The sequence below is a fragment of the Pseudomonas sp. GV085 genome (assembly GCF_003050925.1).
In the GTDB taxonomy this organism is placed as follows: Bacteria; Pseudomonadota; Gammaproteobacteria; order Pseudomonadales; family Pseudomonadaceae; genus Aquipseudomonas.
In genome coordinates this window covers 114,707-172,377 of sequence record NZ_QAOV01000005.1, presented here as the reverse complement: position 1 = coordinate 172,377, position 57,671 = coordinate 114,707, and the positions used below count along the sequence as shown (strand labels likewise).

Annotated in this window: 48 protein-coding genes (1 of these 48 cut by a window edge); 22 read left to right on the top strand and 26 right to left on the bottom strand. The window is 60.6% G+C overall.

What is annotated here, in order from left to right; all coding sequences use genetic code 11:
- Positions 1-45, top strand: the end of a protein-coding gene (locus tag C8K63_RS12555) for a helix-turn-helix domain-containing protein (protein ID WP_007894945.1). It extends 252 nt beyond the left edge of the window; only the last 45 of its 297 coding nucleotides appear in the window; its start codon lies off the left edge, out of view; its stop codon occupies positions 43-45.
- A 97-nt stretch (positions 46-142) separates the two neighbouring features.
- Here the strand turns inward: C8K63_RS12555 and C8K63_RS12550 are convergent, their stop codons facing one another.
- The gene (locus C8K63_RS12550) at positions 143-595 is read right to left on the bottom strand and encodes a GNAT family N-acetyltransferase (protein WP_108216998.1); all 453 of its coding nucleotides are present in this window, start codon (positions 593-595) and stop codon (positions 143-145) included.
- A gap of 255 nt (positions 596-850) precedes the next feature.
- Here C8K63_RS12550 and C8K63_RS12545 point away from each other — a divergent pair, with 255 nt between their 5' ends.
- Entirely contained in the window at positions 851-1,588 is a 738-nt protein-coding gene (locus C8K63_RS12545; RefSeq protein ID WP_108216997.1) for an ABC transporter substrate-binding protein, read from the top strand.
- Between the two features lie 139 nt (positions 1,589-1,727).
- Here C8K63_RS12545 and yccS read toward each other — a convergent pair whose 3' ends face one another.
- The 9 genes from yccS to betI form a co-directional block, all read right to left on the bottom strand.
- A complete protein-coding gene (yccS, locus tag C8K63_RS12540; RefSeq protein WP_108216996.1) occupies positions 1,728-3,911 on the bottom strand; it encodes a YccS family putative transporter in 2,184 nt (727 codons plus the stop codon).
- Positions 3,912-4,128: 217 nt separating this feature from the next.
- Positions 4,129-5,307: an NAD(P)/FAD-dependent oxidoreductase gene (locus tag C8K63_RS12535; protein ID WP_108216995.1), complete on the bottom strand. Its 1,179-nt coding sequence runs from the start codon at positions 5,305-5,307 to the stop codon at positions 4,129-4,131.
- 157 nt (positions 5,308-5,464) lie between these two features.
- On the bottom strand, positions 5,465-6,802 hold the full coding sequence (gene dbpA / locus C8K63_RS12530; RefSeq protein WP_371920759.1) for an ATP-dependent RNA helicase DbpA: 1,338 nt from the start codon (positions 6,800-6,802) through the stop codon (positions 5,465-5,467).
- A 248-nt stretch (positions 6,803-7,050) separates the two neighbouring features.
- Positions 7,051-8,478: a multidrug transporter subunit MdtD gene (mdtD, locus tag C8K63_RS12525; protein WP_108216993.1), complete on the bottom strand. Its 1,428-nt coding sequence runs from the start codon at positions 8,476-8,478 to the stop codon at positions 7,051-7,053.
- A gap of 148 nt (positions 8,479-8,626) precedes the next feature.
- Positions 8,627-9,964, bottom strand: a complete 1,338-nt coding sequence (locus C8K63_RS12520; RefSeq protein ID WP_108216992.1) for a TldD/PmbA family protein — start codon at positions 9,962-9,964, stop codon at positions 8,627-8,629.
- Positions 9,964-11,406, bottom strand: a complete 1,443-nt coding sequence (locus C8K63_RS12515) for a TldD/PmbA family protein (RefSeq protein ID WP_108216991.1) — start codon at positions 11,404-11,406, stop codon at positions 9,964-9,966. The genes C8K63_RS12520 and C8K63_RS12515 overlap by 1 nt, the downstream gene beginning before the upstream one ends.
- Before the next feature lie 266 nt (positions 11,407-11,672).
- Complete coding sequence (gene betA / locus C8K63_RS12510) at positions 11,673-13,373, bottom strand: choline dehydrogenase (RefSeq protein ID WP_108216990.1); 1,701 nt, start codon at positions 13,371-13,373, stop codon at positions 11,673-11,675.
- Between the two features lie 153 nt (positions 13,374-13,526).
- A complete protein-coding gene (betB, locus tag C8K63_RS12505; RefSeq protein ID WP_108216989.1) occupies positions 13,527-14,999 on the bottom strand; it encodes a betaine-aldehyde dehydrogenase in 1,473 nt (490 codons plus the stop codon).
- A 62-nt stretch (positions 15,000-15,061) separates the two neighbouring features.
- Complete coding sequence (gene betI / locus C8K63_RS12500; protein WP_108216988.1) at positions 15,062-15,655, bottom strand: transcriptional regulator BetI; 594 nt, start codon at positions 15,653-15,655, stop codon at positions 15,062-15,064.
- Between the two features lie 380 nt (positions 15,656-16,035).
- Between betI and C8K63_RS12490 the strand changes: the two genes are divergently transcribed.
- Positions 16,036-17,976: a BCCT family transporter gene (locus C8K63_RS12490; RefSeq protein WP_223531498.1), complete on the top strand. Its 1,941-nt coding sequence runs from the start codon at positions 16,036-16,038 to the stop codon at positions 17,974-17,976.
- A 183-nt stretch (positions 17,977-18,159) separates the two neighbouring features.
- On the opposite strand, the gene choV is transcribed toward C8K63_RS12490, so the two are convergent.
- The 3 genes from choV to C8K63_RS12475 all read right to left on the bottom strand — a co-directional run bounded on the left by choV (position 18,160) and on the right by C8K63_RS12475 (position 21,208).
- Complete coding sequence (choV, locus tag C8K63_RS12485; protein WP_108216986.1) at positions 18,160-19,341, bottom strand: choline ABC transporter ATP-binding protein; 1,182 nt, start codon at positions 19,339-19,341, stop codon at positions 18,160-18,162.
- Positions 19,338-20,183 (bottom strand): choline ABC transporter permease subunit, encoded by an 846-nt coding sequence (gene choW, locus C8K63_RS12480; protein ID WP_108216985.1) that lies wholly within the window; start codon positions 20,181-20,183, stop codon positions 19,338-19,340. The genes choV and choW overlap by 4 nt, the downstream gene beginning before the upstream one ends.
- 77 nt (positions 20,184-20,260) lie before the next feature.
- Positions 20,261-21,208 (bottom strand): choline ABC transporter substrate-binding protein, encoded by a 948-nt coding sequence (locus C8K63_RS12475; RefSeq protein ID WP_108216984.1) that lies wholly within the window; start codon positions 21,206-21,208, stop codon positions 20,261-20,263.
- A gap of 435 nt (positions 21,209-21,643) precedes the next feature.
- On the opposite strand from C8K63_RS12475, the gene C8K63_RS12470 reads away from it, so the two are divergent.
- Both C8K63_RS12470 and C8K63_RS12465 read left to right on the top strand, forming a co-directional pair.
- The gene (locus C8K63_RS12470; RefSeq protein ID WP_108216983.1) at positions 21,644-23,020 is read left to right on the top strand and encodes an L-serine ammonia-lyase; all 1,377 of its coding nucleotides are present in this window, start codon (positions 21,644-21,646) and stop codon (positions 23,018-23,020) included.
- A 538-nt stretch (positions 23,021-23,558) separates the two neighbouring features.
- Positions 23,559-24,662 (top strand): GlxA family transcriptional regulator, encoded by a 1,104-nt coding sequence (locus C8K63_RS12465; RefSeq protein ID WP_007975492.1) that lies wholly within the window; start codon positions 23,559-23,561, stop codon positions 24,660-24,662.
- A 96-nt stretch (positions 24,663-24,758) separates the two neighbouring features.
- On the opposite strand, the gene C8K63_RS12460 is transcribed toward C8K63_RS12465, so the two are convergent.
- The 6 genes from C8K63_RS12460 to C8K63_RS12430 all read right to left on the bottom strand — a co-directional run bounded on the left by C8K63_RS12460 (position 24,759) and on the right by C8K63_RS12430 (position 30,188).
- Complete coding sequence (locus C8K63_RS12460; RefSeq protein ID WP_108216982.1) at positions 24,759-25,025, bottom strand: hypothetical protein; 267 nt, start codon at positions 25,023-25,025, stop codon at positions 24,759-24,761.
- A 359-nt stretch (positions 25,026-25,384) separates the two neighbouring features.
- A complete protein-coding gene (locus tag C8K63_RS12450) occupies positions 25,385-26,548 on the bottom strand; it encodes a gamma-butyrobetaine dioxygenase (RefSeq protein ID WP_108216981.1) in 1,164 nt (387 codons plus the stop codon).
- Positions 26,549-26,561: 13 nt separating this feature from the next.
- Positions 26,562-27,038 (bottom strand): thioesterase family protein, encoded by a 477-nt coding sequence (locus C8K63_RS12445; RefSeq protein ID WP_108216980.1) that lies wholly within the window; start codon positions 27,036-27,038, stop codon positions 26,562-26,564.
- A 124-nt stretch (positions 27,039-27,162) separates the two neighbouring features.
- Positions 27,163-28,128 (bottom strand): L-carnitine dehydrogenase, encoded by a 966-nt coding sequence (locus tag C8K63_RS12440; protein ID WP_108216979.1) that lies wholly within the window; start codon positions 28,126-28,128, stop codon positions 27,163-27,165.
- 132 nt (positions 28,129-28,260) lie between these two features.
- On the bottom strand, positions 28,261-29,148 hold the full coding sequence (locus C8K63_RS12435; protein WP_108216978.1) for a 3-keto-5-aminohexanoate cleavage protein: 888 nt from the start codon (positions 29,146-29,148) through the stop codon (positions 28,261-28,263).
- Between the two features lie 95 nt (positions 29,149-29,243).
- Positions 29,244-30,188, bottom strand: a complete 945-nt coding sequence (locus C8K63_RS12430) for a choline ABC transporter substrate-binding protein (protein ID WP_108216977.1) — start codon at positions 30,186-30,188, stop codon at positions 29,244-29,246.
- Between the two features lie 224 nt (positions 30,189-30,412).
- Here C8K63_RS12430 and C8K63_RS12425 point away from each other — a divergent pair, with 224 nt between their 5' ends.
- Positions 30,413-31,357 carry a GlxA family transcriptional regulator gene (locus tag C8K63_RS12425; RefSeq protein WP_108216976.1) on the top strand — a complete coding sequence of 315 codons (945 nt, stop codon included), beginning with the start codon at positions 30,413-30,415 and terminating at the stop codon, positions 31,355-31,357.
- A 6-nt stretch (positions 31,358-31,363) separates the two neighbouring features.
- On the opposite strand, the gene C8K63_RS12420 is transcribed toward C8K63_RS12425, so the two are convergent.
- From C8K63_RS12420 to C8K63_RS12405, 4 genes are all read right to left on the bottom strand, one after another.
- Positions 31,364-31,780 (bottom strand): DUF3010 family protein, encoded by a 417-nt coding sequence (locus C8K63_RS12420; protein WP_108216975.1) that lies wholly within the window; start codon positions 31,778-31,780, stop codon positions 31,364-31,366.
- A gap of 33 nt (positions 31,781-31,813) precedes the next feature.
- A complete protein-coding gene (locus tag C8K63_RS12415; protein ID WP_108216974.1) occupies positions 31,814-32,137 on the bottom strand; it encodes a helix-turn-helix domain-containing protein in 324 nt (107 codons plus the stop codon).
- On the bottom strand, positions 32,121-32,375 hold the full coding sequence (locus C8K63_RS12410) for a type II toxin-antitoxin system RelE/ParE family toxin (protein WP_108216973.1): 255 nt from the start codon (positions 32,373-32,375) through the stop codon (positions 32,121-32,123). The genes C8K63_RS12415 and C8K63_RS12410 overlap by 17 nt, the downstream gene beginning before the upstream one ends.
- A gap of 213 nt (positions 32,376-32,588) precedes the next feature.
- Complete coding sequence (locus C8K63_RS12405; protein WP_108216972.1) at positions 32,589-32,990, bottom strand: lysozyme inhibitor LprI family protein; 402 nt, start codon at positions 32,988-32,990, stop codon at positions 32,589-32,591.
- A gap of 224 nt (positions 32,991-33,214) precedes the next feature.
- On the opposite strand from C8K63_RS12405, the gene C8K63_RS12400 reads away from it, so the two are divergent.
- From C8K63_RS12400 to C8K63_RS12365, 8 genes are all read left to right on the top strand, one after another.
- Entirely contained in the window at positions 33,215-34,192 is a 978-nt protein-coding gene (locus C8K63_RS12400) for a dipeptidase (RefSeq protein ID WP_108216971.1), read from the top strand.
- 78 nt (positions 34,193-34,270) lie between these two features.
- On the top strand, positions 34,271-34,801 hold the full coding sequence (locus tag C8K63_RS12395) for a DUF5943 domain-containing protein (protein WP_060542338.1): 531 nt from the start codon (positions 34,271-34,273) through the stop codon (positions 34,799-34,801).
- 15 nt (positions 34,802-34,816) lie between these two features.
- Positions 34,817-36,877, top strand: a complete 2,061-nt coding sequence (dgcA, locus tag C8K63_RS12390) for a dimethylglycine demethylation protein DgcA (protein ID WP_056726570.1) — start codon at positions 34,817-34,819, stop codon at positions 36,875-36,877.
- A 184-nt stretch (positions 36,878-37,061) separates the two neighbouring features.
- Positions 37,062-39,008 carry a dimethylglycine demethylation protein DgcB gene (dgcB, locus tag C8K63_RS12385; protein WP_108216970.1) on the top strand — a complete coding sequence of 649 codons (1,947 nt, stop codon included), beginning with the start codon at positions 37,062-37,064 and terminating at the stop codon, positions 39,006-39,008.
- Positions 39,008-40,228, top strand: a complete 1,221-nt coding sequence (locus C8K63_RS12380; protein WP_108216969.1) for an electron transfer flavoprotein subunit alpha/FixB family protein — start codon at positions 39,008-39,010, stop codon at positions 40,226-40,228. Before dgcB ends, C8K63_RS12380 begins: the two co-directional genes overlap by 1 nt.
- A 15-nt stretch (positions 40,229-40,243) precedes the next feature.
- On the top strand, positions 40,244-41,014 hold the full coding sequence (locus tag C8K63_RS12375; RefSeq protein WP_108216968.1) for an electron transfer flavoprotein subunit beta: 771 nt from the start codon (positions 40,244-40,246) through the stop codon (positions 41,012-41,014).
- A gap of 125 nt (positions 41,015-41,139) precedes the next feature.
- Complete coding sequence (locus tag C8K63_RS12370) at positions 41,140-41,706, top strand: GNAT family N-acetyltransferase (RefSeq protein ID WP_108216967.1); 567 nt, start codon at positions 41,140-41,142, stop codon at positions 41,704-41,706.
- Positions 41,707-41,930: 224 nt separating this feature from the next.
- Positions 41,931-43,097 carry a retropepsin-like aspartic protease gene (locus C8K63_RS12365; RefSeq protein ID WP_256594945.1) on the top strand — a complete coding sequence of 389 codons (1,167 nt, stop codon included), beginning with the start codon at positions 41,931-41,933 and terminating at the stop codon, positions 43,095-43,097.
- A gap of 806 nt (positions 43,098-43,903) precedes the next feature.
- Here C8K63_RS12365 and gbcA read toward each other — a convergent pair.
- Positions 43,904-45,199, bottom strand: coding sequence for a glycine-betaine demethylase subunit GbcA (gbcA, locus tag C8K63_RS12355; protein WP_108217250.1), 1,296 nt, complete (start codon positions 45,197-45,199; stop codon positions 43,904-43,906).
- A gap of 282 nt (positions 45,200-45,481) precedes the next feature.
- Here gbcA and gbcB point away from each other — a divergent pair, with 282 nt between their 5' ends.
- A complete protein-coding gene (gbcB, locus tag C8K63_RS12345) occupies positions 45,482-46,582 on the top strand; it encodes a glycine-betaine demethylase subunit GbcB (protein WP_108216964.1) in 1,101 nt (366 codons plus the stop codon).
- 133 nt (positions 46,583-46,715) lie between these two features.
- On the opposite strand, the gene C8K63_RS12340 is transcribed toward gbcB, so the two are convergent.
- Complete coding sequence (locus C8K63_RS12340) at positions 46,716-47,540, bottom strand: NAD(P)-dependent oxidoreductase (RefSeq protein ID WP_108216963.1); 825 nt, start codon at positions 47,538-47,540, stop codon at positions 46,716-46,718.
- Between the two features lie 210 nt (positions 47,541-47,750).
- Positions 47,751-48,791 (bottom strand): low specificity L-threonine aldolase, encoded by a 1,041-nt coding sequence (locus tag C8K63_RS12335; protein WP_108216962.1) that lies wholly within the window; start codon positions 48,789-48,791, stop codon positions 47,751-47,753.
- Between the two features lie 132 nt (positions 48,792-48,923).
- Here C8K63_RS12335 and C8K63_RS12330 point away from each other — a divergent pair, with 132 nt between their 5' ends.
- The 7 genes from C8K63_RS12330 to purU all read left to right on the top strand — a co-directional run bounded on the left by C8K63_RS12330 (position 48,924) and on the right by purU (position 57,541).
- Positions 48,924-49,676, top strand: a complete 753-nt coding sequence (locus C8K63_RS12330) for a TraX family protein (protein WP_108216961.1) — start codon at positions 48,924-48,926, stop codon at positions 49,674-49,676.
- 180 nt (positions 49,677-49,856) lie between these two features.
- Positions 49,857-51,110 carry a serine hydroxymethyltransferase gene (gene glyA, locus C8K63_RS12325; RefSeq protein WP_108216960.1) on the top strand — a complete coding sequence of 418 codons (1,254 nt, stop codon included), beginning with the start codon at positions 49,857-49,859 and terminating at the stop codon, positions 51,108-51,110.
- A 23-nt stretch (positions 51,111-51,133) separates the two neighbouring features.
- Complete coding sequence (locus tag C8K63_RS12320; RefSeq protein ID WP_038981138.1) at positions 51,134-52,384, top strand: sarcosine oxidase subunit beta; 1,251 nt, start codon at positions 51,134-51,136, stop codon at positions 52,382-52,384.
- 14 nt (positions 52,385-52,398) lie between these two features.
- Positions 52,399-52,728, top strand: a complete 330-nt coding sequence (locus tag C8K63_RS12315) for a sarcosine oxidase subunit delta (RefSeq protein ID WP_046039383.1) — start codon at positions 52,399-52,401, stop codon at positions 52,726-52,728.
- On the top strand, positions 52,725-55,742 hold the full coding sequence (locus tag C8K63_RS12310; RefSeq protein ID WP_108216959.1) for a sarcosine oxidase subunit alpha: 3,018 nt from the start codon (positions 52,725-52,727) through the stop codon (positions 55,740-55,742). The genes C8K63_RS12315 and C8K63_RS12310 overlap by 4 nt, the downstream gene beginning before the upstream one ends.
- Before the next feature lie 158 nt (positions 55,743-55,900).
- Positions 55,901-56,533, top strand: coding sequence for a sarcosine oxidase subunit gamma (locus C8K63_RS12305; protein ID WP_108216958.1), 633 nt, complete (start codon positions 55,901-55,903; stop codon positions 56,531-56,533).
- Between the two features lie 150 nt (positions 56,534-56,683).
- Entirely contained in the window at positions 56,684-57,541 is an 858-nt protein-coding gene (gene purU / locus C8K63_RS12300; RefSeq protein ID WP_108216957.1) for a formyltetrahydrofolate deformylase, read from the top strand.
- Positions 57,542-57,671 lie beyond the last annotated feature (130 nt).

The window sequence follows — 57,671 nt, the reverse complement described above, 5'->3', positions numbered from 1 at the left end:
GAGCGTAATCTGCGGCAGATCAAGGCGGTGCTGGAGTATCCCTGAGTATTGGCGGCATCTGTGCTGACGCCTTCGCTGGCAAGCCAGCTCCTACAGGATTCACATAAACCCTGGAGGAGCTGGCTTGCCAGCGAAGGGGCCTTCAGGAGCGACGCATGCCAATGTGCGGAATGCCATCCTCGACAAACTCCTCGCCCGTCACGACAAAACCGTACCGCCCGTAATACCCCTGCAAATGCGTCTGGGCCGAGAGGTAGATCGGCGTTTGCGGCCAGCGCTCTTCAATCTGCTCCAGCGCCTGGTCCATCAACGCGTGTCCAAGCCCGGCGCCTCGTGCATGTGGAGCAATGACCACCCGACCGATCACTACGTCCCCGCCTTGCAGTTCCGGGTCGAGTAGCCGCAGATAGGCCACCAGTTGATTGCCGTCCCAGGCCATCAAGTGACAAGTGTCACCTTCCAGGTCCTGGCCATCCACGTCTTGATAGGCGCATTGCTGCTCGACGACGAACACTTCTGCACGCAGCTGCAAAATGGCGTACAGCTGCTCCTTGCCCAGGTCGCTGTGGTGTTTGCAGATCCAATCGACTGTCATGTTTTGATTCCCTGAAAACGTCGTTCCGATACTAAGCGCAGTCACGCCAGATGTCTTTATGGCGGAAGAATCTGTGACATAGGCCAAAATGCCATCATTCATTTCTCGCGCGGATGTCTTCTTTGTGTAATCTGGATCGAAGCGCTGTGCTGTGGCTTCGATGAGCTAATGTTGAGTACCCGGGCTTGTCAGTACGAGGCCTTGGGGTTTGGCTGAGAACACGTTGGGCAATCCGCCCGCTAAGGATTTTCTGGCATGCCGCGATTGCATCGAGCTTTTGCTTTGATTGGATTGCTGTTGCTGGTTCAGGGAGCAGCGGCAGAAAAACTGCGGTTGGTCGCTGATGCCTGGCCCCCTTTTACCGATTCCACGCTCCTCAACGGTGGTTTGGCCACGGATATTGTCAGTACCGCGCTCGCCAGGGCCGGCTATGCCAGTGAGTTTGAACAAGTGCCCTGGGCGCGGGCCTTGATGGGTGTGGGCGAGGGCCGCTACGACGTGCTGGTCAACGCCTGGTACAACGACGAGCGTACAAAATTCGGCCAGTTCTCCGGCGAATACCTGCTCAATCGCGTACGGTTTCTCAAGCGTAAAGACGTGCCCATCGAGTTCAACGACCTGCAGCAATTGCACACGTATCCAATTGCCATCGTGCGCGGTTACGCCTATTCGCCCGCGTTCGACAACGACGACTCATTGCAGAAAATCCCGGTGCACAGCTTCGCCATGGCAGTGCGCATGGTCGCGGCCGACCGGGTCAAACTGACACTGGAAGATGAGTACGTCGCCCGCTACTACCTGTCCCGTGAGTCACCCAAGGTACGAAACGCCGTGGAATTCCTGCCCAAGGCATTGAGTGAGAACAGCCTGCACATTCTGGTCAGCCTGAAGAATCCGCAGCATGAGCAGATCGTCGCCAGTTTCGACCGGGAGATTGCGGCGATGAAGGTGGACGGCAGTTATGACAATTTGGTGAAGCAGCATGGGATGTGAGTGGGTTGAGCCAGTTTCTGTGTTGTCTGAGCGGGCCTCTTCGCGAGCAGGCTCGCTCCCACACTAGATCTGCGTCGTTCACAAAACCAATGTGGGAGCGGGCTTGCCCGCGAAGAGGCTCGCCCAGACACAAGAGATCTCAATCCTCACTGGTGTCCTTGATCAGATGCGCCGCCAACGTCCGCAACGGCCCGAGTTGACGACAAATCAGCGCCAGTTGCGTCTGCACCAACCGCTGCCCCTCATCGATTTCATCGGGCATCTGTTCCAGTCCATAGGCAAGTGCTTCTTCCTCATCGCTTTGAATCGCAATTGAGGATTTGCTCGCCAGCCCATGAGCGATTTCGTCGATGCTCGCAGCCAGTTTCACCCCGGCCCCGTCGATCAAATGTTCATGCACGTCCGCTGGCAGTTGGGTTTCCCGGTGTGCGCCCAGGCCTGACAGGTAGCTGAGTAGCGTGTGCGACAGCACCAGGAAGCGGAATCCGACATCCGCTTCCTTACGGAAATGCCCAGGCTCCATCAGCATATTGGCCAGTGTGGTCGACAGCGCTGCGTCGGCGTTGTGCGCGTTGCGGCGGGCCAGGCGGTAAGCCAGGTCGTCGCTTTTGCCGGCCGCGTATTGCTGCATGATCTGGCGCAAGTAAATGCTGTTGCAGGCCAAGGTGTTGGCCAGCACTTTGTTCAGGCGTCGGCCCTGCCAGTCCGGCAGGAACAGGAACACCGCGAGCCCGGCGATCAGGCTGCCGAGCAAGGTATCGAACAGCCGTGGCAGGAACAGCCCGTAACCGTCACCCACCTGGTTGAAGCAGAACAGCACCATCAGGGTGATCGCCGCCGTCGCCAGGGTGTAGCGGGTGGTGCGGTTGGTAAAGAACACCACCCCGGCGGCAATAGCGAAACACGACTGGATCAGCGGGTTCGGGAACAGGTCGAACAACGCCCAGGCCAGGGTCAGGCCGATGGCGGTGCCGATGATCCGTTGACCGAGTTTGCGGCGGGTGGCGCCGTAGTTCGGTTGGCAAACGAACAGCGTGGTGAGGATGATCCAGTAGCCTTGGGACGGGTGAATCAAATGCACCATGGCGTAGCCAATGCTCAAGGCCAGGGGCAATCGCAGGGCATGGCGGAACAGCAGCGAGGTCGGCGTCAGCTGCGTGCGCAAGCGCAGCCACACGTCCTTGAGGCTGCGCGGCGAACGGTCGAGCAAGCTGCTGTCGGTGGCGTCGGCCAGGGCGTCGGGGTTGCTGGCATCGCTGAGCAAGCGGTCGAGAGTGCCAAGGTTGGCCGCCAGTGCCCGCAGTGAACGCAGCAAGCCGCGCCAGGCCGGGTTGCTCTGGATGCGCAGATGTTCCAGGGAGGCATCCAGGTCGCTCAGGGCCTCGGCGAAACTGGCGTCATAGGTGAACGGCTGGCGCATCTGGATCGATTCGGCCAGGGCTCGGCAAGCTTTGCCTTGCTGACGCAACAGGCGCTGACAGCGGAACATTACGTCGCTGTGGAAGAAGGCGTCGGCCAGGGCGTTGTATGGATAGTGCGATGAGCTGGCGCGTTCGTGGATGTCCTGCGCGAGGAAGTACAGTTTCAGGTAGCGGCTGACTTTCGACCCCGGGCGACCGTTGCCGACCCGGTGCAGGATGATTTCCTTGGCAGCGTTCAATGCCGCCACCACCCGACCGTTCTGCTGGGCCAGTTCCAGGCGCCGCGCCTCCACGTCCATCTGCCGGATCGGCTCGAACAGCGAGGATTTGAGCTTCAGGTAAAAGCCCAGCTCGCGGAACAGGCGCGCGAGGCTCTGCTGCACCGGCTGATTGGAAAACAGCGCCTGCCACAACACCGAGAGCAGGCCGTACCAGGCGGCACCGGCCACCAGCAGCACCGGCTCGTGCCAGACATCGATGACCGCGCCGCCGCGCTGGTCCACGCCGATCATGGTGTAGACCGAAAGGATCAACGTCGCCGAGGCAATCGCGCCATAGCGCTCGCCCAAGGCGCCGAGCATGGTCAGGCAGAACGCGGCCAGGGCGAAGGCGATGATAAACAGCGAGGGGTAGGGGAAGAGCAGCTCGACGGACAGGGCGGCAACCGCGAAACACACCAGCGTCACCGCCAGCGCGTTGAGACGGCCCTGCCAGCTGTCGTCGGTTTCGGCCAGGGCACTGGCGATAATCCCCAGGAACAACGGGATCAGCAGGCCCATTTCATCCTGATACCAACACAGCGCCATGGTGCCGGTCAGGGCAATGAATACCCGCACGCTGTAGCTGAATTTATCCAGCGCCCAGAGGCGACGCAGAGACTGGCGGAACGAAGTCGATGACATGAAATGCGAAGGCCTTCCGAGGCAATGACGCTAAATTGAGCCACTAATGACGCCGACGCAATGGCGTCGATCACATCAGACAGCAAAATCTGTTCCTTCCTTGGCGATATACCGCCTCTGTAGGAGCTGCCGAAGGCTGCGATCTTTTGACTTTGCTTTTCAAGATCAAAAGATCGCAGCCTCGTTTCACTCGGCAGCTCCTACAGGGGTGGTGCGATCAGACGTACTGCGCGGCGGCATACCCGGATGCCCAGGCCCACTGGAAGTTGAACCCGCCCAGGTGCCCGGTCACGTCCAGCACTTCGCCGATGAAGTACAGCCCCGGGCTTTTCAGCGATTCCATGGTCTTGGACGACACTTCATTGGTGTTGACGCCACCCAGGGTCACCTCGGCGGTGCGATAGCCTTCGGTGCCCGCCGGCACGACTTTCCAGCTCGCCAGTTTTTCCGCGATATCGGCCAGTTCCGCGTGGGTGTACTGCTTCATCGGTTTGGACACGAACCAGTTGTCCGCCAGCAGGTTGGCCATCTTCTTGGTGAAGATTTCCCCGAGCAGGGTTTTCAGCTCGCTATTGGGGCGTTCGGCCTGTTGCTGTTGCAGCCAGTCCGGTACGTCGTGATCCGGCAGCAGGTTGATCTCGACGGTATCGCCGGATTCCCAGAACGACGAGATCTGCAAAATCGCCGGGCCGCTGAGGCCGCGGTGGGTGAACAGGATGTTCTCGCGAAAGCTCTGGTCATTGCAGCTCACCAGGCAATCCACCGACGTGCCAGACAACTCGGTGCACAAGGCCTTGAGCTGATCGGTGATGGTGAACGGCACCAGGCCGGCGCGGGTTGGCAGCAGTTCGTGGCCAAACTGTTTGGCCACCTGGTAACCGAAGCCGGTGGCGCCCAGGGTCGGGATCGACAGGCCGCCGGTGGCGATCACCAGGGATTCGCACGTTATCTGGTCGAGCGTCGTGTCCAGCAAATAGCCCTTTTCGAGCTTCTCGATGGTCTGGATCGACGTGTCCAGGTGCAGGCTGACGCCGACCTGGTCGCACTCATTCAGGAGCATTTCCAGGATGTCGCTGGATTTGTTATCGCAGAACAACTGGCCGAGTTTTTTCTCGTGATACGGCACGCCATGCTTGGCCACCATGCCGATGAAATCCCACTGTGTGTAGCGGGCCAGGGCGGATTTGCAGAAGTGTGCATTCTGCGAGAGGAAATTGCCAGGTTCCGTGTACATGTTGGTGAAATTGCAGCGGCCACCGCCCGACATCAGGATTTTCTTGCCGGCCTTGTTGGCATGGTCCAGCAGCAACACCTTGCGCCCGCGCCCGGCGGCGGTCAGCGCACACATCAACCCTGCGGCGCCAGCGCCAATGATCACGACTTCGGTAGAGCGCAAAACGGTGTCCTCACAAATCTCACAGAGGTTACGGTCCCTGTAGGAGCGAGCTTGCTCGCGATGGGCGTCAACGATAACGCTGGCAGCCTGGCTCCACGCGGTGGGCTCAGGTTTTTCGCGAGCAAGCTCGCTCCTACAAGAGGAGGGCGGTGCGTTTTTACAAGATGCGCACGCGCAACGAACGGCCCTTGATCTTGCCGTCGTTCAAGCGCTGCAAGGCCTGCTTGGCGACGCCACGCTCCACGGCCACATAGGCCTGGAAGTCGAAAATCGCGATTTTGCCGACCTGGGCACCGGGGATGCCGGCATCACCGGTCAGTGCGCCGAGAATGTCGCCCGGGCGAACCTTGTCCTTACGGCCGGCAGCGATGCACAGCGTGCTCATCTGCGGCAACAGCGGACCACCACCCTTGGAGGTGAGGTTGTCGACCTGATCCCAGGTCAATGGCGTCTGCTGCAATTGCTCGATGGCTTGTGCGCGCTGTGCTTCGGACGGCGCGACAAGGCTGATCGCGAGGCCTTTCTCACCGGCGCGACCGGTACGGCCGACACGGTGGATGTGGATTTCCGAATCACGGGCCAGTTCGACGTTGATCACCATGTCCAGGGAATCGATGTCGAGACCGCGGGCGGCAACGTCGGTGGCGACCAGCACCGAAGTGCTGCGGTTGGCGAACATCGCCAATACCTGGTCGCGGTCACGCTGTTCCAGATCGCCGTGCAGGCCGACGGCGGAAATGCCTTTGGCGGTCAGGTGGTCGACGGTTTCCTGAACCTGCTGCTTGGTGTAGCAGAAAGCTACGCAAGAGGCCGGGCGGAAGTGGCCAAGCACCTTGGTCACCGCACTCATGCGGTCGTCCGGGGAAATCTCGTAGAAGCGCTGCTCGATCTGCGTGTCGTCGTGGAACGCTTCGGCCTTCACCTGCTGCGGGTTACGCATGAACTTCGAGGCCAACTGCTTGATGCCTGTCGGGTAGGTGGCGGAGAACAGCAGTGTCTGGCGACGCTCCGGGGCCTGCATGATGATTTCTTCGATGGAATCGTAGAAACCCATGTCGAGCATGCGGTCGGCTTCGTCGAGGATCAGGGTGTTGAGGCCGTGGAGTACCAGCGAGCCCTTGCGCAGGTGCTGCTGAATACGCCCCGGGGTGCCGACGATGATGTGCGCGCCATGTTCCAGCGAAGCGATCTGCGGGCCGAGGGACACGCCGCCGCACAGGGTCAGGACCTTGATGTTGTCTTCGGCACGGGCCAGGCGGCGGATTTCCTTGGCGACCTGGTCAGCCAGCTCGCGGGTCGGGCACAGGATCAGCGCCTGGCAACCGAAGTAGCGCGGATTGATCGGGTTCAGCAGGCCGATGCCGAACGCGGCGGTCTTGCCGCTGCCGGTCTTGGCCTGGGCGATCAGGTCCATCCCCTTGAGGATCACCGGCAAGCTTTGCGCCTGGATCGGCGTCATCTGGGCATAACCGAGGGAGTCGAGGTTAGCCAGCATGGCGGCGGACAGCGGCAAAGTATTAAATTCGGTGGCGATGGTGGTCACGGGACTGGCCTGCAAAACAAAATGTCGCGCAGTGTACCAGCCCGGTGGCCATTCGCCCGTAGTTTCCGGACGAGAAGTAGCCGAGCGATGACCAGGCAAGGCGAAAACAGGCGAGAAAGCGGAGTTGGCTTTAGCCAATGAGCATTTCGAGTCTGTTTTCAACGCAGCATGGTCGAGCGCAGGCACTTATCGTCCGGAAACTAAGGCTCTATGTGTTGTTCCGGACGCTTAACACGCCGTCCGTCATTCCGTGACAGCTGGGAAAAGATCGTCGCGGCCAGCATTGCCATGATTCCCACCGTCACAAACGTCAGTTGAAACGCGCCCAGAACTGTCTGCACGCCGTCGTTTCCAATCTCCGCGGTAAAGCCACCGAGCAACGCACCGGCGCACGCAACGCCCAGGCTCAGGGACAACTGTGCGACCACCGACAACAAACTGTTGCCGCTGCTGGCGCTGGCGTCGTCGAGGTCGATCAGGGTCACGGTGTTCATCGCGGTGAACTGCAAGGAGTTGATCGCCCCGAGGATCGCCAGCAGGCACAGCAGCAGCCAGTACGGCGTCTGCTCGCTGACCAGGCCCATGCTCGCCAGCATGATCCCCAGCGCCAGGGTGTTGCCGGTGAGCACGATGCGATAACCCAAACGCTCGATCAGCGGCCGCGCGACCCACTTGGCGATCATCGCCGCCGCCGCAAGCGGCAGCATGCTCATCCCGGCCTGGGACGGCGAATAGCCCAGCGCCACTTGCAGCAGCAATGGCACCAGAAAGGGCAGGGCGCCGCTGCCGAGACGGGCGAACAGGTTGCCGATAATGCCCACGGCAAAGGTCCGGGTCTTGAACAGCGACGGCGCGAACAGCGGGTTCTCGATGTGCCCGGCACGCAGCCAATACGCTGCCAGGCAAGCCATGCCGCCGAACAGCAGCAACATTACCCGCAAATGCGGCAGGTGCAGCTCGCCCAGGCCTTCCATGGCGATGGTGATCAAAATCATCGCCGCGCCGAACAGCACGAAACCCAGGCTATCGAAACGGGTGCGCTCGGTACCGCGAAGGTCGGGGATGAATTTCCACACGGCGTAGCAACCGACGACGCCGACGGGCAGGTTGATCAGGAAGATCCAGTGCCAGGTCAGGTATTGCACCATCCAGCCGCCCATGGTCGGACCGATCAAGGGGCCGAGCAACCCGGGAATGGTGATGAAACCCATGATCCGCACCAGTTCCGAACGCGGGTAGGCGCGCAACACTACCAGCCGCCCGACCGGCAACATCAACGCGCCACCCAGGCCCTGGATCACCCGGGCACCGATCAGCATGCTCAAGCTGCTCGACAGCGCGCAGAGCAGCGAACCGAAGCTGAACAACAGAATCGCGCTGAAGAAGATCTTTCGGGTGCCGAAGCGATCGGCGATCCAGCCCGAAGCCGGGATCAGCAACGCGACCGTGAGCATGTAGGCGATGATCACGCCCTGCATGCGCAATGGGTCTTCGGCCAAGTCGCGGGCCATGGCTGGCAGGGCAGTGTTGAGAATCGTCCCGTCGAGGGACTGCATGAAGAAGGCGATGGCGACGACCCACGGCACCCAGCGGGCGGTGACAGCGTCGAGAGGTGGGCGGTTGGGCATGGGACCTCTTGTCAGTGTGAGCTTTACTCCGTTCCTGCAGGAGCGAGCCTGCTCGCGATGAATGTGAAGGCGCTGCGTTTTTCCAGGCAGCACGCGTCATCGTTCACGACCATCGCGAGCAGGCTCGCTCCTACAGGGGTAGGCGTGTTTACAGTGTCAAAGTTAGTCGGCTGACCAGCGCCCCAGGCAACAACGCCGAAGCCGTCGCCCGCTGGCTGTAGGTACTGGCCGATAGCAACAACTCCCGCTCTTCGGTCAATGCTTCCAGCTGCGAACCGAGCAGGCTGAAAGCGCTGTCATCAAAACGCATGGTGCTGACCGGTGCCTGGATCTCGCCGTTCTCGACCCAGAACGTGGCAAAGCGGGTCATGCCGGTCAGGCGTGCAGCTGGTTGATCCGAGAAGTTCAGGTACCACAGGTTGCTGATGTACAACCCCGTGCCCAATTGCTTGAGGATGTCCGCGTCAGGCAATGCCCCGGCTTTCATGTTCAGTGCGCTCGGTGATTCACCGCCGCTGGCGCCATTGGCAGTCAAACCGTATTCAGCGGCGCTGCGCGAGCCGACCAGTTGCGCCCCGGTCTTGCCGTCGACGATCAACTTAAGGTCGCTGCGCGGATAACCCTCATCGGAAAACGCCGGGCTCAGCGAGCCGCTGACTTTTTCATCCAGCGAGACCAGCGGGCTGAACGCGCTGTCACCCCCGTAGAGCTTTTGCAGCGGGCTGCTTTTGCTGGCAATCGACTGTGCCGAGAAACCACCCCAGCACAGCATGCCCATGATTTCTTCCAGCGCCGCCGGTGCCAGGTAGGCGCGGTACTGGCCGGGCGCCAGGGTGCGCAGCGGCCGACCCAGAAACTCAAGCTGCTCGCGGGCTTGCTGGAAGCGTTTGGTAAAGCCTTCGCTGCTCCAGTCGTGCCCGGCGTAGCTGGCTTTCACGGCCTGGCCATTCTCGTGGAACAGGCTGAAGTCGAAATTGAAACTGTTGGCCTGATGCCAGCCGAAGGCGCCCGAAGAACTGGCAAAGCCACGACTGATAGGCCCTGCAGCATAGAATCCGACCAGATCCAGGCCTTCGGCGGCCTGGGTGATTTGCGCGACGACCTGCTCGGTGTCCGGCAGCGGGTGCGACTGCACGTTGTCGCTCTGCCAGCCGTTGTGGTTGAGCAGCAAGTAAGGGTCCGCAGGCAACAGTGGCAGGGTTTCACGCAACTGTTGCAGACCTTCGCTCAGGCGCTGCGCATCCACCTGCGGATCGCCGGCCAGGGTGATGTGCAGGTCGGCATGGCGGCCTTCGTTGATCAGCTTCAGTCCGATACTCGCCTGCTGCACCTGACCGGCCTGACGCACCTTGGCGTGGTTGAAACGTACGAAGGCCGACGACTCGGCGGCGTAGCTGAGGGTGAACTGCTCAGGCTCGTGAAGCGCTTCACGCAGGCTGTTGACCAGTGCCTTGAACGACGCGGACTGGCTGTTTGAAGGATTCATCAGGCGTCTCCTCCGAATACATCAACGTTGCTGAACACGCAGGCCGGTGATGCGTGACCGACGCGGATCACCTGGTTCGGTTCACCCTTGCCGCAGTTCGGTGTGCCGAGGACCTTGAAGGTACTGGCATCGCCGACGGCGCTGAGGCTCTTCCAGAATTGCGCGGAGATGCCCCGGTAATTGGGGTTCTTGACCACGCCCTTGAGTTCGCCGTATTCGATAATTTGGCCCCATTCGCAACCGAACTGGAATTTGTTGCGCGCATCGTCGATCGACCATGAACGGTTGGTCGACATCAGCACGCCGTGTTCGATACCGCCGATCAGCCGTTCGATGGACTGATCGCCAGGCTCGATGTTGAGGTTGGCCATGCGGTCGATGGGCGGGCGGTTCCAGCCGCAGGCACGGCTGTTGGCGACGCCGTCCATGCCGGCACGGAATTGTGACAACGCACCACCCAGCGGGCGCAGCAACAGGCCTTCACGGATCAGGAACTGTTTACTGGCGGGCGTGCCGTCGTCGTCATGGCCGTAACTGGCGAGCTCCTCGGGGATGTCCGGGTCGAAGGTCACGTTGAGCAGGCCGGAACCGTATTGCAGGCGGCCGAAATCACTGGCTTTGACGAAACTGGTGCCGGCGTAATTGCGCTCGTCGCCGAGGATGCGGTCCAGCTCCAGCGGGTGGCCGATGGACTCGTGGATTTGCAGCATCATCTGATCGGGCATCAGCAGCAGGTCGCGCTTGCCTTGCGGGGTGTTCGGCGCCAGGAGCAATTGCAGGGCCTGATCGGCCACCTGGGCACCGGCACCGATCAGGCCGCAGCGGCTGATGACGTCCGCCGCGCCTTGCTGGCCGAAATTCTCGCGGCCAAGGCTGCGGGTCTGGCTGTCGTTGCCGTCGTAGGCCGTGACGTCCAGGCCAGGGTAGACAAAGCGTTGGGCCTGGCGCAGTTCGGCACCGGCGCTGTTGAGGTAAATCTGCTCGACGTGGGTGATGCCGAGGCTGACCTGCCAGTTTACCAAGCGTTCGTCCTTGGGCACGGCAGCCGACTCGGTACCGAGCAGTTGGTAGCAGTCGCTCAGGGACGGGAAGGCCTGGTCGAGGTTGGGCGAAAAGTAATCGGCGCGGTCGCTGGAAACAGCCTGTTCACGCAGGTCCAGCAAGGCGTGGGGCTTGAGTCGGCGGGCCTGGAGTTCGGCGCGTTCGAGGGCGGCTTGCAGGCCTTGTTGCGACAGGTCGTTGGTCGCCGCATAGGCCTCGACGCCATTGACCCGCACGGTCAGCATCGCCCCTTCGTCACGGCTCAGGCTCGGCGGTTCGGCGACGTTCTTGCGCACCGACAGGTACTGCCCGGATTCGCGCACATAACGCAGGGAAAAGAATTCGGCACCCGTGCGCAAGGCGGCGAAGCGCTGCTTGAGCTGGGGATGGAAATCGAACATTCGTGAACCTCCTGGGTATGGAGTGGCGATGGAGCGGTGCTGCGAGGGGGGGAACGATTGCGTGGCGCTAGATTAGGCCTGCGAGGGGGGAGGATCAAGTTTGGATCTGTGGAAGGGGGATTACTGGGAGCTGTGTGTTGTTTGATCGGGTGCCATCGCGAGCAAGCTCGCTCCCACAGGTCCACGGTTGGATCACAAATCTGCAATCCAACCGTGGACCTGTGGGAGCGAGCTTGCTCGCGATGGGTTCGACGCGGTCTGCCGCCTTACGCCGTCTGGCTCACTTCCCGCACCGGCTTGCCCTTCACCGGTGCTTCACCCGCCACGTAGTAAGTGGCGGTGCTGCGCGGCAACGGCTTGCGGCCACGGATCTTGTCGGCGATTTTCTCGGCCATCATGATCGTGGGTGCGTTGAGGTTACCGGTGGTGATGATCGGCATGATCGAGGCATCGACCACACGCAGGCCTTGCATGCCATGCACGCGACCTTCGCTATCGACCACGGCCATCTCGTCGGTGCCCATCTTGCACGAGCAGGACGGGTGGAACGCGGTTTCGGCGTGCTCGCGGATGAACTTGTCCAGCTGCTCGTCGCTTTGCACGTCGATGCCCGGGCTGATCTCGCGGCCACGGAAGGCGTCCAGCGCAGGCTGCTGCATGATTTCACGGGTCAGGCGGATGCCGTCGCGGAATTCCTGCCAGTCCTGCTCGGTGGCCATGTAGTTGAACAGGATGCTCGGGTACTGGCGCGGGTCCTTGGACTTGGCCTGGATGCGACCACGGCTTGGCGAACGCATGGAGCCCATGTGCGCCTGGAAACCGTGCTCTTTCACACCGTTGCTGCCGTTGTAGTTAATCGCCACCGGCAGGAAGTGGTACTGGATGTTCGGCCATTCGAATTCCGGACGGGTGCGGATGAAACCGCCGGCTTCGAACTGGTTGCTGGCGCCGATGCCGGTGCCGTTGAACAGCCATTCGGCACCGATGGCTGGCTGGTTGTGCAGGAGCAGCGACGGGTACAGCGAAACCGGTTGGGTGCAAGCGTATTGCAGGTACAACTCAAGGTGATCCTGCAGGTTTTCACCGACACCCGGCAGGTCGTGGACCACTGGAATGTCGAGCTTGTTCAGCAACTCGGCCGGGCCGACGCCGGAGCGTTGCAGGATCTGCGGCGAAGCGATGGCGCCGGAGCACAGCAGCACTTCCTTGCGCGCTTTGACTTCAACTCGCTCTTCAGCGGCGCCGACCAGGTAACGCACGCCGACCGCACGCTTGCCTTCGAACAGGATCTTGTCGGTCAGGGCGTGGGTGACGATGGTCAGGGTCGAACGCTTCTTGGCGACGTCCAGGTAGCCGCGGGCGGTGGAGGCACGACGACCCTTGGGCGTCACGGTGCGGTCCATCGGGCCGAAGCCTTCCTGTTGGTAGCCGTTGAGGTCTTCGGTACGCGGGTAACCGGCCTGCACGCCCGCTTCCACCATGGCGTGGAACAGCGGGTTGTTGCCGGCTTTAGGCGTGGTCACGCTGACCGGGCCGTCGCCACCGTGGTAGTCGTTCGGGCCGATGTCACGGGTTTCCGCTTTACGGAAATACGGCAGGCAGTCCAGGTACGACCAGTCTTCCAGGCCTGGCAGTTTCGCCCAGCCGTCGTAGTCCATGGCGTTGCCGCGGATGTAGCACATGCCGTTGATCAGCGAGGAACCGCCCAGACCCTTGCCGCGACCGCATTCCATGCGGCGACCGTCCATGTGCGGCTCAGGATCGGTTTCGTAGGCCCAGTTGTAGCGACGGCCTTGCAGCGGGAACGCCAGGGCGGCCGGCATCTGCGTGCGGAAATCCATGCGGTAGTCCGGGCCGCCCGCTTCGAGCAGCAGGACGGTGACGCCGGCGTCTTCGGTCAGACGGGTCGCCAGGGTGTTACCGGCCGAGCCGGCACCGATGATGATGTAGTCGAATTCTTGGGACATTGAATGCACCCTCTTTGAAGTTGGTCAGGTCAGGCCTGACGAGTGCTGCGCACTCGATTCGCTGGCAAGCCAGTTCCTACAGGTCATGCGCTGCCCTTTGTAGGAGCGGGCTTGCCCGCGAAGGGGGCCTCGCAGGCAATACAAGACTCGGGGTTAGAACACCGAGACGTAATCGCCCAGCTCGACCTGTACCGATTTGATGCGGGTGAAGTTGTTCAGCGAGCTGATGCCGTTCTCACGGCCGACACCCGACTGCTTGTAGCCGCCAACCGGCATCTTCGCGTCGGACTCGCCCCAGGCGTTGATCCAGCAGATACCGGCTTCCAGTTGATGAATCACGCGGTGCGCGCGGTTCAGGTCGCGGGTGACGATACCGGCGGCCAGGCCGAAGTCGGTGTCGTTGGCGCGACGGATCACTTCTTCTTCGGTTTCGTAGGTGAGGATCGCCATCACCGGGCCAAAGATTTCTTCACGCACGATGGTCATGTCGTCGGTGCAGTCGGTGAACACGGTCGGGGCCACGAACGCACCCTTGGCGAATTCGCCGTCGGTCAGGCGTTCGCCGCCGCACAGGACGCGGGCGCCTTCTTCCTTGCCCTTGGCGATGTAGCCCAGCACGCTTTCCATGTGGGCGAAGCTGACCAGTGGGCCGAAGTTGGTGTTTTCGTCTTCCGGGTTGCCGACGCGGATGCGCGCAACGCGCTCAACGATTTTGGCTTCGAAAGCGGTTTTCAGGTGAGCCGGTACGAACACGCGAGTGCCGTTGGTGCAGACCTGGCCGGAGCTGTAGAAGTTGGCCATCATCGCGGTGTCGGCAGCGCGATCGAGGTCGGCGTCGTCGCAGATGATCAGCGGGGATTTGCCGCCCAGTTCCATGGTCACGTCCTTGAGCGACGAAGCCGAAGCGCTGGCCATGACTTTCTTGCCGGTATCGGTGCCGCCGGTGAAGGAGACTTTCTCGATGCGCGGGTGCTCGGTCAGCCAGGTGCCGACTTCGCGGCCGCTGCCGGTCAGGACGTTGAACACGCCGTTTGGCACGCCGGCTTCGGTGTAGATCTCGGCCAGTTTCAGGGTGGTCAGCGAGGTGACTTCACTTGGCTTGAAGATCATCGCGTTACCGGCCGCCAGGGCAGGTGCGGATTTCCACAGGGCGATCTGGATCGGGTAGTTCCACGCGCCGATACCGGCCACGATGCCCAGCGGCTCGCGACGGGTGTAGACGAACGAAGTGGTGCGCAGCGGGATCTGCTCGCCTTCGATGGCCGGTACCAGGCCAGCGTAGTACTCCAGCACGTCAGCACCGGTGACGATGTCGACGTAGCGGGTTTCGGAGTAGGCCTTGCCGGTGTCCAGGGTTTCCAGGGCGGCCAGTTCGTCGTTGCGCTCGCGCAGGATTTCCACGGCACGACGCAGGATGCGCGAACGCTCCATCGCGGTCATTGCAGCCCAGATTTTCTGGCCCTTTTCGGCACTGACCACAGCGCGCTCGACGTCTTCCTTGGTCGCACGTTGTACTGTTGCGAGGACTTCACCGTTAGCCGGGTTGATGGCTTCGAAAGTGGCGTCGCTGCTGGCGTCACTGTAAGCGCCATCGATGTAGAGTTTTTGCAGTTCGAAACGGGCCATAGAGTCCTCGCAAGAGCATTAAGTGGTTGGCACGGTCCGGTGGTTGAGCGTTTATGTGTGCTCTAACTCACCCGCTTGGCCAGTTGTGTATCCATGTATTCGTAAGCGATCCGTTGCGCCTGCTCAGTGTCGAAAGCATCTCCCGACAGCGCGCCGCGCAACCACAAACCGTCGATCAACGCTGCCAGGCCCCGGGCGGCACTGCGCGCATCATTGAGCGGCAGCACACGGCGGAACTGGCAGCACAGGTTGGAATACAGACGGTGATCGTTGATCCGCTGCAACCTGTGCAAAGACGGCTGGTGCATGCTGGTGGCCCAGAAGGCCAGCCAGGTTTTCATTGCCGGGCCATTGACCTGGCTGGCGTCGAAGTTGCCTTCGATGATCACCTGCAGATGCGCCCGGGGGCTGTCATCTTTCAGCGCCTGTCGGCGCGCGGTGACGCTCTCGCTCAGGACCGTCATCAGGTGCCCCATGGTGGCGGCGATCAGGCCATTCTTGTCCTGAAAGTAGTGACTGATGATGCCGTTCGAGACACCGGCCAAGCGGGCGATCAGCGCAATGCTGGCGTCCCCCATTCCGACCCGATCGACGGCCTGCAAAGTGGCTTCGATCAATTGCTGGCGGCGGATGGGTTGCATACCGACCTTGGGCATCTTGCACATCTCCTTAGGCCTTCCGGTGGACGCAGGACGGCTACCGGGTTGAAGGCCAGTCTATTTTGTTTTGATTGAACGTTCAATCAACAAAGAATAAGATCTGCGACAAATCGTCGCTGTCTACAGAATTTTCCTACATGTAGCGACGGAAAAAACGACTTCCGAAACTGCTCGAAACCTACGCGCTGCGGCGCTCCAGGGGTTTCGGGCTTTTTTCGGGCTGTCTTTATATCACCCGCCGGTCGGCTGCCCACTAACCGATTGGTCGGGTACCCGTTTGTCTTGCGTTCTTCTCTCGCACTGCCCGGAGCATCTGCGCCATGAGTTCTGCCTCACTAATAAAGACCCCACCCGAGAAGGTGACGGTCAACGGTTGGGTGTTCTACACCTCTACCGCGTTGATTCTGTTGTTGACCGCCATTCTGATCATCGCCCCGCAAGAGGCCGGCAGAATGCTCGGCATTGCCCAGGCCTGGTTGTCCCGCAGCTTCGGCTGGTACTACATGGTGGTGATCGCCGCTTATCTGGTTTTTGTGGTTGGCCTGGCGTTTTCGTCCTACGGCAAACTCAAGCTCGGCAGCAAGGACGACACCCCGGACTTCAGCTATGGCGCCTGGGCGGGGATGCTGTTTTCGTCGGGTATCGGCATCTCGTTGCTGTACTTCGGTGCTTCCGAGCCGCTGGACCACTACTTCAACCCACCGGAAGGTGTGGCCGGCAGCAACCTTGCCGCCCGTCAGGCCGTTCAGCTGACATTCCTGCACTGGGGCCTGCACGGCTGGGCGATTTACGCACTGGTCGGTCTGGCCGTTGCCTATTTTGCTTACCGTCATAACCAGCCGTTGGCGTTGCGTTCGGCGCTGTATCCGCTGGTGGGCGAGCGTTGGGTCAAGGGCGCGGCCGGGCATGCGGTGGACGGTTTTGGCATGTTCGTGACCCTGCTGGGTCTGGTGACCAATCTGGGGATTGGTTCGCTGCAAGTGTCGTCGGGGCTGGAAAACCTGTTCGGCATGGAGCACAGCAACACCAACCTGCTGATCGTGATCATCGTGATGAGCACCGTGGCGACCATCGCTGCCGTGTCGGGCGTGGAAAACGGCATCCGTCGTCTGTCCAACCTCAACATCGTGCTGTTCAGCGGCCTGCTGATTTTCGTCCTGTTGTTTGGCCCGACCCTGCATCTGCTCAACGGCTTCGTGCAGAACGTCGGTGACTACCTGAACGGCGTGGTGCTGAAGACTTTCGACCTCTATGTGTACGAAGGCGACAGTGAGAAGTCCGACCGCTGGCTGGGCCTGTGGACCCTGTTCTACTGGGCCTGGTGGATTTCCTGGGCGCCATTCGTGGGCATGTTCATCGCGCGTATTTCCCGTGGTCGCACGGTGCGCGAGCTGGTCGCCGGCGTGCTGCTGATTCCGCTGGGCTTCACTCTGGCGTGGCTGTCGATCTTCGGCAACTCGGCCCTGGACCTGGTGATGAACCACGGGGCGGTAGAGCTCGGGAAGACGGCGCTGGAACAGCCGTCCATGGCGATCTACCAGTTGCTTGAGCATTACCCGGCGTCGAAAGTGGTGATCGGCGTGTCGATCTTTGTCGGTTTTGTGCTGTTCCTGACCCCGGCGGATTCCGGCGCGGTGATGATGGCCAACCTGTCCTGCAAGGGCGGCAATGTCGACGAAGACGCACCGCACTGGCTGCGGATCTTCTGGTCGGCGGTGATCACCCTGGTGACCATCGGCCTGCTGTTCGCCGGCAACTTCGAAGCCATGCAAACCATGGTGGTGCTGGCCGGTCTGCCGTTCTCGGTGGTGCTGGTGTTCTTCATGTTTGGCTTGCACAAGGCCATGCGCCAGGATGTGCAGATCGAACAGGAACAAGCCGAGTTGGCGGCACGCGGTCGTCGTGGCTTCAGCGAGCGGTTGACCCAACTGGACCTGCAACCGAACCAGTCGGTCGTGCAGCGTTTCATGGACAAGCACGTTAGCCCGGCGCTGGAAGATGCGACGGTGCAAATGCGTGCTCGAGGTCTGCAAGTGCAGACGCTGCTGGGCAAGTCCAAGCGCTGCATGGGCGTGCGGGTCGAGATGGAAGAGGGCAATCCTTTCGTCTACGAAGTCAGCCTGGACGGGTACCTGGCCACACCGACCGAATCGGCTCAGTCCGATGAGGCGCGTCAGCGTTACTACCGTGCCGAGGTGTATCTGCATAACGGCAGCCAGGACTACGACTTGATGGGCTTCACCCAGGATCAGATCACCCGTGATGTGCTCGATCAGTTTGAAAGCCATCGGCAGCTCCTTGGCCGCGTCTATAGCTGAGTGAACGAAACCTGTTGCAGCGCATAGCTTGTAGGAGCTGGCTTGCCAGCGAAGGATCCACCGCGGTGTGTCTGACGCGCCGCCTTCGCTGGCAAGCCAGCTCCTACAGAGGTGGCGGTGATTCAAGCAATGGGTTCAAACAAAAACGCCGCGATCTCTCGCGGCGTTTTCGTTTCTGTTGCCTTACCCCAGGTTCTTGCCGAGCAGCGCGTGATACAGCTCGCTGTCGCCGAGAATCCCCACCACCTTGTTGTTGTTGTCGTGCAGCACCAGTTTGTTGCCGGTCTGATAACGAATCTGCAGCGCATCGCGCATGCCGATGTTCGAGTCCACCAGGGTTGGTCGACGACCCAGGCCTTCAACGGCCTGACCCGGTACCCAGTTCTGCAAGTCCAGGGCAGACCCGTTCTGGCGAGCGCCCTTGATGGTGTTGCCCTCGGCCAGGTCCAGCCACGAATCGCCGCCCGGATCCAGGCATACCGAACCGTTGATACGTTTGCAGTTGTCCAGGGTGCGCATCAGGCTGCGACCGCACAGTACGTTCAGCGGGTTGGTGTGAGCCACGAAGGTCCGCACGTAGTCGTCCGCAGGGTTGAGGACGATTTCTTCCGGCTTGCTGTACTGGATGATCCGGCCGTCTTTCATGATCGCGATACGGCTGCCGAGTTTCAGCGCTTCATCAAGGTCGTGGCTCACGAAGACGATGGTCTTGTGCAGCTTGCGTTGCAGTTCCAGCAGTTCGTCTTGCAGGCCCTGACGGATCAGCGGGTCGAGTGCCGAGAACGGTTCGTCCATCAGCAGAATGTCAGCGTCCATCGCCAGGGCACGGGCCAGGCCCACGCGTTGCTGCATACCACCGGACAACTCATCGGGTTTCTTGTTGCGCCACTGGGCCAGGCCCACCAGCTCAAGCTTTTCGTCCACCAGTTTGCGTCGTTCTTTCTCGGGACGACCCTGCATTTCCAGGCCGAAGCTGATGTTTTCGCGAACGGTCAGCCAGGGCATCAGGGCGAACTTCTGGAACACCATCGCAATGCGCTTGGTGCGCATCATTTTCAGTTCGGCGGGGCTGCAGGACGCGATGTCGATCTGCTTGCCTTCGTGCTCGACGAACAACTTGCCACGGCTGACAGTGTTGAGGCCGTTGATGCAGCGCAGCAGGCTGGACTTGCCGGAGCCGGACAGGCCCATCAGTACGCAGATTTCACCTTTTTCGATATCCAGGCTGGCTTTTTCAACGCCGACAATCTGCCCGGTCTTTTTCAGGATCTCGTTACGGGTCATGCCCTGATCCAGCAGCTTGAGCGCCTCGCGTGGATCCTTGGAGAAGATAACGTCAACGTTATCGAAGCGAATAATGCTCATGCGTCACCCCCTACTTTGGCGTCGGGTTGTTTGCAGATACGGTCGAGCATGATCGCCAGCAGTACGATCGCCAGGCCTGCTTCGAAGCCCAGGGCGATATCAGCAGTGTTCAGTGCGTTGACCACCGGTTTGCCCAGGCCATCGGCGCCCACCAGTGCGGCGATCACCACCATCGAAAGGGACAGCATGATGCACTGGGTGATGCCTGCCGCAATGCTTGGCATGGCGTGGGGCAGTTCGATCCGCGAGAGCAGCTGACGGCGCGAGCAGCCAAAGGCCTTGCCGGCGTCCATCAATTCTTCCGGTACATCGCGGATACCCAGGTAAGTCAGGCGGATGGGCGCGGCAATCGCGAACACCACCGTGGAGATCAGGCCCGGGACCACACCCAGCCCGAAGAGGGTGAGGGTAGGAATGAGGTACACGAAAGTCGGTACGGTCTGCATCAGATCGAGTACCGGACGCATTAAAGTATAGAACATCGGCTTGTGCGCGGCGACGATGCCCAGCGGCACGCCGATGACCACGCAGACCAGGGTGGCGAACATCACCTGGGCGAGGGTTTCCATGGTTTCCTGCCAGTACCCCAGATTGAGGATCAGCAGAAAGGAGGCAACGACAAACGCGGTCAGACCCCATTTACGTTGAATGAAATGTGCCAGTAGTGCGATTAGGCCGATCAGTGCCAGCGGGTTGAACCAGGTCAGCGCAAAGGTCACGCCGTGGATCATCGTTTCCAGAGACACGGCGATTGCGTCGAAGGTGCTGGCGCCGTGTTGCGTCAACCATTCAACAAAGCCCGCGATGTACTGGCCTAGGGGTATTTTCTGATCAATCAGCATGGTAGTGAACGTCCGCATGCAAGGTAATTAACAGCCCGGACGGTGTGGGCCGTCCGGCATAAGCGATGCTCCCTAATTCAAGGCGTCACTTTGGCTTTCACGGCCTCCAGGCCAGGTTTACCGTCAATGGTGGTCACGCCAGCGAGCCAGGTATCGAGCACCTGTGGATTCTTTTTCAGCCAGGCCTTGGCGGCCGCGTCAGGCTTCATCTTGTCGTCCAGGATGTTGCCCATCAGTTCACTTTCCATGTCGACGGTGAACTCCAGGTTCTTCAGCAACTGGCCGACGTTGCTGCACTCCTGCGCATAACCCTTGCGGGTGTTGGTCGCCACGGTGGCGGCACCGAAGTCCGGGCCGAAGAAGTCATCACCACCGGTCAGGTATTGAATCTTGAAACGCTTGTTCATCGGGTGCGGCGCCCAGCCGAGGAACACCACGGCGGTGTCGCGTTTCTGCGCGCGGTCGACCTGCGACAGCATGCCGGCTTCGCTGGACTCGACGACCTTGAAGCCGGCGTCCTTGAGGCCGAAGGCGTTCTTGTCGATCATCGACTGGATCAGGCGGTTGCCGTCGTTGCCAGGCTCGATGCCGTAGATCTTGCCATCGAGTTCCTTCTTGAATTTGGCGATGTCGGCGAAGTCATGCAGGCCCTTGTCGTACAGCGCCTGGGGGACGGCGAGGGTGTACTTGGCGCCCTTGAGGTTGGTACGCACGGTCTCCACGGTGCCGGCATCGCGGTAAGCCTTGATGTCGTTTTCCATGGTCGGCATCCAGTTGCCCAGGAACACGTCCATGTTCTTGCCGTCGGCCAGGGACTTGTAGGTCACGGGCACGGAAATCATGGTGGTCTTGGTCTTGTAGCCAAGGGCATTGAGCACGACGCTGGTGGTCGCGGTAGTCGCGGTGATGTCGGTCCAGCCGACATCGGAGAAGTTTACGGTACTGCACTGCGCCGGTTCTGCAGCTTGCGCCAGAACCGGCAGACTAAGCATGGCGGCCAACAACAACGACGGGGAACCTTTCATGGATGGACTCCTTGGTGTTTTTTTTGGCAGTGTTCCGACTGGACCACCGCACTTATAGGTTGCGGTTGGGTGGCGTTCTGGAGACAGCTCTACCACGTCGCCTTGCAATCGAGTCGATATGATCATGTACCAGTGAAAATCTGACGCCTACAGGGTGCGTCGTATCCAGTACAGGGATGGTCGCATCCAGTGTCGGTGACGTCGTTTACAGATTTTTTCCGCCCGATTTTCCCCTCTGAACCGCAAAAAAACGGCGAAAACACGGCGTAAAAGACACGCGGCGCTGGTGGGCATGAGTGCGTCGGTTAGAGACGTCGAACAACTGGATAAAAGCTTGATGATGCGCTCATCTCGGCGGATTGCAGCTTGAGCGTAGCAGCTCCGTCAGCGTGCGCTTTTGCGTGCGCAGTGGGCCCATCCAGGAGTTCGGCAGTAATGGCTATCAGTGTTTTCGACCTGTTCAAAATCGGCATCGGCCCTTCCAGTTCACATACCGTGGGGCCCATGCGGGCGGCGGCTTTGTTTGTGCAGGGCCTGCGCGAGCGCGGGCTGCTCGAGCAGGTACGGCGTGTCGAAGTCCAGCTGTTCGGCTCTTTGTCGGCCACCGGTATCGGCCACGGCAGCGACAATGCCGTGATCATGGGCCTGATGGGCGAGTGGCCGGATGCGATCGATCCGTCGCAAATCGGCATCCGCATCGCCACCCTGCGCGAGAGCGATACGCTGCTGCTCGACAATCGCTTGCCGGTGCCCTTCATCTGGGCCCGGGACATGCGCCTGATCGACGAGAACCTGCCATTCCATCCCAACGCCATGACCTTGATAGTCGAGGGTGATGATGGCGAGTTGCATCGCGACACCTACTATTCGGTTGGCGGCGGTTTTGTCGTCGATGAGGCTCAGGCCTCCAGCGGTGTCGTCGACCTCGACCGCACTGTGTTGCCTTATGACTTTTCCAGTGCGGCCGAGCTGCTGGAACTGTGCAAAAAGCACAAGCTGCGCGTGGCTGAGTTAATGATGGCTAACGAGAGGGTGTGGCGCAGCGAGGACGAAATCCGCAGCGGCCTGATGAAGCTCTGGCGCGCCATGCAGGATTGCGTCGAACAAGGCCTGAAGCACGAAGGCATCCTGCCCGGCGGGCTGAACGTGCGCCGTCGTGCGGCCAAGCTGCACCGTAGCCTGCAGGAACTGAACAAACCCAACGTGATCGGCTCGACCTTGAGCGCCATGGAGTGGGTCAACCTGTTCGCCCTGGCGGTCAATGAAGAAAACGCCGCCGGCGGGCGCATGGTCACGGCACCGACCAACGGCGCGGCGGGGATCATTCCGGCGGTACTGCACTACTTCATGAAGTTCAGCGAAGCGGTGACCGACGCCAATGTCGTGGATTACTTCCTCAGTGCGGCGGCAGTGGGAATCCTGTGCAAGAAGAACGCCTCGATCTCCGGTGCCGAAGTCGGCTGTCAGGGCGAAGTCGGTTCGGCCTGCGCCATGGCGGCGGCCGGGCTGGCGGAAATTCTTGGCGCCACACCAGAGCAACTGTGCAACGCGGCGGAGATCGGTCTGGAGCACAACCTCGGCCTGACCTGCGACCCGGTGGGTGGACTGGTCCAGGTGCCGTGCATCGAGCGCAACGCGATTGCCGCGGTGAAGGCGATCAATGCGGCGCAAATGGCATTGCGCGGTGATGGCCAGCACTTTATTTCGCTGGACCGGGTGATCCGCACCATGCGCGATACCGGTGCCGATATGCATGACAAATATAAAGAGACATCGCGGGGTGGGTTGGCGGTTAGCGCGGTGGAGTGCTGAGACCGAGTCGCCTTCATCGCGAGCAAGCTCGCTCCCACAGGTTTTGCGTCGGTCACAAAAATTGTGATCACCTCGATCCCTGTGGGAGCGAGCTTGCTCGCGATAGCGCCAGACCAGTCAAAACTGCGCGCTAAGTGAACACCCGCTCGAAAACGCGCCACCTTTTAGCGCGTCGCTCACAGATAAATCGGCTTGCCACTGATCGAGGGCCAACCGGCCTTCGACCGCTTGTCACCCGTGCCTGCGGTGACACTCCTTTCCATCACGGCGCAACGCCGTTCCCACAAGTGCTACCGAATTGCTCACAGCTTGTGGGCCGGGGCGCTTGCCAGTCCTGATGGCCATTTAAATCCCCCTGCCTTGCAAGACATATATAGACACATTCCGACGTCGTTTTCAGGAGTTATTGAACGCGCATTCAAAAATAGGCATGGCAATTGCTCTGTCATTACAAAGCCCGTCTCCCAAGCGAGAACGATGGCCATAAAAAGAGCCTCCGCCTGAGGCCATCACCCGCTTTGTGTGAGGAGATACCGCGATGACGACGTTCAACTCCGGGGCCCAACCCCAGAACCGTGCGCCTCAATCCATCGGCTTTCTGCTGCTGGACAATTTCACGCTGATTTCCCTGGCGTCCGCAGTGGAACCCCTGCGCATGGCTAACCAGTTGTCCGGTCGCGAGCTGTATCGCTGGACCACCCTCACCGTCGATGGCGGTCAGGTCTGGGCGAGTGACGGCTTGCAGATCACCCCCGACGCCTCAATGCACAAAGCCCCGCCAATGGACACCGTGATTGTTTGCGGTGGCATCGGCATCCAGCGCACGGTGACCCGCGAACACGTGTCGTGGCTGCAAAGCCAGGCCCGCCAGTCCCGCCGCCTCGGCGCGGTGTGCACCGGCAGCTGGGCCCTGGCCTGCGCCGGCCTGCTCGACGGTTTCGATTGCAGCGTGCACTGGGAATGCCTGGCGGCGATGCAGGAAGCTTTCCCACGGGTAGCCATGAGCACCCGTCTGTTCACCCTCGACCGTAACCGTTTCACCAGCTCGGGCGGCACCGCGCCGCTGGACATGATGCTGCACCTGATCAGCCGTGATCACGGGCGTGAACTGTCCGCCGCGATCTCGGAAATGTTTGTCTACGAGCGCATTCGTAACGAGCAGGATCACCAGCGTGTGCCGCTCAAGCACATGCTCGGCACCAACCAGCCGAAGTTGCAGGAAATCGTCGCGTTGATGGAAGCCAACCTCGAAGAGCCGATCGACCTCGACGAACTGGCGGTTTATGTCGCGGTGTCCCGTCGTCAGCTCGAGCGGTTATTCCAGAAATACCTGCACTGTTCGCCGTCGCGTTACTACCTGAAGCTGCGTTTGATCCGCGCGCGGCAATTGCTCAAGCAAACGCCGATGTCGATCATCGAAGTGGCGTCGGTCTGTGGTTTCGTGTCCACGCCGCACTTCTCCAAGTGCTACCGCGAATACTTCGGCATTCCACCGCGTGACGAGCGCGTAGGGTCCAACACCACACAACAAGTGGCGATGATGCCGCTGCCGCAAGCGCTGGTGCTGTCGCCGTTGTCCGGGCCGTTGTCGGCACTGAGCCAGGCGCGCAATGAGTCGACGTTTGCCAGTGTAAGGCTCTAGACCGGGTCGACTTCATTCGCGAGCAGGCTCGCTCCCACATTTGATCTGTGTTGTTCACAGAACCAATGTGGGAGCGAGCCAGCTCGCGAAGGCGTTTTATCGGGCGGTGTGGCTCTGCTGGTACTCCGACAACGCCGGCAGCAATTGTTTGTCGATGGCCTGGCGCACTGCCGGCAGGATCGTCGCGCTGCTGGTGTACATCTCCTTGACCATCTTGCGAAGCTCATACGCCCGAGTATCGTCCAGGCCCCTTACCACGCACTCGCAAGCCTGCTCGGCGGTGGCTCCACTGGGTACGTTGAATCCCAACGACTTGAGCTGGCCCAACAGGTCTTCCTGGTCTATCAAATCGGCGTGCATCATGACGCAATCCTTCTTCAGGGAACGGTGTCGTAGTTCGATTCTGGTGGGGGTGCCGGGTGTCGGCAAGGGCGAATTGTCGCAATGGCTCAATTGGTTATGAACATGTCGTTTTCGGCTAACCTGGCTCGCGGGGTAGTGGGCACACTGGACTCAGCTCGCTTCACGAAGGTTTGGTCACCCTCGCACGGCAGCTCCTCAACAGTACCCTCTGCCTCGATCCTGTCACGGCTTGATCGGGGCTTTTTTTCGCCTGCGGATCGGTGTTGGCAGGCCCCATGCCTTCGCTGGCAAGCCAGCTCCTACAGGGACGGTGTGATCTCTGTAGGCGCGGGCTTGCCAGCGAAGAACGATGACGCGGACTAGCGTTGCAACACGAGGATGCGCGACAACAACTCATCCCGGTCGACATAGCAACCCTGGAAATGCCGCGCCCCGGTGGCCGGGTCGAAGGCATTGCGGGCATGCAGGGTGCGGCGGTTGTCGAAGCACCACAGCTCGCCGGGATTGAGCCGCTGCATCAACCTGAATCGAGGCTCGCGGGTCATCGCGATAAAGCGCCGGTAGGCGCGATAGAGCCTGGGCATCTGTTCCACCGACGCATCGAACGGCCCGCGCAGAAAGTTTGCCATGCGGATTTCCGACACCTGTCCCAACGCATCCAGGGCAATGATCGGCGCCAGGCAGCGGTAGTCGCTGTGACGGTCCTTGTTGCGAAACTCCACGGGAATTTCACACAGGCTACTGAAGGATTCGGGGTCTTCCCGGCGCAAGGCGTCGGCGATGGCGAAACCATCGACAAAAATGCTCTCGCCACCCTCGGCGTCATTGACCAGGCAATGCAGGAACTGCAGCCCCGGTTGCAACTCACGGGTTGGTAAATCGCTGTGCAGCGGCAGGTTGAAGGCGGTGTAGGCATTGCTGTCGGCGTCGGCCCTGGATTGCACGTTGAACAGCACGCCGAAATTACTCTCGCGGATGAAGGAAATCCGTTGGGCGATCAGTTTCAGTGAGCCGAGCTCGGTGGGCACGCCACGGACCTGGGTCAATCCTACGTCCCGTACCGCCAACAACCATTGCAACAAGGCGTCGGAGTCGTTCATCAGCGCTTGATACTCGAACACCGGCAACTGCAAATCGCTGTGCCAGAGCCTGGCTTTCGGCTTGCGCTGCTGACGCTCGGCGCGGGAATCATCGTCATAGGCGTGGGCACGCAGCCAGCCGGGGTCGAAGCGGCTGCAGTGGCCGTCCTGCCAATCCACCGCCAGGCAGCCATCGCTGTCTATACGGGCGTTATCGGGCATCAGGTCTTGAGCCACATCGACGATTTCCAGCACTTGCTCGCGGGTCACCGTGTAGACGCATTGCGGGCACGGGCAGTTGTCCCGCAGCCATTGATGGTGGAAAGGGCTGACACGGTTATCGGCCCACTTCACCAGAACATGGTCCGCCAGAGTCTGCACACCAGTCAGCGCGCTGATCAACGGATAGGTACGAAAGTCGGCAAATGCAGCGGCGGTGTTCATGGCGATCTCCTTGTTATTTTTTTTGGGGTAATGCGATCACTCGGCCAATGTACTTGGGTGTTGGCAGGTCTACCTGTTCGGCGACGATGGCTTGCAGACGGCTCAAGGACTGTTCGCTGAACGGGGCCGAACGCGGCCCGGCGAGATTCACGTGCAGCAGCATCTGTTCGTTGCCTGCCAGTTCCTGGGCGTCATCGACCAGATGCAGGCTGTGATAGAGGTGCACGCGCTTGCTGTCGTGGGCAATGATTTGAGTGTGCACTTCGACTTGGGCGTCGAGCTTCACTTCGTGCAGGTAGTTGAGGTGCAGTTCGAGGGTGAACAGCGAGTTGCCGGTGGCTTCGCGGCTGCTGCTGTCCAGGCCCAGGCGATCCATCAGCGCGTCGGTGGCGTAGCTGAATATCAGCAGGTAGAAAGCGTCGCGAAGGTGGCCGTTGTAGTCGACCCAGTCGGGGATGATGGTGGTTTGGTAGGTGGTGAGGGTGGGCATGATGACTGATCCAGAACAGATTGTGATTGGAATGCCGTCATCGCCAGCAGGCTGGCTCCCACATTGGAATGCGTTCTCCTGTGGGAGCCAGCCTGCTGGCGATGGGGCCGGGCCTGCGGTTTGGTTACTCGCTGAACGCCATTCCATGCTTCTCTTTGGTGGTCCTCACCGCCTCCAGCACCGCCAGCAGGCAGTCATCACGATAGCGCTCCAGCGCTGAAATGCTGTGTTTGCCCAGTTGATCGCTGGTGCCATCGACCACATCGTCGATCAGCTTGTCGGTCAGCTCCGGTGCCGGCAGGTAGGTCCACGGCAATTGCAACGCCGGGCCAAACTGGGCCATGAAGTGACGCATGCCGGCATCGCCACCGGCCAGGGTGTAGGTCAGGAAGGTGCCCATGAACGACCAGCGCAAACCGGCGCCGAAACGGATTGCATCGTCGATTTCACCGGTAGTCGCCACACCGTCGTTGACCAGGTGCAGTGCCTCACGCCACAGCGCCTCGAGCAGACGGTCGGCGATGAAGCCCGGCACTTCCTTGCGCACGTGCAGCGGGCGCATCCCCAGGGATTCATAGACTTTCATCGCGGCTTGCACCGCTTCAGGGGCGGTGTTTTTGCCGCCGACCACTTCCACCAACGGCAGCAGGTAAACCGGGTTGAACGGGTGACCGACCACGCAGCGCTCCGGGTGCGTGGCACTCTCGTAGAACTCGCTTGGCAGCAAGCCAGAGGTGCTGGAACCGATCAATGCATTGGGCTTGGCTGCCGCGCTGATTTTGCTGTGCAGGTCCAGTTTCAGCTCCAGTCGCTCCGGGGCGCTTTCCTGGATGAAATCGGCATCGCGCACGCACTCTTCGATGGTCGCGACAAAGCGCAGGCGATCCTGCGATGCACCCGGCGCCAGGCCTTGTTTCTCCAGCGCGCCCCAGGCATTGGCGACGCGTTTGCGCAAGGCGGCTTCGGCGCCGGGGGCCGGGTCCCAGGCCACTACATCCAGACCATGGGCGAGGGCACGGGACACCCAGCCGCTGCCGATGACACCGCTGCCTAACGCTGCGAAGGTTTTGATTTCGGTGATAAAGCTCATGGTCGATTCCTGAAGAGTTCGGTGATCCTTGTAGGAGCGAGCTTGCTCGCGATGGTATTCCAGGCGCGGAGTGGCGTCGGCTGTACCTTTTTCGCGAGCAAGCTCGCTCCTACAGGGGAAAAGTGTGTGGGGTTAACCGCGCTTGGTCAGGCCCATTTTTGCCCGGCCTTCCGCCGGGGTCAGGACGCGGGCGCCGAGGCGGCTGAGGATTTCGCCGGCGCGCTCGACCAGTTGGCCGTTGGTCGCCAGCACGCCTTTGTCCAGCCACAGGTTGTCTTCCAGGCCGACGCGCACGTTGCCGCCGAGCAACACCGCTTGCGCCGCCATCGGCATCTGCATGCGACCGATACCGAAGCCGGCCCAGACTGCGTCGGCCGGCAGGTTGTCGACCATGGCTTTCATGGTGGTGGTGTCCGCCGGCGCGCCCCAAGGGATGCCCAGGCATAGCTGAAACAACGGGTTGTCGAGCAGACCTTCCTTGATCATCTGCTTGGCGAACCACAGGTGACCGGTGTCGAAGATTTCCAGCTCGGCTTTAACGCCCAGCTCTTGAATGCGTTTAGCGCCAGCGCGCAGTTGCGCCGGGGTGGACACGTAAATGGTGTCGCCGTCGCCGAAGTTCAGGGTGCCGCAATCGAGGGTGCAGATTTCCGGCAGCAGTTCTTCGACGTGGGCCAGGCGGGTCAGCGGGCCGACCAGATCGGTGTTCGGGCCGAATTCCATCGGGTTCTCGCCGCCGCCGATTTCCAGGTCGCCGCCCATGCCGGCAGTGAGGTTGACGATGATGTCCACGTCCGCCTCGCGGATGCGCTCCATCACTTCGCGGTACAGCGCCACGTCACGGCTGAACTTGCCGGTTTGCGGGTCGCGCACATGGCAGTGAACCACGGTGGCGCCGGCCTTGGCGGCTTCCACGGCGGCAGCGGCGATTTGTTTCGGGGTGACCGGCACGTGGGGGCTTTTGCTGGTCGTGTCGCCAGCACCGGTGAGTGCGCAGGTGATGATGACGTCGTGGTTCATGAGGCGGTTCCTTACAGGCGAGTTTTTGGTTTTGGCCAGGCGTGGTGGTCCCGTTCGCAGCCTGTTGGGGCTGCGACTCGGTGGTTCTATCGAGTTTATTTACTGGTCAGTTGCAGGTTTTCAGCGGCCGGTTTGCCATCGAAGGTGGTGACACCTTCAAGCCAGCGCTTTTTGTCCTGCGGGTGATCCTTGATCCATTGTTTGGCCGACTCGAAAGCGTCCTTGTGATCCAGCAGCGGCTGCATCATCCGGCTTTCGTCTTCGGCGGTGAACGTCAGGTTGCTCAGCAGGCGACCGATGTTCGGGCATTGTTCGGTGTATGTCGGTGCGGTGACGGTCCACACGGTGGCCTTGCCTTCGTTCGGGCCGAGGGCGTCGTCGCTGCCGGTGAGGTAGGTCATCTTGACGTTGACGTTCATCGGGTGCGGCGCCCAGCCGAAGAACACCACGGCTTCGTTGCGACGTACGGCGCGATCCACGGCGGCGAGCATGCCGGCTTCGCTGGATTCGACCAGCTGGAACTTGCCAAGGCCGAACTGGTTTTTGGAGATCATGGCCTTGATCTGGGTGTTGGCGCCCGAGCCAGGCTCGATGCCGTAGATCTTGCCGCCCAGTTCCTTTTCGAATTTGGCGATGTCAGCGAAGGTTTTCAGGCCCTTGTCGGCGAGGTAGGTCGGCACGGCGAGGGTCGCGCGGGCGTCCTGCAGGCTTGGCGCTTCAAGCACCTTGACCTGTTTGGCGTCGACGAACGGGGTGATGGTCTGGGTCATCAGCGGGTTCCAGTAGCCGAGGAACAGGTCCAGACGCTGGTCGCGGATCCCGGCAAAGATGATTTGCTGGGAGGCGCTGGTTTGTTTGGTGCTGTAGCCGAGGCCATCGAGCAATACCTGGGTCATGGCACTGGTGGCGATCACGTCGGTCCAGTTCACTACACCCATGCGCACGTTCTGGCACGCGGCGGGTTCGGCGGCCATGACACTGGCGCTCAGCAAAGCGGTACCACTGAGTGCAAGAACACAGCTGCTGATCAGTCGTTTCATCTCAGGTTCCTCGGCAGTTCGTTTATTGTGAGTTCCGGTGTCTGATGCGCCGGTGATGCCAAGTTACGCAGCAAAGCACCGATGAAAGCGCACTGCGGCGACCAGCTCTTGCACTGCAGCGACCTGTGCTCTTGAATGCCGCTTGCAACTGGCGTATCAACATCCCTACGCTGCCCGCCCTCTCGTTACCTGGCCTCTTGTTACCTGCTCAGCGAGTGCGCTCCATGTCCCAGGATTTCTACTTCTTGTTGATGCCGGGTTTCTCGGCCATCGGATTTATCTCGGCCATCGAGCCGTTGCGGGTCGCCAATCGCTTTCGCGGCGAGCTGTATCGCTGGCATGTGCTGAGCGCGGATGGCGGGGCGGTGCTGGCGAGCAACGGCATGTCGGTCAACGCCGATGCGGCGCTGGAGCCGCTGAAGAAAGGCGCGACACTGCTGGTGGTCGCCGGTTTCGAACCGCTGAAGTTCACTACCCCGGCGCTGGAACATTGGTTGCGCCGCCTGGACAACGAAGGCGTGACCCTCGGCGCCATCGACACCGGCAGCTTCATCCTCGCCGAAGCCGGTCTGCTCGACGGCCATCGCCTGACCTTGCACTGGGAAGCGATCGATGCGTTCAAGGAGTCTTATCCACAGCTCAGCGTCACCCAGGAACTGTTCGAGATCGACCGTCGGCGCATCACCTCCGCTGGTGGCACGGCTTCCATCGATTTGATGCTGGATCTGATCGCCCAGGCCCACGGTCCCGGCCTGGCGATCCAGGTCAGCGAACAATTCGTACTCGGCCGTATCCGCCCGCGCCAAGACCACCAGCGCATGGAAGTCGCCACGCGCTACGGCATCAGCAACAAGAAACTGGTGCATGTGATTGGCGAGATGGAGCAGCACAGCGAACCGCCGCTAAGCACGCTGGAACTGGCGGAATCGATCAAGGTGACGCGGCGCCAGCTGGAGCGCCTGTTTCGCCTGCACCTGAATGATACGCCTAGCAATTTCTACTTGCGGTTACGGTTGGAAAAAGCACGGCAGTTGCTCCGTCAGACCGACATGAGCGTGCTGGAAGTGAGCATTGCCTGCGGGTTTGAATCGCCGTCGTACTTCACCCGCAGTTATCGGGCGAAATATGAGCGGTGCCCGCGGGAGGATCGGCGTACCGCCAAGGCATAGGATCTTTTATTTTTTCACCAACGCCGAACACGCTGCCTTATAGGCCTCATGCTGATACTTGTTCAGCGTTCCCGGCAGTTCGAAGTTGTGCTTCTTGGCCTGGGCATTGATGGTCTGCGGCGACAGCAGGGCTACCTCGCAACTCTCCAGCAACTGGAAAACCCCCTCGATCTTGAACGTGGTCGGCCCGCCAGCGAACTCGCCTTTCTTGCTGCGCTTCTTGATCGCGATGCGGTCGATGGAGTTCTCACGGACAAACGAGGCGACCTGAGCGGCGAATACTTTGACGTTGGCGGCTTCATCGTCATCGTCCAGGGCAATTTTCTTGGTGGCGAGCGCGACATGGCCCAGCGCCTGACCGTCCAGGGTGGCCACGGCGATGATCGCTTCGCTGCCTTTGATTTCGATGCCGCAGACTTTCATGTTCAATCTCATTAGTGACAGAGGGTGTGCAGCTTACAGTTCAAGCTGGCTGGCCGTGATGCCGAATGCCAAAGCGATTTTTTCGCGAGTGGCTTTACGGGGCTTGGCGACGGTTTCCTGTTGGGCAAAGGCAGGCTGGGTTATGCCCATGCGTTTGGCCACTTCTTCCTGGGTAAGGTTCAAGTGTTCGCGCCAGGCGCGGATAGGGGTAGCGCCATCGACGATACGGCTCACCACTTCATGGGGGATCAAGTCAGGCTCAATTTTCTGTGCCACGTATTGTGCATAGGGAATGACCACGAAGGCTGGATTGCCTTCGGCGTCGTTGATGATTTGAATGTCAGTAGGTGCGTTCATCGCGTTTTTTGACCTCTTGAATACTGACCACTTTGATCGCGCCATCCCAATCAAACATGACCCGGTAATTACCGACACGCAGCCGATAGGCGTAGTCATGACCGACCAGTGCTTTGACATTGCCTGTCTCAGGCATGCCAGCGAGCGCCGTGATGGCATCACGAACCTGAATCTGGTGAACGGAATGCAATCTCAAGAGTTGCTTTACGGCCTTTCGAGTCCAGTGAATGCTGTTCATGGAAGAATATAAGTCTTTTATAAGATTTGCGAATCTTTACTTATATTTTTGTGATGGGCCATCAACAACATTTGTCGGCATGTTGCGTGAAAAGTCCGCAGAACAGCGGCTTTGGACGGAAGCTGTAGGTCAGATCAGAGTGCGTTGTGGGAAAAGGGTTTTTTGGCGATTGAAAGCTGGTGGTAGTGCCAGCTTTCAGTGGGACATTCAGGACTATTCCTGCCCGATCGACTCCAAAAACTCCGACCGCTCGTCGCTCATCCGCGCAATGCAATCGTTCTGGGCAATGGTGAACGCCTTGCTGCCACCGGTGGCCGGGAAGGCTTCGACGGCGCAGTCGGCGTCGCGGGTCTTCAGCCATTGCTGTTGGGCGGCTTTGATCTTGGCGGTGATGTCGGCCAGTTGCGACGGGTTTTTGCCGTACTGCGACTGCATGCGGTCGTTCAGGCCCTGGAGGTTTTCCTTGAGCAAGTCTTCGGCGGTGGTTTTGCTGAAGGCCGAGCACTCGAGGGTCTGGACGTCGTTTTCGACTTTGTCGCACGGGTTGTCGTCGGCCACCTCGGCTGCGTGTACGCCGGTTGCAATCAGTGCCAAAGCCAGAAGGATGGATTTCATTCAGGTCGCCGCTCTATTCCAGTGATGCGGCGAATTCTGGCCCAAGCCGAAGGCCTTGAACAGGTCGGTGATAGTGCCTGACGGCGACCCTTTGTCGCGGATTGACGCTTTCGGCAATTCCCCTGTCGTTTTTGCACCCGGCTGCTTAGGCACCGAGGCATATGCTGGCCCCAAAGCGCCGGCAGACGATTCGGCGCATGAATCGCTAACAAGGGGACAGCCTGATGAGCCCAGCCGAATTGCACGCCGACAGCATCGTTATCGACGGGCTGATTATTGCCAAGTGGAACCGTGAACTGTTCGAAGACATGCGCAAGGGCGGCTTGACCGCGGCCAACTGCACCGTGTCGGTGTGGGAGGGCTTTCAGGCCACCGTCAACAACATCGCCGCCAGCCAGAAGCTGATCCGCGAGAACAGCGACCTGGTGATTCCAGTGCGCACCACCGCCGATATCCGCAAGGCCAAGGAACAGGGCAAGACCGGCATCCTCTTTGGCTTCCAGAATGCTCACGCGTTTGAAGACCAGATCGGCTACGTCGAGGTCTTCAAGCAGCTCGGCGTCGGTATTGTGCAGATGTGCTACAACACCCAGAACCTGGTCGGTACCGGTTGCTACGAGCGTGACGGCGGCCTGTCGGGCTTCGGTCGCGAAATCGTCGCCGAGATGAACCGGGTCGGCGTGATGTGCGACCTGTCCCACGTCGGCTCGAAAACCTCCGAAGAAGTCATCCTCGAATCCAAGAAGCCGGTCTGCTACTCCCACTGCCTGCCGTCGGGGCTCAAGGAGCACCCGCGCAACAAGTCCGATGAAGAACTGAAGTTCATTGCCGACCACGGCGGTTTCGTCGGGGTGACCATGTTCGCGCCGTTCCTGGCCAAGGGTATCGATTCGACCATCGACGACTACGCCGAAGCGATCGAATACACCATGAACCTGGTTGGCGAAGATGCCATCGGCATCGGCACCGACTTCACCCAGGGCCATGGCCAGGACTTCTTCGAATACCTGACCCATGACAAGGGCTATGCCCGCCGTCTGACCAGCTTCGGCAAGATCATCAACCCGCTGGGCATCCGCACCGTGGGCGAGTTCCCGAACCTGACCGAGACCCTGCTCAAGCGCGGCCACTCCGAGCGCGTGGTGCGCAAGATCATGGGTGAGAACTGGGTGAATGTCCTCAAGGACGTTTGGGGCGAATAAGCCGCCGCATCTCTGAATCCTTTCCCGCTGCCGTCCGTGCAGCGGGCAACGCAACGAATTTTCTGGAGTCAAGTTTCCATGGCCAAAATCGCCCCGCAATTGCCAATCGAAGTCGACAGCGAAACCGGTGTCTGGACCTCCGACGCCCTGCCGATGCTGTATGTACCGCGTCACTTCTTCGTCAACAACCACATGGGCATCGAGGAAGTGCTGGGCGCTGACGCTTATGCCGAAATCCTCTACAAGGCCGGCTACAAGTCCGCCTGGCACTGGTGTGAAAAAGAAGCCGAATGCCACGGCCTGGAAGGCGTTGCGGTATTCGAACACTACATGAAGCGCCTGTCGCAGCGCGGCTGGGGCCTGTTCAAGATTCAGGACATCGATCTCGACAAAGGCACTGCCAGCGTCAAGCTCGAACACTCGGCATTCGTCTATGTGTACGGCAAGGTCGGACGTAAGGTCGACTACATGTTCACTGGCTGGTTTGCAGGGGCCATGGACCAGATCCTGGCCGCTCGCGGCAGCAAGATCCGCACCGTGGCCGAGCAAGTCTACGGTGGCTCCGAAGAGGGCCACGAAGACGGTTTGTTCACCGTCAAGCCGTTGTAAGTCGAGGAACCCGCCATGGCTTTCGAAGCAATGTTCCAACCGATCCAGATCGGTAAACTGACCATCCGCAACCGCGTGCTCAGCACCGCGCACGCCGAGGTTTATGCCACCGACGGCGGCATGACCACCGACCGGTACGTCAAGTATTACGAAGAGAAAGCCAAGGGCGGGATCGGCCTGGCGATTTGTGGTGGCTCGTCCGTCGTGGCGATCGACAGCCCGCAGGAGTGGTGGAGCTCGGTGAACCTGTCCACCGACCGCATCATTCCGCACTTCCAGAATCTGGCCGATGCCATGCACAAGCACGGCGCCAAGATCATGATCCAGATTACCCATATGGGTCGTCGCTCGCGTTGGGACGGCTTTAACTGGCCAACGTTGATGTCGCCGTCGGGCGTGCGTGAGCCGGTGCACCGTGCCACTTGCAAGACCATCGAGCCGGAAGAAATCTGGCGGGTGATCGGCAACTATGCGCAGGCTGCGCGTCGTGCCAAGGCCGGTGGCCTGGACGGCGTGGAATTGTCGGCCGTGCACCAGCACATGATCGACCAGTTCTGGAGCCCGCGCGTCAACAAGCGTACCGACGAATGGGGCGGCACCTTCGAAGGCCGCATGAAGTTCGGCCTGGAAGTCTTGAAAGCCGTGCGCGCCGAGGTCGGTGACGACTTCTGCGTGGGCATGCGCATCTGCGGTGATGAGTTCCACCCGGACGGCCTGTCCCACGAAGACATGAAGCAGATCGCCAAGTATTACGACGACACCGGCATGCTCGATTTCATCGGCGTCGTCGGCTCGGGTTGCGACACTCACAACACCCTGGCCAACGTGATTCCGAACATGAGTTACCCGCCCGAGCCGTTCCTGCACCTGGCGGCCGGGATCAAGGAAGTGGTCAAGGTTCCGGTGCTGCACGCGCAGAACATCAAGGACCCGAACCAGGCCACGCGCATTCTGGAGGGCGGTTACGTCGACATGGTCGGCATGACCCGCGCCCACATCGCCGACCCGCACCTGATCGCCAAGATCAAGATGGGCCAGATCGACCAGATCAAGCAGTGCGTCGGGGCCAACTACTGCATCGACCGTCAATACCAAGGCCTGGATGTGTTGTGCATCCAGAACGCCGCAACTTCCCGTGAATACATGGGCCTGCCGCACATCATCGAAAAAACCACCGGCGTGAAACGCAAAGTGGTGGTCGTTGGCGCCGGCCCTGCGGGGATGGAAGCCGCTCGCGTTGCCGCCGAACGTGGCCACAACGTGACCCTGTTCGAGAAGAAAGAATTCATCGGCGGCCAAATCACCACCGCTTCGAAAGCACCGCAACGGGACCAGATCGCCGGTATCACCCGCTGGTACCAGCTGGAACTGGCTCGGTTGAAAGTCGATCTGCGCCTGGGCACTGCGGCGGATGCGCCGACCATCATGGACCTGCGTCCAGACGTGGTGGTGCTGGCTGTCGGTGGACATCCGTTCATCGAGCAGAACGAACACTGGGGTGCGGCTGAAGGCCTGGTGGTCAGCAGCTGGGATGTGCTCGACGGCAAGGTTCTGCCTGGCAAGAACGTGCTGGTTTACGACACCATTTGCGAGTTCACCGGCATGTCTACCGCCGACTTCATTGCGGACAAGGGCAGCCAGGTCGAAATCGTCACCGACGACATCAAGCCAGGCGTGGCGATTGGCGGCACGTCGTTCCCGACGTACTACCGCAGCATGTACCCGAAAGAAGTGATCATGACCGGCGACATGATGCTGGAGAAGGTTTACCGCGAAGGCGACAAGCTGGTGGCAGTGCTGGAAAACGAATACACCGGTGCCAAAGAGGAGCGGGTGGTGGACCAGGTGGTCATCGAAAACGGTGTGCGCCCGGACGAGGAAATCTACTACGCCTTGAAGGAAGGCTCGCGCAACAAAGGCCAGATCGACGTCGAAGCCTTGTTCGCGATCAAGCCGCAACCTTGCCTGGAGCAGAGCGGCGACGGCTACCTGCTGTTCCGCATCGGTGACTGCGTGGCACAGCGCAACGTGCATGCCGCGATCTACGACGCGCTGCGGTTGTGCAAGGATTTCTAAGAGCTTGTGGATAACCCTTGTAGGAGCGAGCTTGCTCGCGATGGACGTGAACGATGACGCGGGGAGTCTGATTTAACGCGACGTTCTCAGGTTTTTCGCGAGCAAGCTCGCTCCTACAAGGAATCGGGCAAGGCATCCAGGTAGTTTGGCCTGCAAGACCCTGCGGTCTTTGGGAGCTTCACCTATGTTGAACACCCTTCTTCCAATCCTGCTGTTCGCTGCCCTGGGCCTTGGTGTCCTCGGTGCTTTGCGGCGGGTGAATATGTGGCGCCGGGGCCGGGCTTCGAAAGTCGACCTGATCGGCGGCCTGTTCGCCATGCCCAAGCGCTACATGGTCGACTTGCACCATGTGGTCGCGCGGGACAAATACATTGCCAACACCCACGTCGCCACGGCTGGCGGTGCGGTAGCGTCCATCGTGCTGGCGATTCTGGTGCACGGTTTCGGCCTGCATAACCGCTTCCTCGGCTATGCGTTGCTGCTGATGACGGCTGTGATGTTCGTCGGTGCGATCTTTGTTTACCTGCGCCGGCGCAACCCTCCATCGCGCCTGTCGAAAGGCCCGTGGATGCGCCTGCCGAAAAGCCTGCTGGCGTTCTCGGCCTCGTTCTTCCTGTTGACCCTGCCGGTGGCGGGCATCCTCCCGGAAAACTTCGGTGGCTGGCTGTTGGCGGCGATTCTCGGCGTTGGCGTGCTGTGGGGCGTGTCGGAACTGTTCTTCGGCATGACCTGGGGCGGGCCGATGAAGCACGCCTTCGCCGGTGCCTTGCACCTGGCCTGGCACCGTCGCGCCGAGCGCTTTGGTGGCGGTCGCTCCACCGGTTTGAAACCGCTGGATCTCAACGACCCGAGCGCGCCGCTGGGCGTGGAAAAACCCAAGGATTTCACCTGGAACCAGTTGCTCGGCTTCGACGCCTGCGTGCAGTGCGGTAAATGCGAAGCGGCATGCCCGGCGTTCGCCGCCGGCCAGCCACTGAACCCGAAAAAACTGATTCAGGACATGGTCGTCGGCCTGGCCGGCGGCACCGATGCCAAGTTTGCCGGCAGTCCGTATCCGGGCAAGGCCATCGGTGAGCACGCAGGCAATCCGCATCAACCGATCGTCAACGGTCTGGTGGACGCCGAAACCCTGTGGTCGTGCACCACCTGCCGTGCCTGTGTCGAGGAATGCCCGATGATGATCGAGCACGTCGATGCCATCGTCGACATGCGTCGCCATCTGACCCTGGAAAAAGGCGCAACCCCGAACAAGGGCGCCGAAGTCCTGGAAAACCTGATCGCCACTGACAACCCGGGCGGTTTCGCGCCGGGCGGGCGGATGAACTGGGCGGCGGATTTGAACCTCAATCTGCTCAGCGAAAAGAAATCCACCGACGTGCTGTTCTGGGTCGGCGACGGCGCCTTCGACATGCGCAACCAGCGCACCCTGCGCGCGTTCGTCAAAGTGCTCAAGGCGGCGAAAATCGACTTCGCCGTGCTCGGCCTCGAAGAACGTGACAGCGGTGACGTGGCCCGGCGCCTGGGCGACGAAGCGACCTTCCAGCTGTTGGCCAAACGCAACATCCAGACCCTGGCCAAGTACAGTTTCAACCGCATCGTCACCTGTGATCCGCACAGCTTCCACGTGCTGAAAAACGAGTACGGCGCCTTCGATGGCAACTATCTGGTGCAGCACCACAGCACCTACATGGCGGAAATCATCGATGCTGGCGCGCTCAATCTCGGTCAGCACAAAGGCGACAGCGTGACCTATCACGACCCGTGCTACCTCGGCCGCTACAACGGTGAGTACGAGGCGCCGCGTCAGGTGTTGCGCGCCCTCGGGATCGAAGTGAAAGAGATGCAACGTTCCGGCTTCCGTTCGCGCTGCTGCGGCGGTGGTGGCGGTGCGCCGATCACCGACATTCCCGGCAAGCAACGTATTCCCGACATGCGCATGGAAGACATCCGCGAAACCGGCGCCGAACTGGTGGCCGTGGGTTGCCCACAATGCACGGCGATGCTCGAAGGCGTAGTCGAACCCCGTCCCCTGATCAAGGACATTGCCGAACTGGTGGCCGACGCGCTGCTGGAAGACGACGCGGCAAAGCCGGCCGCGCCGGCCAAACGTGAACCTGCGGAGGTGCACTGATGAGCGACATTATCCGCCGCGACCCGCGGGCCGAATGGATCGCCCGCAACCGGCTGCACCCGCTACACGCGGCCATGCAACCGGCGCAACACAGCTGGATGGGGCCGAATGGCGTCATCCGCAAGAATCCCCACGGCATTGGCTTTATCGGTCCGAACGGCATCAAGCGTATCGACCGTAGCGGCGCCCAGCAGGGTGGGGCGACTAAACGTTCAGCCGCTGTTGAAGTGCAGTTGCCATTGCATCAGGTGGCCGCGCCGGCGTTTTACATCAGCGTGGTGCCGGACATGGTCGGTGGTCGCTTGAGCAGCCACGACCGCGACTTGCTGGGCCTGGCCCATCAACTGGCCGGCAAGGACGGTGCAGTGCTGGCCGTGGTGTTCGGCGAGCACAAGGAAAACGCTTTCGCCACGGCGGGCGTCGACCGCCTGCTGGTGCTGGAAGGTGAAGAATTCAGCGGTTATGCACCAGAGCAACGGGTCCAGGGCCTGCGGGCTGTGGATAACCAGTTCAACCCGCGTCACTGGTTGCTGCCGGACAGCCGCAGTGGCGGCGGCGAACTCGGTCGGCGTTTTGCCGCGGCACTGGGCGAGCGCCCGGCCACGCGGATCTGGCAGGTCAAGGATCAGGAGTGCATTGGTCGAGCCGGCGCAGGTCTGCAAGACCTTGCCCGTCCGCTGGCGCGATTGATTCTGGCGGCTGCCGAGTGCGCCGAACCGGTCAGCGAAACCCGTCACGAAGCCTTGCCAGTGGAGTTATCCACAACCGTGGCACGCAGCCTGTCACGGATCGAAGATCTGGGCGCGGTGGCAGTCGATCCGGCGGCAATCCCCATGGCCGAAGCCGAGTTCATTTTCTCCGGTGGCAACGGGGTCAAGGACTGGGGACTTTTCCACAGGACCGCCGAAGCCCTCGGCGCGACCGAAGGCGCCTCGCGGGTGGCGGTGGACGACGGCTTCATGGCCCGCGATCGTCAGGTCGGGGCATCCGGCACCTGGGTCACCGCACGGGTCTATGTGGCAGTGGGGATTTCCGGGGCGATCCAGCATCTGCAAGGCATTGGTGCCTGCGACAAGGTGGTGGCGATCAACCTTGACCCTGGCTGCGACATGATCAAGCGTGCCGACCTCTCGGTGATCGGTGAGAGCGCGGAGATTCTTCAAGCCTTGATCGAGGCGGTAGAGGCTTACCGCAACGACGCCAAGCGCGATGCGGCTTAAGGGAAGGAAAGGGTTATGAGCACGAAAATCATCAGCCTGGTGTCCATCGGCGCCCACCCGACGTCCGGTCGGCCACGTCGCGCGGAGCAGGATGCGCGGGCGGTAGAACTGGGCCTGCAACTGGCTGGGGATAACCTGCAAGTGCTGCATGCCGGCGACATCGCCGAGCCTGCATTGCGCGCTTACCTGGGCATGGGGCTGGAGCAACTGCATGTGTTGGAGCAACCGCAAGGCGCCGATGCGCTACCGGCGCTGACCGAGTATCTGCGCGATGCAGGTGCTCAGGTGGTGTTGACCGGCAGTCAGGCGGAAACCGGCGAAGGCTCGGGCATGTTGCCGTTCCTGCTCGCCGAGAGCCTGGGCTGGCCGCTGGTGGTGGGGCTGGCGCAGGTCGAGTCCATTGACGGCGGTTCGGCGCTGGTGCTGCAGGCCTTGCCGCGCGGTCAACGTCGGCGGCTGAAGGTACGCCTGCCGTTTCTGGCAACGGTGGATAACGCCGCGCCCAAGCCTCGCCAGAGCGCTTACGGCCCGGCCCGACGCGGCGTGCTGCAAGCGCAGGAAGTTGAAGTCATCGATGATCAATTGCTTGCGGTCGCCAGCCTGCAACCGGCCAAGCCACGCCCCAAGCGCCTGAAGGTAATCAAGGCCAAGAGCGGCGCCGATCGTATGAAAGCCGCAACGGCGAAAGCCAGTGGCGGTGGCGGACAAGTGCTCAAAGGCGTTACGGCGCAAGCTGGGGCTGAGGCGATACTCAAGTTGTTGATTGAAGAAGGCGTGGTCCGCTAGCGTTTTTTGCAGGAGCTGCCGCAGGCTGCGATCTGTTGATCTTGTTTTTAATAATCAAGGTCAAAAGATCGCAGCCTGCGGCAGTTCTTACATGTGGACTGGATAAATCTGGCAGAGAAAAAACAATGGCAGTTGAATTTCGTTCGGCAGTGCGTGCAGACGCGCGCGCGATTGCGCGTCTGTTCCAGATTTCCTCAGAGGGCGCTTCGGATTACATCTGGAGCCAGTTAGCCGAGCCCGGTCAGGACTTGCTGGATGTAGGTGCCATTCGATACGCCCGGGACGACGTGGATTTCTCCTACCAGAACTGCCTGATTGCCGAGGCCGGTGGTCAGGTCATTGGCATGATGCACAGCTACGTGATGCGCCACGATCCACTGGCGGTGCCGACGACTGATCCGGTACTGGCGCCTTACGCCGACATGGAAGTGCCCGATACCCTGTACATCTCCAGCCTGGCCCTGCATGAAGGCTGGCGTAACCGGGGGCTGGGCGTGCAGTTTCTCGCCCATGCTCAAGAACGCGCCAACCAACTGGGGCTCAATGGCCTGAGCCTGATCGACTACGCCGCCAACACTGGCGCCCGGCGTTTTTACGAACGGCACGGTTTCGGGATCATCAAGACCTGCCAGGTCACCCCTCATCCCATGATCCGCGTCACCGGTGATGCCTATCTAATGCACAGGCCTTGAGCTTGCTCGAGGGGTCGACCGGCGACGGTTATCCACAGCGTCACGAACCCTCGCGCTCGTCCCACACCGACGAGTGCGGTGAGCTACAGTTTTCTATGCGCTGATCAAAGGTGCGGCACGCTTTCGGGAGCCTTCAGACATTCAGCGCTGACTCATAAAACCCGGTTTTTATGATTGGCCTGAATATGAAGACTATCGCTCTTCTGGCGCTCTTTGCATCGGCCATGTGGTTATCCACAGACTTGATCTCTGCCGCCCAGACAAACGCATCGGTGGCTGATCAGGATTTTTATCGGTGGATAGACTCCGAACAGGGGCGCAACGCGTCCGTGGCGCAACTGCGGCAACAGTGCGACAAGGTGTTGGATGCCGATAGACACCTCAGCTGTTCTGTGACGGTCTTCGCCAGATTGCTCGAAGCCAAGGCCGCCAACCAACTCCCCGAATACTACCTGGCGATAAAAGCCAGGCATGCCCGGGCGATTGCCGCCAGCGCCGATCTGAAGCCCCTGTTCTCCACGTTTGGCAGCAAATCACTGGCTGTCCTGGCGGCGACCGGCGATTTCATGGTCAAGGGTTCGACGCGGCATGAGGTGCTGCCGCTCCATCCGTATGCCAACGACTTTTACATCGCTGAACAAGTACTGCCATTTATCGAGGTCGGTGCGGCCAATGGGGTCTCGGCGCGTTTTGTGCTGGACACGGGTGCACCGCAAACCCGGGTCAACATCGACACGGCGAAACAGATGGGCATCAGGTTGCTGCCCGATGCTTTTTATCGCTACAGCACGTTTTATGGCGAAAAGGGCTTGGCCGCGAGGCTGGGAATTCTCGGGTCGCTGAAAGTCGGCACCCGCGAGTTCAGGAACGTCCTGGTCTTTGTCAGCGACCGGGACAATCTGTTGGGGCTGGATCTGATCAGCAAGCTGGGGCGCTTGAAGATCACCAACAGAACACTGGAGCTGAATCCACCGCCGGCCAAACGCTGTGATGCGTCGATTGTCGTCAGCCGCCTGGATCTCAATCAACGGCTGGTGGTGGCCGCACAGCTGGATCGCAGGGCAACGCAGGCCATCATCGATACCGGAAATGTCGACTACCTGACGGCCTCGTCGCCCGGCAGGCAGCTCAGTGTTGCGCAAGCGCTGACACCGGGACGCTCGAGCGTTACCGCCAACGACAGCAAGCGCTTCCAACGCTTCGACGGCGTATTGGCCCTGCAAGGCAATACCATGGCGGTCACCTACAAATACTACCCGGGCTTTACCATCCCGCCTTCGCTGATCGGCGGGCAATATGTCCCGTCGATATTGCTCGGATGGCGCGCCTTCAAAGACTTTGAATTGAACCTGGACCTGGATTCAGGTCGCTCATGCCTCAATAAAGTTTGAACAACTTCGGTGTTTACCCACAATCCCTGTTGGTGGTTCTGTGGATAACATGTTCGCCCCTCGCTACACCCCATATAAATAAAGCCCTGCAAGCCGTTGCTCAAAAAGCAACCAGCCTTGCTCCTGGTTTTTCCAAGCTTTTTCAAGGGGATAAGTGCTGCTGGGGATGCAGACTTGCCCCCAATCTCTGTTGGCGCTTCTGTGGATAAGATGTTTGCTATCGGCTGCAGGCCTTATAAACAGCGGCTTTCATGGTTGCGATCAAAAAATGATCAATTGATGGTTGTGAGCTGGAGAATTCCGCGAAAACACCGGTTTCTTGCGGGTCATAGCGGTTTTCCACAGCGTCTTCGAAGTTAACCCCAAAGTCTGTTGGCGCTTCTGTGGATAAGGTGTTTGCCATCCTCTGGAGGCCTTGTATTCCGTGCCTTTCAGGTTGATGATCAAAAAATGATCAGTCCGATCGTGGAAGCATGCTTCTGGATAAGTCACGGTTTTTCTTTGGTTTTTTTAGAGAAATTTTGCAGTCTTTCCACAGTTGTCCCCAATAGCTGTGGGTGGAGATGTGGATAACTTGTTTGCGGAAGGCTGGGAGGTGCGGCGGGCATAGGCCTGAACGAGATAGGTCATATTTCGTACAGTTCTAATGCGCTGAGAGAAAACCTGTCGCGGGCAAGCCCCTTGTAGGAGCGAGCTTGCTCGCGAAGGTCGTGAACGATAACGCGTAAAACCAGATGCCCAGCGGTGGCCTCGAGTTTTTCGTCGGAACGCCGCCCGGAGCAAGCCCGTTCCTACAGGGGAGAGCTTCAGCCGCTGACCGGAACCCCTTTGAGGTACGGCGCAGGCTCGGCCCCAAGGTTGTTCAGCAACCGCTCGCTGTACCAGTCCACGAAGTTCACCACGCCGAACTCATAGGTCTTGGAGTACGGGCCAGGCTGGTAGGCGGTGGAGTTGATGCCGCGCTGGTTCTCTTCGGCCAGGCGACGGTCCTGGTCGTTGGTGGCGTCCCAGACCTGGCGCATGCGCTCCACGTCGTAGTCCACGCCTTCGACCGCGTCCTTGTGCACGATCCACTTGGTGGTGACCATGGTTTCCTGGGCGCTGATCGGCCACACGGTGAACACGATGATGTGGTCGCCCATGCAGTGGTTCCACGAGTGCGGCAGGTGCAGGATGCGCATCGAGCCCAGATCCGGGTTCTGGATCCGGCCCATGAGTTTTTTGCAGCCTTGCTTGCCGTCGATCGTCATCGACACGGTGCCCTTGAGCAGCGGCATGCGCACGATACGGTTACGCAGGCCGAAACTGGCGTGGGCGTAAGGGATCTTCTCGGCTTCCCAGGCAGCGGCCGAAGCAGCGACGTGGTCCTTGAAGGCCTGATCCGCGCGCGGGTCGGTGACGTCGTCCCATTCCAGCAGGGTTTTCAACAGTTCCGGGTGCGACGCGTTGCAGTGGTAGCACTCGCGGTTGTTTTCCAGCACCAGTTTCCAGTTGGCTTTTTCGAACAAGGTGGTCTGGATCGCCACCTTGGTGTTCTCCATATCGTACGGTTCCATGTAATGGTTCAGCGTCGACAGGAAGTCATCGATGGCCGGCGGGTTTTCCGACAGGCTGATGAAGATGTAACCGCCAGCAGTTTTGACGTTTACTGGCTTGAGGCCGTACTGCTTCATGTCGAAGTCGGCGCCCATTTCGGTGCCGGCGAACAGCAGGCGACCGTCCAGCTCATACGTCCACTGGTGGTAGTGGCAGACCAGTTTGGCGACTTTGCCTTTTTCACTGGTGCACAGCCGAGAACCGCGGTGACGGCAGACGTTGTGGAACGCATGGACCACGCCGTCGGCACCACGAATCACAATGATCGGGTTCTTGCCGACTTGCAGGGTCAGGTAGTTGCCCTTGGTCGGGATTTCGCAGGTCATGCCGGCGATCAACCACTCTTTCTGGAAGATTTCCTGCATATCGATATCAAACAGCCGCTCGTCAGAGTAAAACGGCTGCGGCAGCGAGAAGGTGCGCTCGCGCTCTTGCAGCATCTGTGCGGTGGCCTTGCGTGCGGGTTCCAGCGGATCGCCCAGGCTCAGGGTAGTGGTGACGTCCATCATTTAATCCTCAAGGCCATTCTGTGTGGCCGGCGAATAGTGGCTACGGTTGTGCGACGCAAGACAAAAAACAGCAGTTATCTGTTGAGGCGAGTGTGGGGCCGGCGCTGCCCGGAACCTTATCCATGGGCGACATGGCCCAATCTGTTCCCGACGCGCAACCCCCGGTAATTGGGGGCTGGTCGCGATAAGTATGTGAATGTCGCAGATAGGTAAATGGGAGGTTCGCGCTATACGCAGAATCCCCAACATGAAGGCCGACAGTCGGCCGTGGAGATCAGCATGTCCAACAGCTTCCTGAACCCGGTAACCACCCAGACCTGGGCCAATGGCCGACACATTGTCCGTTGCGTCAAAGTCATCCAGGAAACCTGGGATGTGCGCACCTTCTGTTTCATGGCCGACCAGCCGATTCTGTTCTTTTTCAAGCCCGGGCAATTCGTCACCCTGGAGCTGGAAATCGACGGCGTACAGATCATGCGCTCCTACACCATTTCCAGTTCGCCGTCGGTGCCGTACAGCTTTTCGGTGACCATCAAGCGTGTGCCGGGGGGCAAGGTGTCCAACTGGCTGCACGACACTCTGCATGAAGGCCAGGAGCTGGCGGTGCACGGGCCGGTCGGACTGTTCAATGCCATGGACTTCCCTGCGCCGAAAGTACTCTACCTCAGCGGCGGCGTCGGCATCACGCCGTGCATGTCCATGGCGCGCTGGTTCTACGACACCAACGGCAACGTCGACATGACGTTTATCCACAGCGCCCGCTCGCCCAAAGACATCATTTACCACCGCGAACTGGAACACATGGCTTCGCGGATCGAGAACTTCAGCCTGCACCTGATCTGCGAGAAACATGGCATGGGTGAGCCTTGGGCCGGTTATCGCGGTTACCTGAACCACAGAATGCTTGAATTGATGGCGCCGGATTTCCTTGAGCGCGAAGTGTTCTGCTGCGGCCCGACACCGTATATGAGCGCGGTCAAGCGCTTGCTGGAAGGCGCTGGCTTCGACATGTCGCGCTACCACGAAGAGTCCTTCGGCGCGACTCCGCCAGAAGCCCGCGCCGACGCCGTGGAACACGCTGAACAAGCGGCCGAGGCAGCGGAAGTGGACGAGGCGGATCTGCATCAGGTGGAATTCATCGCATCCGGCAAGAGCATTCGTGTGGCCCCGGGCGAGACCGTGCATGCGGCGGCGGCCAAGGTCGGCCTGATGATCCCGAAAGCGTGCGGCATGGGCATCTGCGGCACCTGCAAGGTGTTGAAGCTGGGTGGTGAAGTGGAAATGGAACACAACGGCGGGATCACCGAGGAAGACGAAGCCGAAGGGTATATCCTGTCGTGCTGCAGCGTGCCGAAAGGGGACGTGCGGATCGAGTATTGATCAACGCCGATCCTCTGTAGGAGCGAGCTTGCTCGCGATGGGCTTGAAAGCGCTGCGTTTATTCAGAAAGCACGCGTTATCGTTAGCGTCCATCGCGAGCGAGCTCGCTCCTACAGAGGCGGACTCGATCCACTCAGTCGACGAACAGGTCAGGCATTAGTGTGTCGCTGCTGTCCGGTGCAAAGCGATAGTGATTGAACTCGGTCGCACCGTTCTCCCGCAAAATTTCCTCATCAATCAACAGTCGCCCGGTCAGGCTGCGGTTGGTACTGCTCAAAATGACGTGCGCCGCATCGGCCATGATCGCAGGCAGGCGCGCATGCTTGAACGACTCCCTCGACCCCAGCTGAAACTCGATGGCAGCGGTGGCGATCATTGTCTGTGGCCACAGCGAGTTGACGCTGATCCCGTAATTCCTGAATTCCTCACTCATGCCCAAGGTCAGCATGCTCATGCCGTATTTGGTCACGGTGTACGGGCTGTACTGGGCAAACCACTTGGTGGCCAGGTTCAGGGGTGGGGACAGGTTGAGGATGTGGCCACCGGGCTTCTTCAAATAGGGCAGGGCGGCCTGGCTGCACAGCAGCACGGCACGGGTGTTGATCTGATGCATCAAGTCGAAGCGTTTGAGTTCGAGGTGCTGGACCCCGGTCAATTTGATCGCCCCGGCGTTATTGATCAGCGCATCGATGCTGCCGAAATGTTCGTTGGCCTGGGCCAGCGCTTCGCGTACGGCGTCTTCCTCACGCACATCCACCTGCAGAGCCAAGGCTTTCCCGCCAGCGGCTTCCACTTCCCGGGCCACACTGAAAATCGTGCCCGGCAACTTGGGGTGGGGTTCGGCACTTTTGGCGGCGATCACAATGTTGGCCCCATCGCGTGCGGCCCGCAGCGCAATCTCGCGGCCGATGCCGCGGCTGGCACCGGTGATGAACAGGGTTTTGCCTTGCAACGACATGCTGACGCTCCTGATTGTTGTTATGTGAGCGGATCGGCTCGACAAACAATGTAGACGATGTCTTCAGGTGCGGACTGTCAGGGGATACGGATGGCTTTTGTAGGAGTGAGCCTGCTCGCGATAGCGGTCTTTCATCCAACAGATCTGGTGAATGATCGGGCCTCATCGCGAGCAGGCTCGCTCCTGCAGGGGGCTGGGTTAACCAAAGTTTTAGTGGGACATCACTTCACGGATATCCCGCGCCAACTCACGTACGCGCTCTTCCTCGGTGTCCCACGAGCACATGAACCGTGCGCCGCCGTTGCCGATGAAGGTGTAGAAGCGCCAGCCCTTGGCGGTCAGCGCGGCGATGGCCGGTTCCGACAGTTGCAGGAACACGCCGTTGGCCTGTACCGGGAACATCAGCTCCACGCCCGGAATGTCGCTGACCAGTTCGGCCAGCAATTGCGCGCAGTGGTTGGCGTGGTTGGCGTATTTGAGCCAGGCGTCGTTTTCCAGGATTCCGACCCATGGTGCCGAGAGGAAGCGCATTTTCGACGCCAGTTGCCCGGCCTGTTTGCAGCGGTAATCGAAGTCTTCGGCGAGTTTGTGGTTGAAGAACAGAATCGCCTCGCCCACCGCCATGCCGTTTTTCGTACCGCCGAAGCACAGCACGTCGACGCCGGCCTTCCAGGTCAGGTCGGCCGGGGTGCAGCCGAGGAATGCGCAGGCGTTGGAGAAGCGCGCGCCATCCATGTGCAGGTTCAGGCCCAGTTCCTTGCAGGTGGCGCTGATGGCGCGGATTTCGTCCGGGGTGTAGACGCTGCCGACTTCGGTGGCCTGGGTCAGGGTCACCACACGAGGTTTCGGGTAGTGGATATCCTGGCGCTTGAGCGCGACCTCGCGGATCGAATCCGGGGTCAATTTGCCGTTTTCGGTGCGGGCGATCAGCAGTTTGGAGCCGTTGGAGAAGAATTCCGGGGCGCCGCATTCGTCGGTTTCGACGTGGGCGGTTTCCGAGCAGATCACGCTGTGGTAACTCTGGCACAGCGACGACAGCGCCAGCGAGTTGGCGGCGGTGCCGTTGAAGGCGAAAAACACTTCGCAGTCGGTTGCAAACAGTTTGCGGAAATCGTCGGACGCGCGGGCGGTCCACTCGTCGTCGCCGTATGCGCGTTGGTGGCCGTGGTTGGCCAGTTCCATGGCCGCCCAGGCTTCAGGGCAGATACCGGAATAGTTGTCGCTGGCGAATTGTTGGCTCTTGTCGGTCATGGCCTGCTTCCGTGGTCGAGATGCCTATGGTGAAGCGTCCCGTGGTCAATGAGGGTGCGCATTGCACCCAAGATCGTCAGGTGCGGCGCACAGGATGTCGCTGTCGGGAAAATACACGGTCGAAGGGCAATTATGCACGTGACTATGCACAAGAACATGCACAAGGCCATGCACTTAAAGCAGCGCGACGGGGCACTGGATCTGCTCAAGTGGCTGGCGCTTTTGAGCATGGTGCTCGATCACCTGCGATATGTCGGTTATTCCGCCGATTTGCTGTATGTGCCGGGACGCTTGGCGTTTCCATGGTTCTGCCTGGCGATGGCGGCCAATCTGGCGCGCGTGCGGACTGCGACGATCGGTGGCCAGTGGCACTATCTGGGGTGGTTGCTGCTGTTTAGCGCGGTGAGTGAAATTCCTTACCGAATGTTCATTCCCGATCCCGACACCTTGAATGTGCTGCCCACCCTTGCCCTGGGCTTGCTGGTGGTTCGTGGATGGCAGCAACCGGTGCTTGCATCGCGACTGCTGGCGGTCGGCGCGGTACTGCTGGCAGTGTTTTTCTCCCAGCGCTTGATGTTCGGTTTCTATGGCGTTCTGTTGCCGCTGGCGATGCTGCTGGTACTGCAACGGCCTTGGTATTTCGCACTGTTGCCGGGGATGGTGTGCCTGGCGGCCAATCAATGGCAGGTGCTGTATTACTCTGTTCGATTGGGCAATCACGTGGCGATGGCGGCAGTCGCCACTTGTCTGATTGCGCCATGGCTCGGGCTGTTCTTGTTGCGACATGCCGAGGGCGTAAAACCACCGCCCATGCGACGTTGGGCGTATGCGCTGTATCCCGTGCATTTTCTGCTGTTACTCGCAGTACGACAGGCTATCGCATAACCCCCGTAGGAGGTATGCAAGACTCCGCGCGCGATCCCATGTCGTAAACGCACCTTTGCGTGGCGCCCGTAGGCATTTGACGACTCCAAGCCAGTCATACCATCGCTACCAAAGGGCACTGCCGAAAAGCCAGTGCCTCACCGAGACGAATGGCGCACCGCCGCCGCTGGGAGAGACGCGATGTTCAGCAAGCAAGACCAGATCCAGGGTTACGACGATGCACTGCTGGCGGCGATGAATGCCGAGGAGCAACGTCAGGAAGATCACATCGAGCTGATCGCGTCGGAGAACTACACCAGCAAGCGCGTGATGGAAGCGCAAGGCAGCGGCCTGACCAACAAATACGCCGAAGGCTATCCGGGCAAGCGCTACTACGGTGGCTGCGAGCACGTCGACAAAGTTGAGGCGCTGGCCATCGAGCGCGCCAAGCAACTGTTCGGTGCCGATTACGCCAACGTCCAGCCGCACTCCGGTTCCTCGGCCAACAGCGCCGTGTACCTGGCCCTGCTGCAAGCCGGCGACACCATCCTCGGCATGAGCCTGGCCCACGGCGGTCACCTGACCCACGGCGCCAAAGTGTCGTCCTCGGGCAAACTGTACAACGCCGTGCAGTACGGCATCGACACCAAGACCGGCCTGATCGATTACGACGAAGTCGAGCGCCTGGCCGTCGAGTGCAAGCCGAAGATGATCGTTGCCGGCTTCTCGGCCTACTCCAAGACCCTCGACTTCCCGCGCTTCCGCCAGATCGCCGACAAGGTCGGTGCACTGCTGTTCGTCGACATGGCTCACGTCGCCGGTCTGGTCGCTGCCGGTCTGTACCCGAACCCGCTGCCTTACGCCGATGTGGTCACCACCACTACCCACAAGACCCTGCGCGGTCCACGTGGCGGCCTGATCCTGGCCAAGTCCAACGAAGAAATCGAGAAGAAGCTCAACGCGGCAGTTTTTCCGGGTGCCCAGGGCGGCCCGCTGATGCACGTGATCGCCGGTAAGGCAGTGTGCTTCAAGGAAGCGCTGGAGCCTGGCTTCAAGGTTTACCAGCAACAAGTGATCGACAACGCCCAGGCCATGGCCGGCGTGTTTATCAAACGCGGCTACGATGTAGTGTCCGGCGGCACCGACAACCACCTGTTCCTGGTCAGCCTGATCCGTCAGGGCCTTACCGGCAAAGAGGCGGATGCAGCACTCGGTCGCGCCCACATCACTGTGAACAAGAACGCTGTCCCGAACGATCCACAGTCGCCGTTCGTGACCTCCGGCCTGCGTATCGGCACCCCGGCAGTCACCACTCGCGGCTTCAAGGTGACCCAGTGCGTCACACTGGCCGGCTGGATCTGCGACATCCTCGACAACCTCGGCGATGCCGATGTCGAAGCGAATGTTGCGCAGCAAGTGGCGGCCCTGTGCGCGGACTTCCCGGTTTATCGCTGAGTGCGGTTTTGGAGTAAATGACTATGCAACGCTACTCGGGCTTCGGCCTCTTCAAACACTCTCTCAGCCATCATGAAAACTGGCAGAAAATGTGGCGCACGCCGACCCCTAAAAAGGTCTACGACGTGGTCATCGTCGGCGGTGGCGGGCATGGTCTGGCGACCGCCTACTACCTGGCCAAGGAACACGGCATCACCAACGTGGCCGTGGTCGAGAAAGGCTGGCTGGGCGGCGGTAACACCGCGCGCAACACCACCATCGTTCGTTCCAACTACCTGTGGGACGAGTCGGCGCACCTGTACGAACACGCGATGAAATTGTGGGAAGGCCTGTCCCAGGACCTGAACTACAACGTGATGTTCTCCCAGCGTGGCGTCTACAACCTGTGCCACACCCTGCAGGACATTCGTGATTCCGAGCGTCGGGTCAGCGCCAACCGCCTCAATGGCGTGGACGGTGAACTGCTCGATGCCAAACAGGTTGCCGACGAGATTCCGTACCTCGACTGCTCCAAGAACACTCGCTACCCGGTGATGGGCGCAACCGTCCAGCGTCGCGGCGGCGTGGCCCGTCACGATGCCGTGGCCTGGGGCTTTGCCCGTGCTGCTGACGCCTTGGGCGTGGACCTGATCCAGCAGACCGAAGTGATCGGTTTCCGTAAGGAAAACGGCGTGTGCATCGGTGTTGAAACCAACAAGGGCTTCATCGGCGCCAAGCGCGTCGGTGTGGTCACCGCCGGTAACTCCGGGCACATGGCCAAACTCGCCGGTTTCCGTCTGCCGATCGAATCGCACCCGCTGCAAGCGCTGGTGTCCGAGCCGATCAAGCCGATTATCGACAGCGTGATCATGTCCAACGCCGTACACGGTTACATCAGCCAGTCCGACAAGGGCGACCTGGTGATCGGCGCCGGTATCGACGGTTACAACGGCTACGGCCAGCGCGGTTCTTACCCGGTGATCGAACACACCGTCCAGGCCATCGTCGAGATGTTCCCGGTGCTGTCGCGCGTACGCATGAACCGTCAGTGGGGCGGCATCGTCGACACCACGCCGGATGCCTGCCCGATCATTTCGAAAACCCCGGTACCGAACATGTTCTTCAACTGCGGTTGGGGTACCGGTGGCTTCAAGGCCACACCTGGCTCGGGCAACGTATTTGCCGCCAGCCTGGCCAAGGGTGAAATGCACCCATTGGCTGCACCTTTCTCCATCGACCGTTTCCACAACGGTGCGTTGATCGACGAACACGGCGCTGCAGCAGTCGCCCACTAACAGGAGAAATCCCTATGTTGCATATCTTCTGTCCTCACTGTGGCGAACTGCGCTCCGAAGAGGAATTCCATGCATCCGGCCAGGCGCACATCCCGCGCCCACTGGATCCGAACACCTGCACCGACGAGGAGTGGGGCGACTACATGTTTTTCCGCGATAACCCGCGCGGTCTGCATCACGAGCTGTGGGATCACGTCGCCGGTTGCCGCCAGTACTTCAACGTCACCCGCGACACCGTGACCTACGAGATTCTCGAAACCTACAAGATCGGCACCAAGCCACAATTCACCGACAAGACCGATAGCCCGAAAGCGGCCAGCACGGCTCTGGGAGAGAAGGTATGAGCCAGATCAATCGCCTGTCCAACGGCGGACGGATCGACCGCAACAAAGTCTTGACCTTCACCTTCAACGGCCAGAACTACAAAGGCTTCGAAGGCGATTCCCTGGCCGCTGCACTGCTGGCCAACGGCGTCGACATCATCGGTCGCAGCTTCAAGTATTCCCGTCCGCGCGGCATCTTCGCCGCCGGTGCCGAAGAGCCGAACGCGGTGTTGCAGATCGGCGCCACCGAAGCCACGCAGATCCCTAACGTGCGCGCCACGCAACAGGCGCTGTATCAAGGCCTGGTCGCCACCAGCACCAACGGCTGGCCGAGCGTGAACAACGACATGATGGGGATTCTCGGCAAGGTCGGCGGCAAGCTGATGCCACCGGGCTTCTACTACAAAACCTTCATGTACCCGCAATCGTTCTGGATGACTTACGAGAAGTACATCCGCAAGGCCGCCGGCCTGGGTCGCTCGCCGACCGAGAACGATCCGGACACCTACGACTACATGAACCAGCACTGCGACGTGCTGATCGTCGGTGCCGGCCCTGCCGGCCTGGCGGCTGCCCTGGCGGCTGCGCGCAGCGGTGCCCGCGTGATCCTCGCCGATGAGCAGGAAGAGTTCGGCGGCAGCCTGCTAGATTCCCGCGAAAGCCTCGACGGCAAGCCTGCGACCGAATGGGTCGCCAGCGTCATCGACGAACTGAAGAACACCCCGGACGTGCTGCTGTTGCCGCGCGCCACCGTCAATGGCTACCACGACCATAACTTCCTGACCATTCACGAGCGCCTCACCGATCACCTCGGCGACCGCGCACCGATTGGCCAGGTGCGTCAGCGCATTCACCGGGTCCGTGCCAAGCGTGTAGTGCTGGCGACCGGCGCTCACGAGCGTCCACTGGTCTACGGCAACAACGACGTGCCGGGCAACATGCTCGCCGGCGCCATCTCGACCTACGTGCGTCGTTACGGCGTGGCACCGGGCAAGAAGCTGGTGCTGTCGACCAACAACGACCACGCCTACCGCGTTGCCCTGGATTGGCTCGATGCCAGCCTGCAAGTGGTGGCCATCGCCGATGCCCGCAGCAACCCGCGTGGTGCGCTGGTGGAAGAAGCGCGTGCCAAAGGTATCCGCATTCTCACCGGCAGCGCCGTGATCGAGGCCCGTGGCAGCAAGCGCGTGACCGCTGCCCGTGTGGCCGCCATCGATGTCAAAGCCCACACCGTGACCAGCCCAGGCGAATGGCTCGACTGCGACGTGGTAGCCAGCTCCGGTGGTTACAGCCCGGTGGTTCACCTGGCTTCGCACCTGGGTGGCAAGCCGATCTGGCGCGAAGACATCCTCGGTTTCGTACCGGGCGAAGCACCGCAGAAACGCGTGTGTGTCGGTGGCATCAACGGCGTCTACGGCCTTGGCGATTCTCTGGCCGACGGTTTTGAAGGGGGCGCTCGCGCCGCCGCTGAAGCCGGGTTCCAGACCGTCGAAGGCGTACTGCCGAAAGCCCTGAGCCGTCTCGAAGAGCCGACCCTGGCGCTGTTCCAGGTGCCGCATGAAAAGAACACCGCACGGGCGCCGAAGCAATTCGTCGACCTGCAAAACGACGTCACCGCCGCCGCCATCGAACTGGCGACCCGCGAAGGCTTCGAGTCGGTCGAGCACGTCAAGCGCTACACCGCGCTGGGCTTCGGCACCGATCAGGGCAAGCTCGGCAACGTCAACGGCCTGGCCATCGCTGCCCGCTCGCTGAACGTGACCATCCCGCAGATGGGCACCACCATGTTCCGTCCGAACTACACGCCGGTGACTTTTGGCGCCGTGGCCGGTCGTCACTGTGGGCACATCTTCGAGCCGGTGCGCTACACCGCACTGCATCAATGGCACCTGAAGAGCGGCGCCGAGTTCGAAGACGTCGGCCAGTGGAAACGTCCGTGGTACTTCCCGAAATCCGGTGAAGACCTGCACGCGGCAGTCAAGCGCGAGTGCAAAGCCGTGCGCGACAGCGTCGGCCTGCTCGACGCTTCGACCCTGGGCAAGATCGACATCCAGGGCCCGGATACGCGCGAGTTCCTCAACCGCGTCTACACCAACGCCTGGACCAAGCTCGATGTGGGCAAGGCCCGTTACGGCCTGATGTGCAAAGAAGACGGCATGGTGTTCGACGACGGCGTGACGGCTTGCCTGGCCGACAACCATTTCGTCATGACCACCACCACCGGCGGCGCAGCTCGTGTGCTGCAGTGGCTGGAGCTGTACCACCAGACCGAATGGCCGGACATGAAGGTGTACTTCACCTCCGTCACCGACCACTGGGCAACCATGACCTTGTCCGGGCCGAACAGCCGCAAGCTGCTCAGCGAAGTCACCGACATCGACCTGAGCAACGAAGCCTTCCCGTTCATGACCTGGAAAGAAGGTCTGGTCGGTGGTGTGCCGGCGCGGGTATTCCGGATTTCGTTTACCGGTGAGCTGTCGTACGAAGTCAACGTGCAGGCCGACTACGCGATGGGCGTGCTGGAAAAAATCGTCGACGCCGGCAAGAAGTACAACCTGACCCCATACGGCACCGAAACCATGCACGTGCTGCGGGCCGAGAAGGGTTTCATCATCGTCGGTCAGGACACTGACAGCTCGATGACCCCGGACGACCTGAACATGGGCTGGTGTGTCGGTCGCACCAAACCGTTCTCGTGGATCGGCTGGCGTGGCATGAACCGCGAAGACTGCGTGCGTGATCAGCGCAAGCAACTGGTTGGCCTCAAGCCGATCGATCCGAACAAATGGCTGCCGGAAGGCGCGCAACTGGTGTTCAACACCAAGCAGGCGATCCCGATGACCATGGTGGGTCACGTGACCTCCAGTTACCTGCACAACTCCCTGGGCTATTCGTTCGCCATGGGCGTGGTCAAGGGCGGCCTGAACCGCATGGGCGAGCGCGTGTTCGCACCGCTGGCCGACGGCAGCGTGATCGAGGCGGAAATCGTTCCTTCGGTGTTCTTCGATCCGAAGGGCGAACGCCAGAACGTTTGATGGTTCGGATCCTGTGGGGTGCAGCTGCACCGTGGTGAATTCATCGCGAGCAGGCTCACTCCTACAGGTGACCGCGTAACCCTTGTAGGAGCGAGCCTGCTCGCGATGGCGACAGTGCAGCCACCACAGGAACCAACAGAATTCAGAACAGGTGCTTTATGACCGCAGCCAATGTTTACCAACAACGCCCAACCTCCGGGGCCAAGGCCGAGTCGTCGCTGCATCACGCCGACCTCGCCAGCCTGGTGGGCAAGGGCCGCAAGAACGCCGGTGTGACCGTGCGTGAGAAGAAACTCCTCGGCCACCTGACCATCCGTGGCAATGGCCACGACGCCGCATTCGCTGCTGGCGTGCATAAGGCCCTCGGTATCGAGTTGCCGGGTGCACTGACGGTCATCGTCAAAGGCGAAACCAGCCTGCAATGGATGGGGCCGGATGAGTGGCTGCTGATCGTGCCGAGCGGTGAAGAGCTTGCCGCCGAGCAGAAACTGCGCAAAGCGCTGGGCGATCTGCACATTGCAATCGTCAACGTCAGCGGTGGCCAGCAACTCCTCGAACTGAGCGGCCCGAACGTGCGCCAGGTGCTGATGAAGTCCACCAGCTACGACGTGCACCCGAACAACTTCCCGGTGGGCAAAGCTGTCGGCACGGTATTCGCCAAGTCGCAACTGATGATCCGTCACACCGCTGAAGACACTTGGGAACTGTTGATTCGTCGCAGCTTCTCGGATTACTGGTGGCTGTGGTTGCAGGATGCTTCTGCCGAGTTCGGCCTCAGCGTCCAGGCTTGATCACCGCCGTCACTGTAGGAGCGAGCCTGCTCGCGATGGACTTCAAGGCAACGCGTTGAATCAGAAAGTACGCGTCATCGTTGGCCTCCATCGCGAGCAGGGCTCGCTCCTACAGGAGGCATCCACCGATTTCTCAGGAGTCACCGCACCATGAGCCGCGCCCCAGACACATGGATTCTGACCGCCGACTGCCCAAGCCTGCTCGGCACGGTGGACGTGGTGACCCGCTTTCTGTTCGAGCAGGGCTGCTATGTCACCGAGCACCATTCGTTCGATGACCGGCTCTCGGGCCGTTTCTTCATTCGTGTGGAATTCCGCCAACCCGATGGCTTCGACGAACAGTCGTTCCGCGCGGGCCTGGCCGAGCGTGGCGACGCTTTTGGCATGATCTTCGAACTGGTCGCGCCGAACTATCGGCCGAAAGTGGTGATCATGGTCTCCAAGGCCGATCACTGCCTCAACGACTTGCTCTATCGCCAACGCATCGGCCAGTTATCGATGGACGTCGCTGCCGTGGTCTCCAACCACCCGGACCTCAAGCCGTTGGCCGACTGGCACCAGATTCCGTACTACCACTTCCCGCTGGATCCGAACGACAAGCCGTCCCAAGAGCGTCAGGTGTGGCAGGTCATCGAAGAGTCGGGTGCGGAGCTGGTGATCCTTGCGCGCTACATGCAAGTGCTGTCGCCGGAGCTGTGCCGCAAGCTCGATGGCAAGGCGATCAACATCCACCACTCCCTGCTGCCCGGGTTCAAGGGCGCCAAGCCTTATCACCAGGCCTACAACAAGGGCGTGAAACTGGTGGGCGCCACGGCGCATTACATCAACAACGACCTCGATGAAGGCCCGATCATCGCCCAGGGAGTGGAGGCCGTGGACCACAGCCATTACCCGGAAGATTTGATCGCCAAGGGGCGGGATATCGAAGGGCTGACGCTGGCGAGAGCCGTTGGCTATCACATCGAGAGAAGAGTGTTTTTGAACGCCAATCGTACGGTCGTTCTTTAGATCGCCTTCGCTGGCAAGTCGGAACGCCGCATCGCAGCTCCTACAGCTGATCGCGTTTCCCCTGTAGGAGCTGGCTTGCCAGCGAAGAGGCCTTAACAGACAACACAAGACACAAAGGCAATAACCCGAG

What these genes read in the sequence shown, in the direction of transcription:
- C8K63_RS12550 (WP_108216998.1), bottom strand. Translation starts at nt 595, where the DNA reads ATGACAGTCGATTGGATCTGCAAACACCACAGCGACCTGGGCAAGGAG.
- C8K63_RS12545 (WP_108216997.1), top strand. Translation starts at nt 851, where the DNA reads ATGCCGCGATTGCATCGAGCTTTTGCTTTGATTGGATTGCTGTTGCTG.
- yccS (WP_108216996.1), bottom strand. Translation starts at nt 3,911, where the DNA reads ATGTCATCGACTTCGTTCCGCCAGTCTCTGCGTCGCCTCTGGGCGCTG.
- dbpA (WP_371920759.1), bottom strand. Translation starts at nt 6,802, where the DNA reads ATGCTGGCTAACCTCGACTCCCTCGGTTATGCCCAGATGACGCCGATC.
- mdtD (WP_108216993.1), bottom strand. Translation starts at nt 8,478, where the DNA reads ATGCCCAACCGCCCACCTCTCGACGCTGTCACCGCCCGCTGGGTGCCG.
- C8K63_RS12520 (WP_108216992.1), bottom strand. Translation starts at nt 9,964, where the DNA reads ATGAATCCTTCAAACAGCCAGTCCGCGTCGTTCAAGGCACTGGTCAAC.
- C8K63_RS12515 (WP_108216991.1), bottom strand. Translation starts at nt 11,406, where the DNA reads ATGTTCGATTTCCATCCCCAGCTCAAGCAGCGCTTCGCCGCCTTGCGC.
- betA (WP_108216990.1), bottom strand. Translation starts at nt 13,373, where the DNA reads ATGTCCCAAGAATTCGACTACATCATCATCGGTGCCGGCTCGGCCGGT.
- betB (WP_108216989.1), bottom strand. Translation starts at nt 14,999, where the DNA reads ATGGCCCGTTTCGAACTGCAAAAACTCTACATCGATGGCGCTTACAGT.
- betI (WP_108216988.1), bottom strand. Translation starts at nt 15,655, where the DNA reads ATGCCCAAGGTCGGTATGCAACCCATCCGCCGCCAGCAATTGATCGAA.
- choV (WP_108216986.1), bottom strand. Translation starts at nt 19,341, where the DNA reads ATGAGCATTATTCGCTTCGATAACGTTGACGTTATCTTCTCCAAGGAT.
- choW (WP_108216985.1), bottom strand. Translation starts at nt 20,183, where the DNA reads ATGCTGATTGATCAGAAAATACCCCTAGGCCAGTACATCGCGGGCTTT.
- C8K63_RS12475 (WP_108216984.1), bottom strand. Translation starts at nt 21,208, where the DNA reads ATGAAAGGTTCCCCGTCGTTGTTGTTGGCCGCCATGCTTAGTCTGCCG.
- C8K63_RS12470 (WP_108216983.1), top strand. Translation starts at nt 21,644, where the DNA reads ATGGCTATCAGTGTTTTCGACCTGTTCAAAATCGGCATCGGCCCTTCC.
- C8K63_RS12465 (WP_007975492.1), top strand. Translation starts at nt 23,559, where the DNA reads ATGACGACGTTCAACTCCGGGGCCCAACCCCAGAACCGTGCGCCTCAA.
- C8K63_RS12460 (WP_108216982.1), bottom strand. Translation starts at nt 25,025, where the DNA reads ATGATGCACGCCGATTTGATAGACCAGGAAGACCTGTTGGGCCAGCTC.
- C8K63_RS12450 (WP_108216981.1), bottom strand. Translation starts at nt 26,548, where the DNA reads ATGAACACCGCCGCTGCATTTGCCGACTTTCGTACCTATCCGTTGATC.
- C8K63_RS12445 (WP_108216980.1), bottom strand. Translation starts at nt 27,038, where the DNA reads ATGCCCACCCTCACCACCTACCAAACCACCATCATCCCCGACTGGGTC.
- C8K63_RS12440 (WP_108216979.1), bottom strand. Translation starts at nt 28,128, where the DNA reads ATGAGCTTTATCACCGAAATCAAAACCTTCGCAGCGTTAGGCAGCGGT.
- C8K63_RS12435 (WP_108216978.1), bottom strand. Translation starts at nt 29,148, where the DNA reads ATGAACCACGACGTCATCATCACCTGCGCACTCACCGGTGCTGGCGAC.
- C8K63_RS12430 (WP_108216977.1), bottom strand. Translation starts at nt 30,188, where the DNA reads ATGAAACGACTGATCAGCAGCTGTGTTCTTGCACTCAGTGGTACCGCT.
- C8K63_RS12425 (WP_108216976.1), top strand. Translation starts at nt 30,413, where the DNA reads ATGTCCCAGGATTTCTACTTCTTGTTGATGCCGGGTTTCTCGGCCATC.
- C8K63_RS12420 (WP_108216975.1), bottom strand. Translation starts at nt 31,780, where the DNA reads ATGAAAGTCTGCGGCATCGAAATCAAAGGCAGCGAAGCGATCATCGCC.
- C8K63_RS12415 (WP_108216974.1), bottom strand. Translation starts at nt 32,137, where the DNA reads ATGAACGCACCTACTGACATTCAAATCATCAACGACGCCGAAGGCAAT.
- C8K63_RS12410 (WP_108216973.1), bottom strand. Translation starts at nt 32,375, where the DNA reads ATGAACAGCATTCACTGGACTCGAAAGGCCGTAAAGCAACTCTTGAGA.
- C8K63_RS12405 (WP_108216972.1), bottom strand. Translation starts at nt 32,990, where the DNA reads ATGAAATCCATCCTTCTGGCTTTGGCACTGATTGCAACCGGCGTACAC.
- C8K63_RS12400 (WP_108216971.1), top strand. Translation starts at nt 33,215, where the DNA reads ATGAGCCCAGCCGAATTGCACGCCGACAGCATCGTTATCGACGGGCTG.
- C8K63_RS12395 (WP_060542338.1), top strand. Translation starts at nt 34,271, where the DNA reads ATGGCCAAAATCGCCCCGCAATTGCCAATCGAAGTCGACAGCGAAACC.
- dgcA (WP_056726570.1), top strand. Translation starts at nt 34,817, where the DNA reads ATGGCTTTCGAAGCAATGTTCCAACCGATCCAGATCGGTAAACTGACC.
- dgcB (WP_108216970.1), top strand. Translation starts at nt 37,062, where the DNA reads ATGTTGAACACCCTTCTTCCAATCCTGCTGTTCGCTGCCCTGGGCCTT.
- C8K63_RS12380 (WP_108216969.1), top strand. Translation starts at nt 39,008, where the DNA reads ATGAGCGACATTATCCGCCGCGACCCGCGGGCCGAATGGATCGCCCGC.
- C8K63_RS12375 (WP_108216968.1), top strand. Translation starts at nt 40,244, where the DNA reads ATGAGCACGAAAATCATCAGCCTGGTGTCCATCGGCGCCCACCCGACG.
- C8K63_RS12370 (WP_108216967.1), top strand. Translation starts at nt 41,140, where the DNA reads ATGGCAGTTGAATTTCGTTCGGCAGTGCGTGCAGACGCGCGCGCGATT.
- C8K63_RS12365 (WP_256594945.1), top strand. Translation starts at nt 41,931, where the DNA reads ATGTGGTTATCCACAGACTTGATCTCTGCCGCCCAGACAAACGCATCG.
- gbcA (WP_108217250.1), bottom strand. Translation starts at nt 45,199, where the DNA reads ATGGACGTCACCACTACCCTGAGCCTGGGCGATCCGCTGGAACCCGCA.
- gbcB (WP_108216964.1), top strand. Translation starts at nt 45,482, where the DNA reads ATGTCCAACAGCTTCCTGAACCCGGTAACCACCCAGACCTGGGCCAAT.
- C8K63_RS12340 (WP_108216963.1), bottom strand. Translation starts at nt 47,540, where the DNA reads ATGTCGTTGCAAGGCAAAACCCTGTTCATCACCGGTGCCAGCCGCGGC.
- C8K63_RS12335 (WP_108216962.1), bottom strand. Translation starts at nt 48,791, where the DNA reads ATGACCGACAAGAGCCAACAATTCGCCAGCGACAACTATTCCGGTATC.
- C8K63_RS12330 (WP_108216961.1), top strand. Translation starts at nt 48,924, where the DNA reads ATGCACGTGACTATGCACAAGAACATGCACAAGGCCATGCACTTAAAG.
- glyA (WP_108216960.1), top strand. Translation starts at nt 49,857, where the DNA reads ATGTTCAGCAAGCAAGACCAGATCCAGGGTTACGACGATGCACTGCTG.
- C8K63_RS12320 (WP_038981138.1), top strand. Translation starts at nt 51,134, where the DNA reads ATGCAACGCTACTCGGGCTTCGGCCTCTTCAAACACTCTCTCAGCCAT.
- C8K63_RS12315 (WP_046039383.1), top strand. Translation starts at nt 52,399, where the DNA reads ATGTTGCATATCTTCTGTCCTCACTGTGGCGAACTGCGCTCCGAAGAG.
- C8K63_RS12310 (WP_108216959.1), top strand. Translation starts at nt 52,725, where the DNA reads ATGAGCCAGATCAATCGCCTGTCCAACGGCGGACGGATCGACCGCAAC.
- C8K63_RS12305 (WP_108216958.1), top strand. Translation starts at nt 55,901, where the DNA reads ATGACCGCAGCCAATGTTTACCAACAACGCCCAACCTCCGGGGCCAAG.
- purU (WP_108216957.1), top strand. Translation starts at nt 56,684, where the DNA reads ATGAGCCGCGCCCCAGACACATGGATTCTGACCGCCGACTGCCCAAGC.